61 protein-coding genes (2 of these 61 cut by a window edge) are annotated in these 55,512 nt (G+C 69.2%); 7 read left to right on the plus strand and 54 right to left on the minus strand.

All coding sequences use genetic code 11. The features are described 5' to 3' along the window. From ABEA46_RS09360 to rplM, 14 genes are all read right to left on the minus strand, one after another. Positions 1 to 23, minus strand: the beginning of a protein-coding gene (locus ABEA46_RS09360) for a family 43 glycosylhydrolase (RefSeq protein WP_345544168.1). It extends 895 nt beyond the left edge of the window; the window shows 23 of its 918 coding nt (coding positions 1–23); it begins with the start codon at positions 21 to 23; its stop codon lies beyond the left edge, outside the window. Then, entirely contained in the window at positions 16 to 2,130 is a 2,115-nt protein-coding gene (locus ABEA46_RS09365) for a glycoside hydrolase family 36 protein (protein WP_345544169.1), read from the minus strand. Before ABEA46_RS09365 ends, ABEA46_RS09360 begins: the two co-directional genes overlap by 8 nt. After that, positions 2,127 to 2,855, minus strand: a complete 729-nt coding sequence (locus ABEA46_RS09370; protein WP_345544170.1) for a hypothetical protein — start codon at positions 2,853 to 2,855, stop codon at positions 2,127 to 2,129. Before ABEA46_RS09370 ends, ABEA46_RS09365 begins: the two co-directional genes overlap by 4 nt. Continuing rightward, positions 2,852 to 3,742: a carbohydrate ABC transporter permease gene (locus tag ABEA46_RS09375; protein ID WP_345544171.1), complete on the minus strand. Its 891-nt coding sequence runs from the start codon at positions 3,740 to 3,742 to the stop codon at positions 2,852 to 2,854. The genes ABEA46_RS09370 and ABEA46_RS09375 overlap by 4 nt, the downstream gene beginning before the upstream one ends. After that, on the minus strand, positions 3,739 to 4,773 hold the full coding sequence (locus tag ABEA46_RS09380) for a carbohydrate ABC transporter permease (protein ID WP_345544172.1): 1,035 nt from the start codon (positions 4,771 to 4,773) through the stop codon (positions 3,739 to 3,741). Before ABEA46_RS09380 ends, ABEA46_RS09375 begins: the two co-directional genes overlap by 4 nt. A 64-nt stretch (positions 4,774 to 4,837) precedes the next feature. After that, a complete protein-coding gene (locus tag ABEA46_RS09385; protein ID WP_345544173.1) occupies positions 4,838 to 6,211 on the minus strand; it encodes an ABC transporter substrate-binding protein in 1,374 nt (457 codons plus the stop codon). A 133-nt stretch (positions 6,212 to 6,344) separates the two neighbouring features. Continuing rightward, positions 6,345 to 7,385 carry a LacI family DNA-binding transcriptional regulator gene (locus ABEA46_RS09390; RefSeq protein WP_345544174.1) on the minus strand — a complete coding sequence of 347 codons (1,041 nt, stop codon included), beginning with the start codon at positions 7,383 to 7,385 and terminating at the stop codon, positions 6,345 to 6,347. 73 nt (positions 7,386 to 7,458) lie between these two features. After that, positions 7,459 to 8,109, minus strand: a complete 651-nt coding sequence (locus tag ABEA46_RS09395; RefSeq protein ID WP_345544175.1) for a hypothetical protein — start codon at positions 8,107 to 8,109, stop codon at positions 7,459 to 7,461. A gap of 61 nt (positions 8,110 to 8,170) precedes the next feature. Further along, complete coding sequence (locus tag ABEA46_RS09400; protein WP_345544177.1) at positions 8,171 to 9,856, minus strand: alpha/beta hydrolase; 1,686 nt, start codon at positions 9,854 to 9,856, stop codon at positions 8,171 to 8,173. Then, positions 9,853 to 10,131, minus strand: coding sequence for a hypothetical protein (locus tag ABEA46_RS09405; protein ID WP_345544179.1), 279 nt, complete (start codon positions 10,129 to 10,131; stop codon positions 9,853 to 9,855). Before ABEA46_RS09405 ends, ABEA46_RS09400 begins: the two co-directional genes overlap by 4 nt. Before the next feature lie 127 nt (positions 10,132 to 10,258). Next, the gene (locus ABEA46_RS09410) at positions 10,259 to 11,098 is read right to left on the minus strand and encodes a universal stress protein (RefSeq protein ID WP_345544180.1); all 840 of its coding nucleotides are present in this window, start codon (positions 11,096 to 11,098) and stop codon (positions 10,259 to 10,261) included. A 91-nt stretch (positions 11,099 to 11,189) separates the two neighbouring features. Next, complete coding sequence (gene glmM / locus ABEA46_RS09415) at positions 11,190 to 12,548, minus strand: phosphoglucosamine mutase (RefSeq protein ID WP_345544181.1); 1,359 nt, start codon at positions 12,546 to 12,548, stop codon at positions 11,190 to 11,192. Positions 12,549 to 12,564: 16 nt separating this feature from the next. Then, a complete protein-coding gene (rpsI, locus tag ABEA46_RS09420; RefSeq protein WP_345544182.1) occupies positions 12,565 to 13,041 on the minus strand; it encodes a 30S ribosomal protein S9 in 477 nt (158 codons plus the stop codon). Positions 13,042 to 13,066: 25 nt separating this feature from the next. Beyond that, a complete protein-coding gene (gene rplM / locus ABEA46_RS09425) occupies positions 13,067 to 13,513 on the minus strand; it encodes a 50S ribosomal protein L13 (protein WP_345544183.1) in 447 nt (148 codons plus the stop codon). Positions 13,514 to 13,778: 265 nt separating this feature from the next. Between rplM and ABEA46_RS09430 the strand changes: the two genes are divergently transcribed. Both ABEA46_RS09430 and ABEA46_RS09435 read left to right on the plus strand, forming a co-directional pair. Then, complete coding sequence (locus tag ABEA46_RS09430; protein WP_345544184.1) at positions 13,779 to 14,141, plus strand: hypothetical protein; 363 nt, start codon at positions 13,779 to 13,781, stop codon at positions 14,139 to 14,141. Positions 14,142 to 14,190: 49 nt separating this feature from the next. Further along, a complete protein-coding gene (locus ABEA46_RS09435; RefSeq protein WP_345544185.1) occupies positions 14,191 to 15,045 on the plus strand; it encodes a hypothetical protein in 855 nt (284 codons plus the stop codon). 34 nt (positions 15,046 to 15,079) lie between these two features. Here ABEA46_RS09435 and ABEA46_RS09440 read toward each other — a convergent pair whose 3' ends face one another. Beyond that, a complete protein-coding gene (locus ABEA46_RS09440) occupies positions 15,080 to 15,799 on the minus strand; it encodes an endonuclease/exonuclease/phosphatase family protein (protein WP_345544186.1) in 720 nt (239 codons plus the stop codon). Positions 15,800 to 15,902: 103 nt separating this feature from the next. On the opposite strand from ABEA46_RS09440, the gene ABEA46_RS09445 reads away from it, so the two are divergent. The 3 genes from ABEA46_RS09445 to ABEA46_RS09455 all read left to right on the plus strand — a co-directional run bounded on the left by ABEA46_RS09445 (position 15,903) and on the right by ABEA46_RS09455 (position 18,464). Continuing rightward, on the plus strand, positions 15,903 to 16,406 hold the full coding sequence (locus tag ABEA46_RS09445) for a hypothetical protein (protein ID WP_345544187.1): 504 nt from the start codon (positions 15,903 to 15,905) through the stop codon (positions 16,404 to 16,406). Positions 16,407 to 16,453: 47 nt separating this feature from the next. Then, on the plus strand, positions 16,454 to 17,455 hold the full coding sequence (locus ABEA46_RS09450; protein ID WP_345544188.1) for a glycoside hydrolase family 6 protein: 1,002 nt from the start codon (positions 16,454 to 16,456) through the stop codon (positions 17,453 to 17,455). Between the two features lie 121 nt (positions 17,456 to 17,576). Beyond that, on the plus strand, positions 17,577 to 18,464 hold the full coding sequence (locus tag ABEA46_RS09455; RefSeq protein WP_345544189.1) for a response regulator transcription factor: 888 nt from the start codon (positions 17,577 to 17,579) through the stop codon (positions 18,462 to 18,464). A 157-nt stretch (positions 18,465 to 18,621) separates the two neighbouring features. Here the strand turns inward: ABEA46_RS09455 and ABEA46_RS09460 are convergent, their stop codons facing one another. Next, positions 18,622 to 20,043: a glycosyltransferase family 2 protein gene (locus ABEA46_RS09460; RefSeq protein ID WP_345544190.1), complete on the minus strand. Its 1,422-nt coding sequence runs from the start codon at positions 20,041 to 20,043 to the stop codon at positions 18,622 to 18,624. 244 nt (positions 20,044 to 20,287) lie between these two features. On the opposite strand from ABEA46_RS09460, the gene ABEA46_RS09465 reads away from it, so the two are divergent. Then, positions 20,288 to 21,952: a sensor histidine kinase gene (locus ABEA46_RS09465; RefSeq protein ID WP_345544191.1), complete on the plus strand. Its 1,665-nt coding sequence runs from the start codon at positions 20,288 to 20,290 to the stop codon at positions 21,950 to 21,952. Further along, complete coding sequence (locus ABEA46_RS09470; RefSeq protein WP_345544192.1) at positions 21,949 to 23,127, plus strand: hypothetical protein; 1,179 nt, start codon at positions 21,949 to 21,951, stop codon at positions 23,125 to 23,127. Before ABEA46_RS09465 ends, ABEA46_RS09470 begins: the two co-directional genes overlap by 4 nt. Here ABEA46_RS09470 and ABEA46_RS09475 read toward each other — a convergent pair. The 38 genes from ABEA46_RS09475 to ABEA46_RS09660 form a co-directional block, all read right to left on the minus strand. Continuing rightward, a complete protein-coding gene (locus tag ABEA46_RS09475; protein WP_345544193.1) occupies positions 23,105 to 23,698 on the minus strand; it encodes a hypothetical protein in 594 nt (197 codons plus the stop codon). The two genes, ABEA46_RS09470 and ABEA46_RS09475, sit on opposite strands and share 23 nt — an antisense overlap. A gap of 37 nt (positions 23,699 to 23,735) precedes the next feature. Next, positions 23,736 to 24,629 carry a tRNA pseudouridine(38-40) synthase TruA gene (gene truA / locus ABEA46_RS09480; RefSeq protein ID WP_345544194.1) on the minus strand — a complete coding sequence of 298 codons (894 nt, stop codon included), beginning with the start codon at positions 24,627 to 24,629 and terminating at the stop codon, positions 23,736 to 23,738. A 27-nt stretch (positions 24,630 to 24,656) separates the two neighbouring features. Beyond that, positions 24,657 to 26,090, minus strand: coding sequence for a mechanosensitive ion channel domain-containing protein (locus ABEA46_RS09485; protein ID WP_345544195.1), 1,434 nt, complete (start codon positions 26,088 to 26,090; stop codon positions 24,657 to 24,659). A 7-nt stretch (positions 26,091 to 26,097) separates the two neighbouring features. Next, entirely contained in the window at positions 26,098 to 28,317 is a 2,220-nt protein-coding gene (locus ABEA46_RS09490; RefSeq protein WP_345544197.1) for an adenylate/guanylate cyclase domain-containing protein, read from the minus strand. A 248-nt stretch (positions 28,318 to 28,565) separates the two neighbouring features. After that, the gene (gene rplQ, locus ABEA46_RS09495) at positions 28,566 to 29,129 is read right to left on the minus strand and encodes a 50S ribosomal protein L17 (protein ID WP_345544198.1); all 564 of its coding nucleotides are present in this window, start codon (positions 29,127 to 29,129) and stop codon (positions 28,566 to 28,568) included. Between the two features lie 37 nt (positions 29,130 to 29,166). Then, positions 29,167 to 30,156, minus strand: coding sequence for a DNA-directed RNA polymerase subunit alpha (locus ABEA46_RS09500; RefSeq protein ID WP_345544199.1), 990 nt, complete (start codon positions 30,154 to 30,156; stop codon positions 29,167 to 29,169). A 143-nt stretch (positions 30,157 to 30,299) separates the two neighbouring features. Further along, a complete protein-coding gene (gene rpsK / locus ABEA46_RS09505) occupies positions 30,300 to 30,698 on the minus strand; it encodes a 30S ribosomal protein S11 (RefSeq protein ID WP_018171470.1) in 399 nt (132 codons plus the stop codon). Positions 30,699 to 30,731: 33 nt separating this feature from the next. Continuing rightward, positions 30,732 to 31,106, minus strand: a complete 375-nt coding sequence (gene rpsM, locus ABEA46_RS09510) for a 30S ribosomal protein S13 (protein ID WP_345544200.1) — start codon at positions 31,104 to 31,106, stop codon at positions 30,732 to 30,734. Positions 31,107 to 31,258: 152 nt separating this feature from the next. Further along, positions 31,259 to 31,375, minus strand: a complete 117-nt coding sequence (gene rpmJ, locus ABEA46_RS09515) for a 50S ribosomal protein L36 (RefSeq protein ID WP_005050492.1) — start codon at positions 31,373 to 31,375, stop codon at positions 31,259 to 31,261. A 77-nt stretch (positions 31,376 to 31,452) separates the two neighbouring features. Beyond that, positions 31,453 to 31,674, minus strand: coding sequence for a translation initiation factor IF-1 (gene infA / locus ABEA46_RS09520; RefSeq protein WP_018171468.1), 222 nt, complete (start codon positions 31,672 to 31,674; stop codon positions 31,453 to 31,455). A 187-nt stretch (positions 31,675 to 31,861) separates the two neighbouring features. Next, positions 31,862 to 34,504: a DUF5979 domain-containing protein gene (locus ABEA46_RS09525; RefSeq protein ID WP_345544202.1), complete on the minus strand. Its 2,643-nt coding sequence runs from the start codon at positions 34,502 to 34,504 to the stop codon at positions 31,862 to 31,864. 375 nt (positions 34,505 to 34,879) lie between these two features. Further along, positions 34,880 to 35,881, minus strand: coding sequence for a hypothetical protein (locus ABEA46_RS09530; protein WP_345544203.1), 1,002 nt, complete (start codon positions 35,879 to 35,881; stop codon positions 34,880 to 34,882). A 458-nt stretch (positions 35,882 to 36,339) separates the two neighbouring features. Then, complete coding sequence (locus ABEA46_RS09535) at positions 36,340 to 37,038, minus strand: DsbA family protein (protein WP_345544204.1); 699 nt, start codon at positions 37,036 to 37,038, stop codon at positions 36,340 to 36,342. Between the two features lie 14 nt (positions 37,039 to 37,052). Beyond that, the gene (map, locus tag ABEA46_RS09540; protein WP_345544206.1) at positions 37,053 to 37,895 is read right to left on the minus strand and encodes a type I methionyl aminopeptidase; all 843 of its coding nucleotides are present in this window, start codon (positions 37,893 to 37,895) and stop codon (positions 37,053 to 37,055) included. A gap of 3 nt (positions 37,896 to 37,898) precedes the next feature. Then, complete coding sequence (locus ABEA46_RS09545) at positions 37,899 to 38,492, minus strand: adenylate kinase (protein WP_345544207.1); 594 nt, start codon at positions 38,490 to 38,492, stop codon at positions 37,899 to 37,901. Beyond that, positions 38,489 to 39,811 (minus strand): preprotein translocase subunit SecY, encoded by a 1,323-nt coding sequence (gene secY / locus ABEA46_RS09550; protein ID WP_345544208.1) that lies wholly within the window; start codon positions 39,809 to 39,811, stop codon positions 38,489 to 38,491. The genes ABEA46_RS09545 and secY overlap by 4 nt, the downstream gene beginning before the upstream one ends. Positions 39,812 to 39,910: 99 nt before the next feature. Continuing rightward, positions 39,911 to 40,489: a 50S ribosomal protein L15 gene (gene rplO, locus ABEA46_RS09555; RefSeq protein WP_345544210.1), complete on the minus strand. Its 579-nt coding sequence runs from the start codon at positions 40,487 to 40,489 to the stop codon at positions 39,911 to 39,913. Continuing rightward, positions 40,489 to 40,674, minus strand: coding sequence for a 50S ribosomal protein L30 (rpmD, locus tag ABEA46_RS09560; RefSeq protein WP_018171461.1), 186 nt, complete (start codon positions 40,672 to 40,674; stop codon positions 40,489 to 40,491). The genes rplO and rpmD overlap by 1 nt, the downstream gene beginning before the upstream one ends. After that, on the minus strand, positions 40,674 to 41,363 hold the full coding sequence (gene rpsE, locus ABEA46_RS09565; protein ID WP_345544211.1) for a 30S ribosomal protein S5: 690 nt from the start codon (positions 41,361 to 41,363) through the stop codon (positions 40,674 to 40,676). The genes rpmD and rpsE overlap by 1 nt, the downstream gene beginning before the upstream one ends. Beyond that, positions 41,360 to 41,719 (minus strand): 50S ribosomal protein L18, encoded by a 360-nt coding sequence (gene rplR, locus ABEA46_RS09570; RefSeq protein WP_345544212.1) that lies wholly within the window; start codon positions 41,717 to 41,719, stop codon positions 41,360 to 41,362. The genes rpsE and rplR overlap by 4 nt, the downstream gene beginning before the upstream one ends. 2 nt (positions 41,720 to 41,721) lie before the next feature. Next, positions 41,722 to 42,258 (minus strand): 50S ribosomal protein L6, encoded by a 537-nt coding sequence (gene rplF, locus ABEA46_RS09575; protein WP_345544214.1) that lies wholly within the window; start codon positions 42,256 to 42,258, stop codon positions 41,722 to 41,724. A 6-nt stretch (positions 42,259 to 42,264) separates the two neighbouring features. Continuing rightward, entirely contained in the window at positions 42,265 to 42,663 is a 399-nt protein-coding gene (gene rpsH / locus ABEA46_RS09580) for a 30S ribosomal protein S8 (protein ID WP_345544215.1), read from the minus strand. 129 nt (positions 42,664 to 42,792) lie between these two features. After that, entirely contained in the window at positions 42,793 to 43,383 is a 591-nt protein-coding gene (gene rplE / locus ABEA46_RS09585) for a 50S ribosomal protein L5 (RefSeq protein ID WP_345544217.1), read from the minus strand. A gap of 2 nt (positions 43,384 to 43,385) precedes the next feature. Further along, entirely contained in the window at positions 43,386 to 43,745 is a 360-nt protein-coding gene (gene rplX, locus ABEA46_RS09590; protein ID WP_141892564.1) for a 50S ribosomal protein L24, read from the minus strand. Between the two features lie 4 nt (positions 43,746 to 43,749). Continuing rightward, positions 43,750 to 44,118, minus strand: coding sequence for a 50S ribosomal protein L14 (rplN, locus tag ABEA46_RS09595; protein WP_191172194.1), 369 nt, complete (start codon positions 44,116 to 44,118; stop codon positions 43,750 to 43,752). Beyond that, on the minus strand, positions 44,115 to 44,429 hold the full coding sequence (rpsQ, locus tag ABEA46_RS09600; protein WP_345544219.1) for a 30S ribosomal protein S17: 315 nt from the start codon (positions 44,427 to 44,429) through the stop codon (positions 44,115 to 44,117). The genes rplN and rpsQ overlap by 4 nt, the downstream gene beginning before the upstream one ends. After that, positions 44,429 to 44,743, minus strand: coding sequence for a 50S ribosomal protein L29 (gene rpmC / locus ABEA46_RS09605; RefSeq protein ID WP_045301493.1), 315 nt, complete (start codon positions 44,741 to 44,743; stop codon positions 44,429 to 44,431). The genes rpsQ and rpmC overlap by 1 nt, the downstream gene beginning before the upstream one ends. Continuing rightward, the gene (gene rplP, locus ABEA46_RS09610; RefSeq protein WP_018171451.1) at positions 44,743 to 45,162 is read right to left on the minus strand and encodes a 50S ribosomal protein L16; all 420 of its coding nucleotides are present in this window, start codon (positions 45,160 to 45,162) and stop codon (positions 44,743 to 44,745) included. Before rplP ends, rpmC begins: the two co-directional genes overlap by 1 nt. Next, a complete protein-coding gene (gene rpsC / locus ABEA46_RS09615) occupies positions 45,162 to 45,944 on the minus strand; it encodes a 30S ribosomal protein S3 (RefSeq protein ID WP_141892562.1) in 783 nt (260 codons plus the stop codon). The genes rplP and rpsC overlap by 1 nt, the downstream gene beginning before the upstream one ends. Further along, a complete protein-coding gene (gene rplV, locus ABEA46_RS09620) occupies positions 45,944 to 46,342 on the minus strand; it encodes a 50S ribosomal protein L22 (RefSeq protein WP_018171449.1) in 399 nt (132 codons plus the stop codon). Before rplV ends, rpsC begins: the two co-directional genes overlap by 1 nt. Before the next feature lie 22 nt (positions 46,343 to 46,364). Beyond that, positions 46,365 to 46,646 carry a 30S ribosomal protein S19 gene (rpsS, locus tag ABEA46_RS09625; protein WP_018171448.1) on the minus strand — a complete coding sequence of 94 codons (282 nt, stop codon included), beginning with the start codon at positions 46,644 to 46,646 and terminating at the stop codon, positions 46,365 to 46,367. Between the two features lie 12 nt (positions 46,647 to 46,658). Continuing rightward, on the minus strand, positions 46,659 to 47,498 hold the full coding sequence (rplB, locus tag ABEA46_RS09630; RefSeq protein ID WP_026305525.1) for a 50S ribosomal protein L2: 840 nt from the start codon (positions 47,496 to 47,498) through the stop codon (positions 46,659 to 46,661). A 26-nt stretch (positions 47,499 to 47,524) separates the two neighbouring features. Next, positions 47,525 to 47,824 (minus strand): 50S ribosomal protein L23, encoded by a 300-nt coding sequence (gene rplW, locus ABEA46_RS09635; protein ID WP_191172191.1) that lies wholly within the window; start codon positions 47,822 to 47,824, stop codon positions 47,525 to 47,527. Next, positions 47,821 to 48,483, minus strand: coding sequence for a 50S ribosomal protein L4 (gene rplD / locus ABEA46_RS09640; protein WP_345544221.1), 663 nt, complete (start codon positions 48,481 to 48,483; stop codon positions 47,821 to 47,823). Before rplD ends, rplW begins: the two co-directional genes overlap by 4 nt. 4 nt (positions 48,484 to 48,487) lie before the next feature. Continuing rightward, a complete protein-coding gene (rplC, locus tag ABEA46_RS09645) occupies positions 48,488 to 49,147 on the minus strand; it encodes a 50S ribosomal protein L3 (RefSeq protein WP_141892559.1) in 660 nt (219 codons plus the stop codon). Between the two features lie 8 nt (positions 49,148 to 49,155). After that, positions 49,156 to 49,464 (minus strand): 30S ribosomal protein S10, encoded by a 309-nt coding sequence (rpsJ, locus tag ABEA46_RS09650; RefSeq protein ID WP_106816553.1) that lies wholly within the window; start codon positions 49,462 to 49,464, stop codon positions 49,156 to 49,158. Positions 49,465 to 49,963: 499 nt separating this feature from the next. Then, complete coding sequence (locus ABEA46_RS09655; RefSeq protein WP_345544222.1) at positions 49,964 to 52,027, minus strand: hypothetical protein; 2,064 nt, start codon at positions 52,025 to 52,027, stop codon at positions 49,964 to 49,966. A 431-nt stretch (positions 52,028 to 52,458) separates the two neighbouring features. Next, a protein-coding gene (locus ABEA46_RS09660) for an LPXTG cell wall anchor domain-containing protein (protein ID WP_345544223.1) crosses the window boundary here: on the minus strand, positions 52,459 to 55,512 show its 3' portion. It continues 3,678 nt past the right edge of the window; the window shows 3,054 of its 6,732 coding nt (coding positions 3,679–6,732); its start codon lies beyond the right edge, outside the window; its stop codon occupies positions 52,459 to 52,461.

Here is a 55,512-nt window from a genome sequence, read left to right on the forward strand (position 1 = left end):
GCGATCGTGCCGCGCTCAGCCACGGGTCACCCGCAGCACGCGCGCCCCGATGCCCGCCGGCGTCGAGACCTCGAGCCCGTCCGACCCGGGTTCGAGACCCCACGGTGCCGCGCCCGCCGGGAACAGCACCTCGGCTTCCGCCACCCCAGGGACGGTGAAGCGGGCGGGTGCGGCATCCCGATCCCACACGAACAGCAGATCGCCGTCGGCGGTGTGCAGGCCGAGGCAGACTGTCGCGGCGTCCCAGTCGGGCAGACCCCGCGGCCAGAACGGGACGGCGGTGCGCAGGCCGTCGCGCAGCTGCTTGTGCAGCGCCACGGCCTCCGCAACGCGCGCCCGCTGGTCGGGCCGCACGTCGTCGAGGAACCCCGACAGGTACAGTCGCCCGCTCAGCCCCGTGACGAGGGTGAACGCCGTCTCTTCGTCGCTCATCCCCCGTTCGGGGTACGCCCAGTTGCCGCACTGCTCGGGAAGGATGGATGCCGGCGCCGAGGCCGCGATGGGCGGATACCGGCGGAAGTCCTGCTGGTCGCTCGTGGACTGCAGGTGCGTCACCGCGAGCAGCGCGTAGTCGGCCCGCATCGCGCCCGAGCTGCAGTTCTCGATCCGCAGCGACGGGTGGCGCTGCTGCACCCGCACGAGCCAGTCGCGGAAGGCCCGCGTGTGGGCCAGCAGGCCGTCCCCTGCCGTCGTCGCGAGGTGGTCCGTGCCGGCACCCGGGTTGATGTTGTAGTCGAGCTTCAGGTAGCGGATGCCGTACTCCTCGACCAGGTGGTCGACCGTCGCGTCGAGGTGCGCACGGGCGGCAGCATGCCGGAAGTCGAGGTGGTAGCGGCGGTCCTCCTGCACTCGGCGCCCGAACCGCTGGAAGAACGCCTCGTCGGGCAGCGCGGCCGCCGCGGGGCTGTCGATGCCGACGACCTCCGGCTCCAGCCACAGCCCCGGCGCCATGCCCGCGTCGAGGATCGCATCGGTCACGCGGCGCAGTCCGCCGTCCGGGAACCGTGTGGGCGCCTCGCGCCACTCCCCGACCGTCGACCACCAGTCGCCGATCGCGGGGTCGGCGAACCAGCCGGCGTCGATGCAGAACACCTCGACGCCCGCTTCGGCGGCACGGCGCACCAGCGGGAGCAGCTTCTCGGTCGTCGGCTGCCCCATGAGGGTGTTCATGAAGTCGTTGTACACCACCGGCAGGTCCTGCTCGCCGGCTGGGCCGCGCAGCAGGCGCCGGTACCGCGTGAGCTGACCGATCGCGTCGTCTCGCGAGCGAGCGGATGCCGCCACCGCGACAGGAACGGCGACGAAGGTCTCGCCGGGCAGCAGCTCATGCGCGAACTGATGCTCGAGGTCGGTCGGGCCGAGCAGCGACAGCACACCGCCGCCCTGCGCCTGGCACAGGTCGGCGTGCCAGCCCGCGCTCGTCTCGATCTGCCACGCGAGCGCTGCGCCGTCCGCGCGGACGAGATAGCCGCACGGCACGTGCTCGCCGCTGGACCACGCGCCGTGGCTCGTCAGGCTGACGTGCCCGCGGGCGTCCTGCCCGTGCAACGGCAGCGCGATGTCGGGCAGCAGGCTGCGCAGCGGCCTCTCGCTCCAGCGGTCCTCGGCGAGCCACTCGCTGGCCGCCGTGCCCCAGGCCGTGCGGTCGAGGTCTTCGGCGGCGTGCCCGACGCCGATCGTGGCGGACGACACCGCGGTCACCACGAACGGCTCGCGCCCCGCGTTGCGCACCTCGTTCTCGATGCGCAGGGCGACGGTCCCCCGCGGGGCGGTGAGCGTCGTGCGCACCTCGATCCCGCTCATGGCATCGGTCTGCACCACGACGGCACGCGTCGCGTCGTCGTCGGTCGTCACCGTCGAGCCCTGCACGCGCAGCCGCTCGCCGACGGCCGACCGCCAGTACGCCTGGCTGGTGCGGGCACGCTGCTCGCCGGCGGTGAACACCTCGACGAGTCCGACACCGGGGCGGCCCGTGAACGTGGAGCCGGGGACGACCAGGGCGGCCGGGGCGCCGGCATGCCAGCGCAGCTCGAACGCGCCCACGCGGGCGCGCACGGTCGCCGGCGCCTGCTCGCGCGGTTCAGCCGGCCCGACGATGACGGCGGAAGGATGGGGGGCGGCTTCGGTCACGGAGTGTGTCTCGTCTCGTCGGTCAGCGCAAGACGCAGGGCGTCGTTGCAGATGTGGATGCCGGCGCCGATGAGCGCTGGAAGGAACAGGGCGAGCGTCGGCCCGAGGAGCGGGATCGCGGTCGCCGCCAGACCGGCCGCGATCAGCAGCAGCCAGCTCAATGCGATGTGCGGTCGGCGCACGACCGCCTTCACCGCGGCGGTCACCGTCTCGATCGCGCCGTGGGGGCCGTCCGCGGCCGCGACGACGCACACGCCGACGAGCAGCGCCACGGCGAGTGCGGCACCGGCCGCCACCAGCAGGACGACGGCGTCCGAGCCGCCGAACAGCGCCAGGTCGTACGCGAGCACCAGGGCCACCGCGCTCGTCGTGACGGCCGCCCACCAGAGGTGGCGGCATCCGTACGCGAAAGCGGACCAGAACGCGCGTCCCGCCGCCGCGTCGCCGCGCTCGACGAGCAGCAGGCGGGAGCTGCGCAGCAGCGCGAAGGTCGCGGGCGCGACCGGCAGCAGCGAGGCAGCCCCCAGCCACACGGCCACGTGCGTCGCCTGCCACCCGACGAGGGCGGTGAACGCGAGCAGCGGGACGAGGCAGGCCAGGAACGACACCGACACCGTGAAGTACCGGAACACCGCGAGCACCGTGCCTGCGAGGGGCCCGTCGAGGGCGAGCAGCGCGCGGGCTCGGGCGAGCACGCCGGCGGGACGGGCGGACGTGGTGCTCATCCCTTCACCGCCCCGACCGACATGCCCTTGATGAAGTAGCGCTGGAACGCGGCGAAGATCGCCACCGACGGGATGATCGCGAGGATCGCACCGGTGTAGATGAGCTGCCACTGCGATGTCAGCAGTCCCACCATCCGGTTGATCGCGACGTTGATCGTGCCGGCCGACGACGAGTCGAGGAACACGAGCGGGATGAAGAAGTCGTTCCACAGTCCGAGCGCCTGGATGATCACGAACGCCGACGTGACCGGCAGCAGCATCGGGAACACGATCGACCAGAACGTGCGCAGGCGGCCTGCCCCGTCGATGGATGCCGCCTCCTCGACGTCGATCGGCACGCTCTTGAGGAAGCTGCAGTACAGCAGGATGCCGAAGCTCGCCGCCCCGCCCAGGTGCACGAGGATCACGCTCGTGAGCGTGCTGTACAGCCCGACCTCGTTGAAGCCCTTCACGAGCGGGATCATGCGCACCTGGAACGGGATCATGAGCCCCGCGATGAACAGGATGTACATGAACCGCGAGGTGCGACCGCCGACGCGCTCGATGCCGTATGCGGCCATCGGCACGATCGCCACGAGCAGCACGACTGTCGCGACGGTGATGATGAGCGTGTTGACGAGCGCCTCGCCGTAGTCGGTCTGCTGGAACAGCTGCACGTAGTTGTCGAGGGTGAACTGCGTGGGCAGCCCCATCGGGTCCTTCGTGATCTCGGCGTACGAGCGGAACGAGTTCAGCAGCGCGTAGATCACCGGGCTCGCGACGATCAGCACCAGCACCGCCAGCACGACCATCACCACGACCTGGCCGATCGTCAGCTTCTTGCGGGGGCGTGCCGACCGGCGGGGCGCGCGCTGCGGCGCGACGAGCAGTTGCGTCTCGGTGCTCATGCCTGGATCTCCCTCTTGCGCATGTAGGCGTTCGCCGCGACGGTGCTGACGATCACCACGACGAACAGCACGATCGCCGCCGCGCTGCCGAAACCGGCCCGGTACTCGCCGAAGCCGACCTTGTAGATGAAGAAGGCCATGGTCTCGCTGACGAACCCGGGCCCGCCCGACGTCAGCACCATGACCTGGTCGAAGATGGTCCAGCCGGCGATCATGGCGAGCGTCATGTTGACGGTGACGGCGCCGGCGAGCATCGGCCACGTGACGTGCCCGAAGACCTGGCGACTGCTGGCGCCGTCGATGCGGGCGGCCTCGACCAGCTCCTGCGGCACCGACTGCAGATTCGCGAGGTAGATCAGCGTCGTGTTGCCCCCGAGCGTGAAGCACGTGATGAACAGGATCACGCCGACGACGATCGAGCTGTCGCCCAGCCAGTCACGCGCCCAGTCCGGGAACCCGGCGTCGCGCAGGAAGGTGTTCACCGCGCCGAAGTTGTAGTTGAGGAGGTACTTCCACACCGTGGCGAGGATGAAGGCGCTCACCAGCGACGGGAGGTAGACGGCGGTGCGGAACAGCCCCTGCCAGCGTCCGACCTTGTCGAGCATCAGCGCGACCCCGAGCGAGATCGCGTTGACGATGACCGCGGACCCGAGCCCCAGGATGAGGGTGTTCTTGACCGCGTTCCAGAACCGGCCGCTGGTGAGGATCTCTTCGTAGTTGCGCACGCCGACGTAGTCGTAGTCGGGGCTGATGCCGTCCCAGTTCGTGAAGCTCAGCTGGAGCGACTGGAGCGACGGCACGATCACCATGAGCAGGTAGATCACCAGCGCCGGCGCGATGAAGCCGAGCATCACCCAGCGGGCGGAGCGGAACCGTCCGGTGCGGCGCTTGTCGGTCGCGGGTCCTCTGGGGACGAATGTCACGTCGTCGGCAACGCCCTCGGGCGCACCGTCGAGCGGTCCCCCGCCCGTCAGGCGGACGGCGGCGCCGACCACCTGGGTCTGACCCTGCAGGGCACTCTGATCTGTCATGGAGACCTCCTCGCCTCCGTTCCGCGGTGCCCGGGACAGCGCCCGGGCACCGCGTCACGCGTGTTCAGCCCGCGGCGACCGTCTTGTCGAACTCGGCCTGCACCTTGGCGATGGTGTCGTCGATCGAGGACTGGCCGTCCTGCATCTCGATGCGCGCCTGGCGGAAGAACGTGTTGAACGCGCTGAAGGTCGTCAGGTCCGACACGTTCTCGTACCACTCGAGGTTCGGGTTCTCGAGCAGCGCGAAGTAGTCCTTCGAGCCCGGGATCGACGTGTTGCGCTCGATCTCGTCCGACGCCACGATGTTGGGCGCGAGCCAGCCCTGCGACTCCATCAGGTTCGCGGTGTCGACCTTGTAGAAGTACTCCAGGAACTCGGTGGCCGATGCGTACTCCGCCTTGTCGTCCGCGGCCTGCGAAGAGATCGCGAGGCCGCCGGCGGTGTCGCCGTTGACCGCGTTCTTCAGCACGTTGATGGTGCCGTCCTCGGCGGGGATGATGAACAGCCCCGCGTCGAAGTCGGGGTCGACCTTGTTGATGTCGTTCAGGCGGCCGATGCCGGCCGACGAGGTCGCCATGACCGCCATGTCGTTCACGAGCAGTGTCGTGGTCTGCGCGTCCGCGGTGGACTGCCAGCCCTCGAGCACATAGTCGTTCGTGATGTCGAGCAGCTCCTGCAGCGGCTCGCGCAGGTCCTCGATGCTCGCCGTGCCGTTCTGGGCCGCGGTCCAGAAGCCGCCCTCGTCGCCGTACTTCGCGAAGTAGGGTGCGGCCAGCGGCTTCCACAGCTGGTCGCTCGGCCACACCTCGGCTGCCGCGGTGGCCAGCGGCGCATCGCCGTTCGCCTTGATGTCGGCGAGCAGGTCGAGGAAGTCGTCGTACGTCTCGGGCACCTCGAGGTCGTTGTCGGTGAAGTAGTCCTTGTTGTAGACGATGTTCAGGCCGATCTCGCCGTTGAGCGCGCTGTACGGCACCGTGTAGACGTTGCCGTCCTCGGCGGTGCCGAACGCCTCGGGCTGGATGAGCTCGGTGACCGACTCGGGGATCGGTGCGAGCTTGCCGGCGTTCACGTAGGTGAGGGTGTCGCGCATGTCGACGACGGCGGGCCAGTTGCCGGTGGCATCCATCGTCTTCAGTGCCGTGGCGTAGTCGCTGCCGGCCGGAAGCGGGTCGAGCTGCACGGTCGTCGTGTCGCTCTGCTCGTTGAAGGCCGTCACCACGGCGTCGACCACCGAGTTCCAGGTCTCGTCGCCGGTGGCGTAGAGGAAGCGGATCGTGGTCTTCTCTTTCGCGGTCGAGTCGCCGTCGGAGCCCGAGGAGCTGCCGCTGCAGCCCGTGAGCGCCAGCGCCGCGACAGCGATTCCCGCTGCCCCGACGACCCAGGGCGAGCGGCGGCCCAGATGGGCGCGCACCCCTGCCCGCGTCGTTGCGTCGTGCATGTGATCTCCCTTGATTCGTGCCGGAACGTTTCCGTCTCGGAGAGAGTACCCCAAAGTGGACAACGTTTGCCACTCATTTCCGTAAAGCGCTTTCCACCTGCGCGGACAAGGGCGAAGGGCGAGTGGATGCCGCCTACACGCGTGCGAGCGGAGCGCCGTGCACGATCGGGGTCGCGGTGAGCGCGATGGTCGCCTCGAGGTCGTCGCCGTCGTCCAAGGCGAGCTCCAGCGCCGCACCGCCGAACCGCTCCAGCGGGACCTCGACGGTGCTGAAGCCGGGCAGCACATCGCCGAGCATCGGCACGTGGTCGAACCCGGTCACCTCGATGTCGGCGGGCGTCGACACCCCGAGCTCCCGCAGGCGGGCGATCACGCCGACGGCCATCGCGTCGCTCATCGCGGCGATCACGTCGACGTCCGCCAGCCGGCCCCGCAGGTGCTCGACGGCACGGTATCCGCCGTCGCGCGAGAACTCGGTGTGCACCACGTCCTGCTCGTCGACCGCGATCCCACGCTCCGCGAGCCCCTCGACGAACCCGCCCACGCGCTCCAGCGCGGTCACCTCGCCCGACGGGCCCGAGACGATCGCGAAGCGCCGCTTGCCGGCATCCGCGAGCCCTTCCGCCAGCAGGCTCGCGGCGTGGCGGTTGTCGACGGTCACGGTCGGGAACCCGAGGTCGTTGTCGCCGATCACCACGATCCGCGCGCCGTGGTCGCGCAGCACCACGAGCTGCTCCTTGACGGCGGCCTCGCGCGCCGCGTCCGTGGTGCGGCTCGTGGCCATCACGACGGCGAGGTGGCGCTCGCCCCGCAGCTGGGTGAGCAGCTCGAGCTCGCGCAGCGAGTCGTCCCGCGTCGTGCGCACCGCGACCGAGACCCCCCGTTCCTCCGCCGCGTGCATGACGCCCGAGATCATGGTCGCCGACCCGAAGTCGTCGATGTCGCCCACGATGAAGGCGACGGTGTTGGCACGCCCGCCCTTGATCGTCTGCGCGGCCGGGCTCACCGAGTACCCCAGCGTGCGCGCGGCCTCTTCGACCCGGCTGCGCAGCTCGGGCGAGCCGCTCTGCTTGCCGCGCACGCCGCCGTTGAGCGCTCGGGATGCCGCCGGCACCGACACTCCGGCCAGGCGGGCGACGTCCGCAAGGGTGGCAGGCTTTGCACTCTTGGACATTCGTCTCCCCCGGGCGTGCGCGTTCAGATAACGCTATCCAGTATCCCGGATGCGGCGGCCGCGGCGTGCGCGCTCAGCCACCGGAGGGTCGTGCCGGCGGGTCGCTGACCACCGGCTGCGGCTCGACGGGCGTGCCGTCCTCGTTCCAGAAGACGGGGCCATCGGCCGGGAAGAAGAACATCGGCACCGCGTCCGGCCCCTCCGTCGCCGGGGTCCGGCGCCAGAGATCCTCCGCCGTGCCGTCGGGGTCGTCGAAGACCATCGCGTCCAGGGCGGTCCAGTCCCCCGGCGTGCAGGCCGCGTCAGCAGAGACGAGGATCTTCTGCTGATCGACCTCGACCGACACCACGGCGCGACCGACCGGGTCACCCTCCACGATCACGTTCCACTGCGCGCGGTCGTCCGAGCCGAAGACCGTCGTCTCGGGTTCGAGACCGAGCGCCGTGAAGGCCGCCGCCGCGTCGTCGCTCACCTGCTTCGGGTCACGTCCGTCCAGCGACAGGGTTCGTCGGTAGTCCGACAGGATGTAGCCGTCGCGCGAACCGTTCTTGCCCGGGCACGGCCCGGCGCCGGCGCCGTAGCCGCCGAGGGTGACATCCCACTGGCCGTCCTGGACCGCCATCAGCACGGAGTGCATCGCGTCGAACCTCGCGGTGAACCGCTGCTCGCCATCCTGATACAGCGCGTCGCCCTCCGGAGCGGCGGCCGCAGCACAACCCGTCATCGTCAACACCATTCCGACGGCCATCGCCGCCAAAGCCCGCCGTGCGGCCGGGGGCCGCCGTTCAGTAGTAGTAGCCATAGCTGCCTGTCTGCGCCTGGATCTCGAGCACCTTCGTCCAGAACGGGATGTCCGTCCCCTCGCCGCCAGGCTCCGTGCCGGGCTCACCGGTCTGGATGATGCTCGACACGTTGTAGAACGACTCACTGCCCTTCTGGAGATAGCCGCCCGGTGAACTCTCCCACGGGAAATTCGCCCCGCCGTGGGCGCTGTGCCCTGGCGTGGGCAGCAGGCTGTTGCCGTCGGCGTCGACGCCTCCGTTGCTGTCGAACTCCGTGACGCGGTCGAGCACCGTCGGCGACGTGCCGTGCCCGAACCCGGTGCCCTGGCCGACCGGCGCCCAGAAGTCGCGCTCCGACATCGTGGCGTAGATGCGCGGCGCATCGGGCGACTGCAGGTTCGTCCGCACATCCTCATCATCGGGCAGGCCTGCCGAGCCGACGGTGACGAACTTGTCGACACCCAGCCCGTCGGGCGCCGAGCCGATCGCGAGAGCTGCCGTCGTGCTCCCGTACGAGTGGGCGACGACATCGATCTCGCTATCGGGGAGGATCGCATCCAGCCCCTGCAGCAGCGATCGCAGGGCCGGTGCGCCGTTCTGCGCGCGCCCCATCGCCGGCTCTTCGGCGAAGTTCGGCGAGTCGTAGCCGAACCACGCGATGGTCGCCGAACCTGAGCCGACGAAGTCATTCAGGTCGCGGGCCGAGACACCCCAGTCCGCCATCTCCGACACCTGCGACATCATGCCGGGCACCAGCGTCGAAACGGTGGTGGCATCCAACGGCCCGTACCAGAGCGCCGCGGTGGTCTGCTCGGCGCCATCGGGGTCGAACGAGATCAGCCTGCCGCCATGTTTCTGCATCTCGTTCCACAGTACGTCGAGCTCGGTCGTGAGCGTGGCGTCGAGATCCTTCCGCGAGCGCAGGTCGCGCACCCGCGCTTCGTTCACGTCCGCGCGCACGTCGTACGGGATCCCGTCGAGATTCCCGATGATCTCGGGATGCTTCGCGATCAGCTCGTCGCGCAGCTCGGGGTGCTCGTTCCACACGGCGAGCACCGCGGCGGGGCCGTTCGCCGCGAGCAGTCGGTCCAGCAGCGAGCTCGCATCACGGCTCAGCGTGACGCCGCTGCCGCCGGCCAGCGCGGCGAGCGCGGCATCGTAGGCGGCGTCCCAGTTCGTGTAGAAGCTCTCCCAGCTCGCCCAGAGGTCGGCGAGATCGCGATCGGCGGTATCCCGTACCACCATGGCATCGCGTGCGTCCTGGTCGGCCGTCTCGATCTCGGCCGTCGTGCCCGAGTACGACGTCCACAGCGCCCGCTGCCCGGCATGCTCGAAGGCCCCCTGCGCACGCTGTGCGGCCGCATGGGCGTCTTCGATCTCGTCGACCAGGCGGTTGGCGGGCACGGCGTACGCGGAATGCGCGTCGGCGTAGCGGCTGAGCACCCGCGACAGCAGTTCGGCCTCGACGATGTCGGCCGTGAGGGCGGTCGAGGTCTGCACGGCGTCCGCACGGGCGGCGACGACGGCGTCGCCCTTTCCGGGCAGGTCCCGAACCGTCTGCAGGCTGGTGCGCAGCTCGGCGAGCCGCTGGCCCGCGCGGTCGAAGGAACCCACCCACCACGACATCGATCCGGCATTGCCGTCGATCCGCTCCAGCGGGTATCCGCGATTCGGTGACGTCAGGCTCACTTCGCGTCCGTCCCGCTCAGCTCGGCGTCCAGCTCCGTGTACCGATCGGCGATGTGCTGCACGTCCGCACCGATGCCGGACGCTTCCGTGGAATGGTCGCGGATGGCCTCGCGCAACGCGGTGAAGCGTCGGTGCATCTCCAGCCGGAGCCCGGGGCGATGCGCCGGGTTCTCGACCCCCACGTCGTCGCCGTTGAGCTCGGCCGCCGCCATCACGACATCCTGCGCTGCACTCTGCGTCCCCGACGCCGCCGACGTCAGCTCGGCGTAGAACAACTCGACATCCGACAAGCGCGTCCCCTCCCCATCGGTACGATCCTAGGGAATTCCCCAGATCACGCGATGGGTACCATGACCCATGCCCCGCCGCCGTGTCCTCGGCGACTGCGGCGTGCGGTCGGGATCAGCGCACGACGGCGGTGACCGTCGCGAGGCGGGCGAGCACCTCCTGGCTGATCGAGCCGAGGAGGAACCGCGCCAGCGCGCCGCGGCCGTGCGAGCCGACGACGGCGAGTCGCGCGTCGGCCGCCAGTTCGTTGATGATCTGCGACGGGTACCCGCGCTCGACGCGCGGATCGATCTCGAGGTCCGGATACTGCGAGCGCAGGCCGGCCAGCGAGATGCCCAGAGACTCCTCGGTCAGCCGCGCCAGGTTCTCGAGGTACTCGACGGGGTAGACGCCCATGTTGCGGGGCACCTCCAGCGGCGTCCACACCGACACCGCGATCAGCGGCTCGCGCAGCCGGTCGGCCTCGGCGGCGGCGAAGGCCACCGCCTTCTCGCCTGCGGGCGATCCGTCCACGCCCACCACGACGCCCGAGCGCCCGGCGGTGTCGATGTCGGGCACGACCACGACAGGGCAATGGGCACCGGCCGCGATGCGCAGGCCATGGGCGCCGCGCGCCGTCTTCGAACCCGGCCCGCGGTAGTCGCTGCCGATGACGAGCAGCGCGGCATCCGCCGAGGCGTCGAGCAGCTTCGAGACGGGGTTGCCGCGGTCGACGCGCGTGCGGATCTCGAATCCGTGCCCCGCGACCCTTGCCGCTTCTCCCTCGGCGCTCTCGCGCGCCTGCGCAAGAGCGGCCTCGACGATCGAGTCCTCCCCGACGGTCCCGACCGCTCCGCCGACGACAGCCAGCAGCTCGAGCGGACGCCGCGTCTCCGCGGCCCGCTGCGCGGCCCAGTCGACCGCACGGCGCGTGACCGCGGCATCCGTGATTCCGACGACGATCGCTTCACCCACGATGGCTCCTCTCGGATGCCCTCAGGCTAGCCCGATCACGCCTGGGCGCGCAGGAGCGCGAGCCGTGACAAATCGCCGGCCCGCGCCCCTTTCACAGTGCCAGGCGGTCGCGCACCACGTCGGCGAGCTCGTCGGCGTGACGCCGCGCCTCGTCCTCGGAGGCCGCTTCGACCATCACCCGGACGAGCTGCTCGGTGCCCGACGGACGCAGCAGCACGCGGCCCGAGACGCCGAGCGCCGCGGTGGCCCGGGCGACGGCATCCTGCACCACCTCGTCGGTGGCGGCGAGCGTGCGGTCCACGCCCTTCACGTTGATGAGCACCTGCGGGTACACCGTCATGACCGACGCCAGGTCCGCCAGAGAGCGCCCGGTGCGGGCCATCTCTGCCACCAGGTGCAGGCCGGTCAGCAGGCCGTCGCCCGTCGTCGCGAAGTCGCTCATGATGACGTGGCCGGACTGCTCGCCGCCGAGCGAGAAGCCGCCCTCGTTCATGCGCTCGAGCACGTAGCGGTCGCCGACCGCGGTCGTCTCGACGTGGATGCCGTGCTCGGCCATCGCCCGGTGCAGACCGAGGTTGCTCATGACGGTGGCGACGAGCGTGTCGTCCTTCAGGCGGCCGCGGGACTTCATCGACACGGCCAGGATCGCCATGATCTGGTCGCCGTCGACGACGTTGCCGTCGGCGTCGATCGCGAGGCACCGGTCGGCGTCGCCGTCGTGCGCGATGCCCACGTCGGCGCCGTGCCTGACGACGGCCTCGGCGAGCACGTCGAGGTGCGTCGAGCCCACGCCGTCGTTGATGTTGAGCCCGTCGGGATCGGCGCCGATGACGGTGACCCGCGCGCCGGCGTCGCGGAACGTCTCGGGAGAGACGCCGGATGCCGCACCGTGCGCGCAGTCGATGACCACGTGCAGCCCGTCCAGCCGGTAGGGCAGCGAGCCGAGCAGGTGCACGACGTAGCGGTCCTCGGCGTCGGCGAAGCGACGGATGCGTCCGACAGCGGCACCCGTCGGCATCAGCTTCTCGCCCGACATGGCGGACTCGATGCGCTCCTCGACGACATCGGGCAGCTTCACGCCGCCTCGCGCGAAGATCTTGATGCCGTTGTCGGGAGCGGGATTGTGGGATGCCGACACCATGACGCCGAAGTCGGCATCCATGTCGGCGATCAGGAACGCCGCGGCGGGAGTGGGCAGCACGCCGGCGTCGAACACGTCGACGCCCGATGACGCGAGACCCGCCTCGACCGCGGCGGAGAGGAACTCGCCCGACACGCGCGGATCGCGCGCGACGACGGCGGTGAGCCGCTTGCCGGCAGCGCGGCGCGCCTCGGCAGAACGGCCCTGGCCCAGGACGACGGCGGTCGCCTGGGCCAGGGACAGTGCGAGATCGGCGGTGAGGGGGCCGTTGGCCAGCCCCCTCACGCCATCCGTGCCAAAGATCGGCATGCGGAGGTGAAGCCGATCAGCGCTTCGAGTACTGCGGAGCCTTGCGGGCCTTCTTGAGACCGGCCTTCTTGCGCTCGATGACGCGGGCGTCGCGCGAGAGGAAGCCGGCCTTCTTGAGGGTCGGCCGGTTGTTCTCGACGTCGATCTCGTTGAGCGCACGGGCGATGCCGAGGCGCAGCGCGCCGGCCTGGCCCGAGGGGCCGCCACCCGAGATGCGGACGACGACGTCGTACGCACCGTTGAGGTTCAGCACCGTGAAGGGGTCGGTGATCAGCTGCTGGTGGAGCTTGTTCGGGAAGTAGTCCTCGAACGCGCGGCCGTTGACCGTGATCGTGCCCGAGCCGGGGATGACGCGCACGCGGGCGATGGCCTGCTTGCGGCGGCCGACGGCCGAGCCCGAGACCGAGAGCACGGGGCGCTCGGCGGCGACGGCGGTCTCGTCGACCGCGGTCTCGGTGGAGTAGCTGCTGGGGGTTTCTTCGATGTTCGCCATCAGTGTGTCCTGTTCTGTGCGGCGCTTACTGGGCGACCTGGTCGAAAACGTACGCGGTGGGCTTCTGAGCCGCGTGCGGGTGCTCGGCGCCCGCGTAGACCTTCAGCTTCGACAGCTGGTCACGGCCGAGGGTGTTCTTCGGGAGCATGCCGCGGACAGCCTTCTCGACAGCGCGCACGGGGTTCTTCTCGAGGAGCTCCGAGTAGGTGACAGCCTTGAGTCCGCCCGGGTAGCCCGAGTGACGGTAGGCCTTCTTCTGCTGGAGCTTCTGGCCCGTCAGCGCGACCTTTTCGGCGTTGATGATGATGACGAAGTCGCCCTGGTCGACGTGGGGGGCGAAGGTGGGCTTGTGCTTGCCGCGGAGGAGGGCGGCAGCGTGCGAGGCGAGGCGACCGAGGACGACGTCGGTTGCGTCGATGACCAGCCACTCGCGCTGGTTCTCGCCAGCCTTGGGGGTGTAAGTGCGCGTCACAGTAGTGCTGCTTTCTTGATTCGAACGGAGAGGTTCGTGAATCCCACTCCGGGGTGGTTCCTTGCCCGCTCGTCGAGCGAGCGAAGCGAGTCGAAACGCAGGAACACGCCAGTGGAGGGCTCACGTTCGCGGTGCCGGGTCAGCCGAGCCGGACACCAAACATCAATAGTACGTCAGAGGGCACCCTCCGTCCAAATGCGCCGGTTCATCGCTACGGTGTACGCGAGACCGTCGACACGGCGACGGCCGAGCGAAGGAGTAGCGCATGCCCAACCGCCCCCTCGGCGTCACCCTGGTCGCGATCATCGCGTGGCTGTCGGGCTTCTTCCAGATCGTCGGCGCCATCTTCGCCATCGTGTTCGGCCTGTTCATCACGTGGCCGGCGATCCTCGGCTGGCTGAGCCTCATCGTCGGGATCATCACGCTCGCCGTGGGCGTGGGGCTGTGGCGCGGCCGTCCGACAGCCCGCACGATCGCGGCGATCGTGTTCACCGTCACGATCATCCTCGAAGCCGTCGGCCTGTTCTCGGGCGAGAGCTTCTGGACCGTGCTCGGCGGCGCGATCCTTCCGATCATCGGGCTGATCCTGCTCTACACGCGCGACGCGCGCGCATACTTCGGCTCCTGACAGCGGCGTCCGGCGCGTTTCGTCGGCGCCCGGCGCTATCGTGACCGCCATGTCGCACATCGCCGTCTCGACGTCGCCGGAACGCACCTACCGGTACCTGCGCATCGGCGTCGCAGGAACTGTCGTGGCGATCTTCATCGCCGTCGTCCAGGCCGCCTCGACGTACGGCTGGCTCACCTCGATCAGCGACTACTTCTACACGCCGGCACGCGATGTGTTCGTGGGTGCGCTGGTGGCGGCATCCGTCGCTCTGTTCGCCCTCTCTGGCCGCGGTCTCGAACGCGCCCTGCTGGACGCCGCCGCGCTGTTCGCCCCGCTCATCGCGCTCGTGCCGACGACACTCGCGCCGGACTCGGTGCCGGGTGTCGTCGTGGCGTGCCCCGACTCGCCGAGGTGCTTCCCCGCCGCGTTCGAGCCGGATGCCGCGAACGGCGTCACCGTGTACCTCGTGCTCGGCGGGCTCGCGGTGCTGGTGGCGCTGCTGCTCGCGCTGCTCCGGCAGGTCTCGCTGGCGGCGGTGTGGCCCTCGCTGCTCATCGCGGTCGTCGTGCTGGCGGCGGTCGCGCTGACGTGGAGCCTGGCGCACGACCTGTTCCTGCAGCACGCGCATTTCGTCGCGACCACGGCGTTCTTCGCACTGTTCGCTGCCGCCGCGGTGCGCAGCGCCTTCCCACGGCGGGGTCCGCAGCCGTCACCGGTGTTCCGCGCGCTCTACATCGCGATCGCGGCCGGTCTCATCGTGCTGCTGGTGGCCTATGCGATCCTGCTGCCGCAGACGGGCACGACCGGTGTCCCGATCGTCCTCATCGTCGAGATCGCGGCGCTCGTGCTGTTCTTCGCGTTCTGGGTGGTGCAGGGCATCGAGAAGTGGCCGGACCCGGATCCGTCCATCATCGCCGGGTGAGGGATGCCGGCGGCCCGGCATCCGCCGGGCGGAGTCACGCCGCGCCGGACTCCGCGTCGGCGACCTCGACGATGCGGCGTACGCCGGTGGCGGGGCGCGCGGTCACGAGGATCGGCAGGTGGTCGCTGAGCCCCTGCGGCAGCGTGCGCACGCGGTCGATCTCGAAGCCCACCGAGGTCGCGAAGTCGTAGTGCCCGCGGAAGAAGCGGTAGCGCGTGTACGTGCGCGAGTCGCTGAGGTTCAGCTCGTAGCCCTGGTCGCGCACATGCTGCCCCAGGCGCTCCTTGAAGACCGGGTAGTTGTAGTCGCCGACCATGATCGCCGGCACGCCCTCGCCGAGCTGCTGCAGCTCGGCGAGCGCGGTGCGGATCTGGTGGCGGCGAAGCGAGTTGAGCGCCGTGAGCGGGGCGGCGTGGAACGACGCCACGATCACGTCGTGGTTCTCGTCGATGTCGTGCAGGCGCACCCCGAGCAGGCGCTCCTCGGCCGGCTTCAGCACACGGTCGTGCAGGGACTTCTTGAGGGCGAGCGCACGCACGTCCACGGCGCGGTACGTGTTCTCGCGGTAGTAGACCGCGAGCCCCAGACGGTTGCGCTGCGTGGAGTCGGCCAGGCGCAGCCCGGCGATCTCGTCGGGGATGTCGGTGGTGTCGGCCTCCTGCAGGCAGAGAGCGTCGGCCCCGTAACGTTCGACGAGGTGGCTGAGCTCCCCCGCCGCGCGGTGCTTGCGCAGGTTGTACGAAATGACCTTCATGGCGTGGCCAGCCTATGCCGAAGGGCTTGCCGGTTGGTGTCCTCCCGGCATCCGCATCCTGACCTCACAGCGGAATGTCCGGAACGCGATGTACGAAACCGGGATGCCGCGCCTCTTGGTATTCGTCACACCGAACCTGGAGGACCCCATGTCGGCAGCATCCACTTCCTCGCCCGTAGGCGATGTCCGCACCGACCTCGCCGCGGCGGTCGGCGCGAGCCGCACATCGCGCGAGGCCGCCGAGCGCGCCCTGCGCATGGCCGTCGCCGTCCGTTCGCGCGCGGCCGAGGCGCTCGAGCGCACCGCGCGGCAGCACGGCATCGACGAGAGCGAGCGAGCACGTCTGCGTGCCGAGTACGCCGCCGCCGACCAGGTCGTCGCCGACCGGCGGGCCGCCGTCGACACGGCGCGCGAGTTCGAGCGCGCCGCTGCCGTGGTCGCCGAGGCCTTCGACGCCGAGGCCTCCACCGCGAGCCCGCTCGCCGCGGCGCTGCGGGAGCTGATCGGCTCGCAGAGCGGCCGCACCGCATCGCGGAGCCGCAGCGGACGGACGGCCCGGCGCGCCGCGCCGGGCCGCGTGAACGCCGCTCGTCCGCGCACCGCCTGAGCCCTGGCCTGTCGCCCCCGGCGGGCCCGCTCTCGTAGAGTCGGGGCGTGGCCCTCTCGCGACGAACCGCAGCGTTCCTCGCAGCAGCGGGCCTGCTCGTCATCGCGGCGATCATCATCACGGTCGTCCTCGTGCGCGGCGCACAGGCCCCGCACCAGCCGGCGCAGGGCACCGTGGTGGTGGCCTCCGCGCAGTCGAAGGCGAGCGAGGCCGCCGCCGAGGCCCCCGACGGCAGTCCGGAGCAGGCCGCGGCGCAATACCTGAGCGAGCAGCCCACGGCCGTGTGGCTGACCCCCGAAGGCGATCCTGCCGACCAGGTCGGCGAGCGCATCGCACAGCTGGCCGTCGAGGCGCGCGAGCAGTCGGCGCGCATCGCCGTCGTCGTCTACGGCCTCCCCGGCCGGGACTGCGGCGGGCACTCCGCCGGCGGCCTCGAGGCGGACGCGTACGCGGAGTGGACCGACGCGATCGGCGAGGCGCTGCGGGTTGCCGCCGACACGTCGCCGATCGTGCTGCTCGAACCCGACAGCCTGGCGCTCGCTCCGGAATGCGGCGACATCGCCGAGCGCGTCGAGCAGCTGTCCACGGCGATCCAGGCGCTGTCAGCGGACAGCACGTGGATCTACGTCGACGGCGGCCATTCCGACTGGCTCCCGGCCGATCGGATGGCAGAGCTCATCGGACAGGTCGACCAGGCATCGCGGGCACACGGCGGGAGACGCATCCGCGGCTTCGTCACCAATGTCTCCAACTTCATGGTGACCGACGACGAGGTCGCGTACGCGCACGACGTCGCAGCGCACCTGGACGACCTGCACGCGATCATCGACACGTCGCGCAACGGCGCCGGGTCGAACGGCGAGTGGTGCAACCCACGGGGTCGCCTCGTCGGCGACCCTGGCGGCACCATCGGCGACGACGTCGTCGACACCAATCTCTGGGTGAAGCCGCCCGGCGAGAGCGACGGCGAGTGCAACGGCGGTCCGCCGGCCGGTCGCTGGTGGCCTGCGGGCGCCGTGGAGCTCACGCGGGACGCCGTGCCGGAATGACTCCGGACCTGGCCTTCGCCGCCTGTGTAGCATCGGGGATACTTGCGCATGCGTCGGGGGCCGCGGCTGGGGTCGGTCATCGTCGCTGCCGCATCCGTCCGTCCGGGAAAGAGAAGCACGCATGAGCACCCCTGCTGACGAGCTGAAGACAGCGGTCATCATCGAGGACGACGCCGAGATCCGCCACATCCTGGCGGAGGTGCTCGAGTCGTCGGGATTCTCGACGGTGTCGGTCGGCAACGGGATCGACGGCGTGCGCGCCGTGCTGACGTACAAGCCGCTGCTGACCACGATCGACGTGAACATGCCCGGCATCGACGGCATCGAGGCCGCCAAGCGCATCCGGGCCCAGTCCGACACGTTCATCATCATGCTGACGGGGCTCAGTGAGGAGGCGGACGTGATCGCGGGCCTCGGCGCCGGCGCCGACGACTATCTGCTGAAGCCGTTCCGTCCGCGGGAACTGCGCGCGCGGGTCGAGGCGCTGCTGCGCCGCTCGCGCGGCGTTCCGGCCTCCGCCTCCCCCGCCCCGGCCTCGCGGGGCAGCGTGGGACCGTCGTTCCCCGCCGCGCGCGTCGCGACGTCGGCGACCCCGGTCGTGCCCGTCGCCGCGGAGGTCGTCGTCCCGCCCGCGCCCGGCGACGCAGCGACGGCGGCCCCGGCGACCCTCAACAGCGACGAATGGCTCGTCCACCGCGATCTGCGGCTGCACCCCGAGAACCGCGTCGTGCTCGTCGGCGGCGACGAGCTGGAGCTGACGCGCACCGAGTTCGACCTGCTGGCGACGCTGCTCGAGTCCAAGCGCCGCGTGCGCAGCAAGGCCGACCTGACCCTGGTGCTGCGCGGCGAGTCGTACGTCACGAGCTACTTCGTGGGGGATGCCGACAAGCGCGCCGTCGAGGCGCACATGACGAATCTGCGGCGCAAGCTGGGCGACAGCCCGGCCAGCCCGCGCTACATCGAGACTGTGCGCGGCGTCGGCTACCGTCTCACCGCGGATTCCGTCTGACGATCGACGAGGCGCCCGCTCGCCCCAGACGAGCAGGCGCCTCATCGCCGGCCCCCGGGGGTGGCCGCCTCCCCAGGCGGTCACCCCCGCTTTCCTCCCTGGCGCCGAACTCCCCAGACCGGCGCCTCTCCCCAGTTCCGACTCGTTCGGGTACGAGTCAGACCTTGTATCCGTGCTGCCGACGGATGAGCTTGAAGAACATGGACAGTGTCTGCAGCACCGTCACCACGCCCACGATCGGCCAGCCGACCCACAGGATGGTGGACTGCACCATCGGGCCGAGCATCGACCAGATCACGGACGTGGCGATGATCACCGCGATCACCACGATGAGCGGCGTCCAGTGGCCGAGCCCCGCACCGCGCTCCGCCTTGGCCTGCATGGCCCAGTTGTCGACCTTCTTGCGTGACAGGAACCGGGTCCACGACCGCGCGAAGTAGCTGAGGCGAAGCCACATGTAGATCTCGGCGGGCACGAGCGTCATCGCGAAGAGGATGTCGCGCGCGTTGCGGTTGCCCATCGTGAGCGCCATTCGCGTGTTGAGCGCGATCGCGACGGCCGGAGCCAGCAGCCACCAGGGCGAGAACACGAACGCGCCGATCGACAGCGACCCGGCCAGGAGCAGGACGAAGGCCACGCGCACGAACAGGTTCGTGAGCATGCCGAAGTTCTCCAGCCAGCGCACCCGCAGGTTCGGGTGGAACGGCTGTCCCTTGGTGTCACCGCGCTGACCGGGCCACATGAGCTCGATCGCCCCGTACGTCCATTTCACCTGCTGGGCGTCCAGCGCGCGCAGCGTCGTCATGCCGCCGACGTCGGCGCGAGCGAACGGGCTGATCTTTGTCAGGTATCCGGCGCTCTTGATCTGCAGCGACAGCAGCGAGTCCTCGACCTCGGAGTCCTTCACCCACGGCGTCGACTGGCGGTTGGCCGCCATCACGTCACGCAGGGCCTGCGTCGAGAAGATGGAGAACTGCCCGCCCAGGACGGCCATGTTGCGGCCCCGCAGCAGGTTGTGCAGGTTGAACGCGGCGAACTGCGAGCGCTGCCCCGTGATGAGGAACTTCGCGACGGTGCCCTTGATCGGGCGGTCGTCGATCGAGTAGATCGCCGAGATGCCGCCGATGCGGGTGTCCGAGCCGGCCTCTGACTCGAGGTACTCGACAGCCCGCGCGTCGGCGACGGTGTCGCCGTCGACGCCGAGCAGGTAGTCGTAGCCCTCGACGAGCGTGTAGCCGTAGTTGAGGGCGCCGACCTTCTTGTCGGGGTTCTTGCCGATGTCGTGGACGAACACCTCGGTGAACTGCTCGCCGAGCTCGGTCACCAGCTCGTGCGGCCCCGCGAACTCGGACGCGATCCGCACTGTCGCGTCGAACGTGTTGTTGACGACGACGTGAATGACGTCGGGGACGCGGGTCTGAGCGAGCAGCCCCTCGATGACCTGCGCGATCGACGCCTCCTCGTTGTATGCGGGGATGACGCAGCCGATCGTCGAACGGTGCACCGGGCCGTCGTCGAGCACGGCCTCGAAATCGTCCGCGAAACCGTGCGTCGGGTCGATGACCTCGAGCGCGGTCACGCCCGGAAGGGATCGCGTGGCCCGCGCGCTGCGGGTCAGGGGCACCAGGTCTGTCACGTTCGTCGCTCTCGTCTTCGGTCCCGGGTTCTCGGGAGTGGCTCCAGCCTCGCCCGCCGACCGCAATGCCTGCCCGAGGGACGCCGAGTGCTCCCGCAAGGTTTGCGCAAGCCATCCACAAGACGGGTTCGCCGACACCCAGCCCACCACCCGAAATCCCGGATGAACGGCCAAATAGAATCGATTCATGCGGATCGGGGCTGCGCGGACCACGTTCGTGGTGGGCACTCCGGATGCCCGCACACGTTCGATCTGGCTGACGCAGCTCGTCCTCACAGCCAGTGTGCTCATCACCGCGATCCTCGTGATGATGCTGCAGCCGGCCGTCTTCGGCCAGTGGAACTTCCTCTTCGGCACGCTCGCGGTGGTCGTGCTGACGATGGCGACTCTCGCCGTGCCGTGGTCGCACCTGCCCGCGCCCGTCGTGCTGGCTGTCCCCTTCGCCGACGCGCTGGCGATCGGTCTGGTCTCCAGCGGCACCGACCTGCGCCTGGGCTATCTGTGGGTGTTCCCGGTGATGTGGGTCGCGATGCACTTCCGCGCCTCGGCACTGGCGGCGATGCTGTCGCTGATCGCCTTGATCCTGCTGGTCGACACGGCCATCACGTCGGGCAGCATCGCAGCGCTGCGGGTTTTCGTCGTGCTGATCTCGCTCACCTTCATCGGCATGACCGCACATCTGGCGCTGCGCAGAACCCGCTCGCTGCGCCGTCTGCTGAGCCGGCAGGCCGGGCGCCTCACGGCGACCCTCGGCCGGCGCTCCGACCAGGAGCGGCGCACGATGGAGATCCTCAACGGAATCGACACCGGCATCGCCCGCATCTCCGAGGCCGGCGCGATCCTCGCAGTGAACGACGCGTACTCACGCCTCTACGGGCTGGACCCGCTCGATCCGATGCTGCCCGCCCGCTCGGTCGAGTACACGGGCCTGCGCGGTATGCCGATCCCCTACTCGGAGCGCCCGTTCTCGCGCGCGACCCGGGGTGAGACCTTCACCGATGCCTCAGTGTGGCTGTTCACCGCCGAGGGCGAGTGGCGCGCCCTGTCGGTGACGGCGAAGCGACTGGCCGCCCGCGGCGACGAAGACGCGGGCATCCTGCTTCTCGTGCATGACGTGACGGCCCTCACCTACGCCCAGCGCGAGCGCGAACGCTTCACCGCGATGGCCTCGCACGAGCTCAAGCACCCGCTCACGGTCATGATCGGCAACGCCGAACTCGCACTCGAGCTCGACGACCTGCCGCCGCGCACGCGCGAGCGGTTCGAATCGATCATCGCCGCGAGCGACCGCATGCTCACCATGACCGAGAGTCTCGCGGCCACCTCGCGTCGCGGTTTCGGCGGGCGGGACGAGGTGGAGGACATCGACCTGCGCCGGATCGTGCTGGAGTCCGTCGCCTCGTTCCGTGCGACGGCCGCCGCGGCGGACATCGCGATCGACGTGCGCGTCGACGAGGCCCTTCCGATCGCGGCCGACGGGTTCCGGCTGCGACAGGTGGTCGACAACATCGTGAGCAACGCCATCAAGTACACGCGGCGCGACGGCGACGTGCGCGTTCGCGCCGCCGTCGAACGCGATTTCGTCGTCCTGACGATCGCCGACACCGGCATCGGCATCGGACCCGAAGACCTCCCTCGCGTCCTGACGCCGTACTTCCGCGCCGCCGACGCGAAGGACAAGGCCGGCGGCACGGGCCTCGGGCTCGGCATCAGCAACGACATCGTGCACGCCCACGGTGGCAGGCTCACCGTCGACAGCGAGGCCGGGGTGGGCACGACCGTGACCGTGGCCCTGCCTCTGGCGGATGCGCCGGTTCGCCCCGCACAGCGCCCCGAGGAGGGATCGGCATGACCGAGCTGCTCGCCCAGACCGGCATCGACCTCGGTATCGCGCAGGCCGTGATCACCACTCTCGCAACGATGCTGACCGTCGGCATCGCGTTCCTCGTCAAGCCCGGACCGCCGACGCTGTACTGGAGTCTCGCCTTCGCGCTGGCGATGCTTGCGACGTACGGTGTGGTGGCCGGCGACGTCACCGGCATGGAGACGTTGCGCCGTGCATCGCTGGGCGCCCTCATGGGCTCGCCGGCGCTGCTGTGGTCGGGATTCCGTGCCGAGTGGGGGCTGCGCCCGCATGTCTGGTCGGGTGGGCTGCTGGCGCTGGTGTCGGCGCTCGCCCTGGCCCTGGCGGGCGACATCGTGCGTTTCACGATCGCCTACCGCACGGTCTTCTTCGCGGCATCGGTGTTCGCCGCGCTGTTCGTCTTCGACTGGGCCCGCCGCGGACCCGGAGTGCGCGGCGATCGCCTCCTGCTGCCGATGGCGATCGTGTCGATCGCGTTCTTCGTCACCGGCGCCGCGACGTTCGTGTCGGGGTTCGTGTTCCCGCCCTCTGGCGGGGACGACTTCACGCTGGTGCGGCTGATCTCCTCGGTCGGGATGCTGGTGTACGTCGCCTGCGCGTTGATCGCCGTCGTCGGCACCGCCGCCCGCGAGGGCGGGCTCGGGCGCTCGGCGACGGTCTCCACGGCGTGGCAGCAGTTCGAGCGGACGTCAGGGGAACGGCTGCTGCGGGCGCAGCGGACCTCGGAACCGTGGTCGGTCGTCTTCCTAGCGCTCGACGATGCGGCGGACATCCGCCAGATCGCAGGGGCGCCGGCGTTCTCGGCCCTGTCGGACCGGCTCGAGCTGACCGCACGCGAGGTGTTCCCCGCCGAGTCCGATGTCGGCTCGCCGACGGCGGGAGCGGTGGTGGCGCTGGTGCCGCGCCCGGAGGCGACGGTGCGTGATCAGCTGCGCACGGTCCTGGAGCGGATCACCGAGCTCGACGTGGACGGCGCGCTGCCCATCCGCCCTACGGCGAGCGCCGGCTGGGCGCCCGCGTCGGTGCTCGGTTATGACTTGGACACACTGGTGTACACGAGCCGTGAGGCCGCGCGCCTGGCCAGCGGCAAGGGCGGCGACCGGTGGGAGCGGGTCGGCGCGACGATCGTGGAACGACTGATCAGCCGGACAGAGCAACCGTGATGGTGTCGGTCGCGGTCTGCTTGGCGTACTCGCTCGAGGTCGGCGTGGTCTGCACGAGGAAGTCGTAGCTGAACTGCAGCGTCACCGAGGTCGCCTCGGCCGGCACGGGTCCGACGTTGAACGTCTGCGAGTAGCTGTAGGGGTCGAGCACCAGGTACCCCGGGCTCACCGTCGACGCGTCCACCTGGGGATCGAGGGGTTCGAGCGAACCCGTCGGCGACGAGGGCACCGCGATCATCGCGGCACGCTGCAGGTACACCTTCTGGCCGTCCGCGGGCTGAACTGTCGTCTTGAGGGCGATGCTGACCGGCTTGACAGCCTCCGCCGTCCAGTGGTCCATCGACAGTGTCGACCAGTAGTCGACGGTTGCCGTGACCGGTCCCGCGGTCAGCTCCCGCTGCGTCGAACCGCCCGACAGATCGTTGGGCACCGGCGTCGGCACTGCCGTGGAGGTGGCGGCGGGAGTGCTCGCTCCGCCCGCGTCCCACGGCGCGGGCCCGCATCCTGCGAGCGCGACGACGCTCACCGCGCCGATCGTCGCGACCGCGACGTAGCGACTGAACCTGCGCATGCGACCCCCGTATCGGCCCCCGGCGGGAAACGTCCGGTCAGTCTAGCGGCGGCTCCCCGCCGGTCGACGGCTCATCGAGCGCGCGCCGCGCGCGCGTCTGCTCGGCGCGCTGAGCCAGCAGCTCGTCTGCGGGGTACCCGACCTCGGACAGCGTGAGACCGCGCGCCGCGAGCACCTTCACCTCGGGCACGCGCTCCTGCGCGTCGCGGATGTCGACCACGTCGTCCACATCGAGGCGGCCCTCGCCCACCGCGACGCACGCGCCGACCAGCGCGCGCACCATGCTGTGGCAGAAGGCGTCGGCCTTGACGTTGGCGACCAGGACGCCCGCCGCGTCCCGATGCCAGTCGAATTCGAGCAGCGTGCGGATCGTCGTCGCCTCGTCGCGCGGCTTGCAGTAGGCCGCGAAGTCGTGAAGGCCGATGAGGGCTCGGGCGGCGGCATCCATCGCGGTCTCGTCCAGCGCGGCGCGCACTGTGGTCGTGCGGTTGCGTTCAAGCGGGTCGTAGCCGGTGACCGTGTCGGCGATGCGGTACTCGTACCGGCGCCACACGGCCGAGAAGCGCGCGTCGAAGCCCTCGGGCGCGAGGCGCGACCCGGTGACCGCGACGTCGGAGTAGGCCCCCAGCACCCCCGTCATTCGTGCGGCGAGCGCGACGGTGCGCTGTTCGGGCGTCTGCTCGCCGGCGGTCGGCCGGGCGTGACGGGACAGCATGCGTTCGCGCTGGTCGTCATCGAGGTCGACATGGGCGACCTGGTCACTGGCGTGCACCCCGGCGTCGGTGCGACCGGCGACGACCAGACGCGGCGAGCCGCCGACGACGCGGGCGAGCGCGGTCTCGAGGGTCTCCTGCACCGTGCGCAGCCCCGGCTGCCGGGCCCACCCGCGGAACTGCGTGCCGTCATAGGCGATGTCGAGCCGGATGCGCACGTCCCCACCCTATGCCGCCGGGGCGCCTCACCCGACGACCGCGCGCCCCCGTGGCAGCTGGCGCCCGATGGCGCGCAGCGCAGCGGTGGCCTGACGCACGCGGTTGTCGGTCTCGCGCACCATCTCCCGTGCCACCACCGGGTGCGAGCGCACGATGTCATCGAGCACCGCGACCGGCACCACCAGCACGTCGACCTCGGTGGTCGCGACCGCCCGCGAGATGGTGTGCGTGCGCGACAGCGCGGTGAGCCCGATCGGGTCGTCCACGCCCAGCACCGCGACCTGCACGAACCCGTCGTCGTCGGTCGGGATGCCGAGCACGACCGTGCCGCTGAGGATGAAGCGGGTCTCGACGGGGACGACGCCGGGACGCAGCAGCGACTCGCCGGCGCTGTAGCGCTCCAGCCGGGTGTGGGCGGCCAGCGCGTCGGTGTCGCCCGGGGCGAGGCTCAGTGCCGGCGCGATCTGCCGCAGCGCGTCCTGCAGGCGGGCGGGCGTGCGCCATTCGTCGGTCAGGTCGCCGTCGAGGTGCAGGTCGGCGCGACGCGCGGCGTACCAGACGCGGGTGGCGAACGCGTCGCACACGGCATCCCGGTCACCGGGCGTGCGCAGCGGGATCGCGACCGAGTAGCGCGAACCGCCGAGGGTCTTCGCGGTGGGCTCGGGACCGGCGGCGATCAGCGGGATGTCGCGTGCCACCGTCACCAGCAGCTCGCGCACGCGGCCCGGAGGGTCGTCGGTGCCGAACTCGAACTCCATGGTCGCCGCGTACGGCTCGGGATTGCGCGACAGGTTGGTGAACGTGCCGCCGGCCAGCTCCGCGGTCGGGACCACGATCGTGCCGTTGCCGGTCTCCAGGTGCACGGCGCGCCAGTTGACCTCGACGATCTGCCCGCGGGTGCTCCCCATCTCGATCCAGTCGCCCAGCTCGAACGGCGCCTCGAAGATGAGGAACAGACCCGACACGATCGAGCCGACGGCGTTCTGCAGCGCGAGGCCCACGACGATCGAGGTGACGCCGAGCGCGGCGAAGACGCCGGCGACGTCCGCGCCCCACACCCACCAGAACAGCAGCGCGATGCCCACGACGATGAAGACGAACCGGATCAGGTCGCTGAAGATCGTCGGGAACCGATCGCGCCACGACCCCTTCTCGGCCCGGTGGAACACGAGGTGGTTCACCGCGTTGATGGTCACCACGATCACCAGCAGCCCGAAGATCGTCCACATGACCTTCGGCCACGTGCCCGACCCCTCCCAGGCGCCCGGCTGGCTCAGCAGCACCAGCACGCCCGCCACCGGCACGACGTAGTTGCGCACCATGGCGACGATGGGCGCCGCACGGCTGCCGCGGCGCACCAGGGCGTTGTAGAGCTCGGTCAGTCCGATGAGTGCGAGCGGCAGCCCCACCGACACGATGACCGCGGGCCAGAACCACGGCTGCTGCGCGATGTCGGACATGGATGCCTCACGCCTCGGCCGCGGGAGCCGTCGGCACCGGCACGACGGACGGCGTCTCGACCTTCCAGACCCGCTGTCCGCCGCTCTGCGTCTCGATCTGGCCCGCCGGGCGCACCGGGATCGAGTCCGGCAGCCGGTCCGCGACCCGCTGGGTGATGTAGATTCCGGGCTCGTCGGAGTCGCCCTGCACGCGGAACGCCAGGTTGACGGCATCCCCCCACATGTCGTAGACGACCCGCGCGCGGCCGATGAGGCCGCTCGTCACCTTGCCCGAGTCGAGCCCGGCGCGAAGCGTGAGCAACACGCCCTGCTGCGCCGAGTAGCGTTCGAGGATGGTGTCGAGCTCGCGGGCGAACTCGACCGCGCGCCGCGCGTTGTCGACGCGCGGGGTCGCGAGGCCGCAGCTGGCGAGGTAGCTCTGCCGCGTCGTGCGCACGCGCTCCACACCGTGCCGTTCGGCAGCCTCGTCGAAGGACCGCACGAGGTCGTTCAGCCGTGCGATCGCTTCATCCGACGACAGCGACAGGGCGAGCGCCTCGAACCCGACGATGTCGGCGAACACGACGGTCACATCGTCGCTGTCCTGGGTGATGGATGCCTCCTCCCCCGGCTTGTACCGGCTCGCCATGCCCTCGGGCATGAACGACAGGATCAGCTCCTCGTTCTCGCGCTCCTGCTCGGCGATGAGCTGCGACTTGACCTGCAGGCTGCGGCTCATGTCGTTGAAGGCGTTGGCGACGTCGGCGAGCTCGTCGCTGGCCCCGGCGTCGACCTGAACCCCCTCCTCGCCCGCCGCGATCCGCTGGGCGGCGGTCTTCAGGCGCCGCAGCGGCCGCACGAAGACCTGCGCGAGTACGAGCGAGAGCAGGCAGACGAAGATGATCATCCCGGCCGTCGACAGGATGAGGTTGCGCGTGAAGTCCTCGACCGGCACCATCGCCTCGGTCTCGGTCTGCTGCGCGACGATCACCCAGTCCAGGCCGTCGATGTCGAGCGGCGCGTAGGCGGTGAGACTGTCGCGGCCCAGGTAGTCCGTCTGCAGCAGCGTGCCGCTGTCGCCCGCGAACGCGCGCGTGACGGCATCCCCTCCGATCGACTGATGCAGAAGGGTGTTGCCGTTCTGCACGCTCAGCTGCGCCGCGGCCGGCGCGAGGCCGGCGGCGACCGCCGCCTTCTCGTAGGCGTCGGGGTCGTCCTGCAGCGCGCGCGAGACCGAGCGCATGTACCCGTCGTCGCCGACGAGGTAGGTCTCGCCGGTCGCCCCCAGTCCGTTGAGCGCGAACTCGCCCTGCGCCGTCATCACGTCGTTGATGCGGTCGATGGGCAGCTCGACGGCGAGCGCGCCGATCACCTCGCCGTCGTCGGCGATGGGCGTCACCGCCCACCCCGCAGGGTTGCCCAGGCTCGGGTTGTACGCGGCGAAGTCGGCGATCACGACATTGCCCACGATGTTGCGCGCCATCGCCTCGCGGTAGGCGTCGGCGAGGTTCGACAGGCGGTACGGCCCGTCGAAGAGGTTCGTGCCGAGGTCGACGCCCTTGTACGCGGTATAGACGACGTCGCCTCGGGTGTCGATGAGCAGCACGTCCTCGAAGTCCTGCAGCTGTGTCATCGCGCGGAAGTAGGGGTGGTACTCGCGGTGCGCCTGCGTCCACGCGCTGGCGTCATCGGCGCCGTCGTTGCGGATCGCCTGCTCCCAGTCGGCGTACGGCGTCACGTAGTGGTACTGCAGGTAGCGCTGGGCATTGGTGTGCGGCGCGAAGCTGGCGCCGTCGACGCTCTCGCCCGTCGCGTCGGCCAGCTGCGCCGCGAACACCTCGCGGTAGTACTGGTCCACCGCTGTGGATGCCGCGCCGTCGAGCTGCACGCCCTGCAGCTGCGCGTAGCCGTCGGTGAACGCGCGCACGGCCTGCTTGCTGGTGTCGCCCAGAGCTGCCAGCCGCACCGCACTCTCGATGCCGTCGAACAGCTGGGTGACCTCACGGCTGCGGTTCTCGCGGATCTCGACGAGCCTCTCGTACGCGATGCCCTTGAGCGCCTGGGTGCCGTTGACGTACCCGATGATGCCCACCACGATGCTCGACAGCACGCTGACCGACAGCAGCATGATGAGCAGGATCGAATAGATCGAGAGCCCGCTCCGCGAGCGCGGCCGCGGCTGACCGACCCACGGCGTCACCGGATCGGCGCGCACGGCGGAGTCACCCGTCGCCCCCGTTGCGGACACGCTCTCTCCCTTCGCGCGCCCTGTGTGCCGCGCGCAGCCTCACGCGCGTCCCCAGCAGCCTCCGGCGTCCCCATAACGCCGGATGTGGCCCCACCTTAGCGCTCGGCCCCTTTCGGGCATAGAGGCAGGCATCGCGGGCCTGATACAGCAGCGAGACCCGTCACCCTGACGGGTGACGGGTCTCGCGGTGCAAGGGTGGCCGGGCATCGCTGCCGCGACCGTGCCGGGGGTGAGCCCCGGCGATCCGATTACTCGGACTTCTCCTCGGCGGGGGCCTCGACGGCCTCCTCGGCGGCGGCCTCGGCGGCAGCGCCCTCGTCCTGCGACTCGGCGCCGGCCTCGGCGGCGTCCTCGACGGGAGCCTCCTCGGCGGCGGCCTCCTCGACCGGGGCCTCCTCGGCGACCGGCGCAGCCTTGGCGGCAGCGGCCTTCTTCGCCGACGGCTTCTTGGTCACGGGCTCGAGGACGAGCTCGATGACAGCCATGGGCGCGTTGTCGCCCTTGCGGTTGCCGACCTTGGTGATGCGGGTGTAGCCGCCCTCACGGTCCGCGACCAGCGGCGCGATCTCGGTGAACAGGACGTGCACGACTTCCTTGTCACCGATGACCGACAGCACGCGACGTCGCGCGTGCAGGTCGCCGCGCTTCGCGAACGTGATCAGTCGCTCGGCGAGCGGACGCAGGCGCTTGGCCTTGGTCTCGGTCGTCTTGATCGACTTGTGGGTGAACAGCGCAGCGGCCAGGTTGGCAAGCAGCAGACGCTCGTGGGCGGGGCCGCCTCCGAGGCGGGGACCCTTCGTGGGCTTGGGCATTCTCAGTTACTCCAGTGTGAAAAGTCGATCAGGGGGATCAGACGGTCTCGTCGTCGTATCCGCCGTAGAAGTGCGCGCCGTCGAACCCGGGAACCGAGTCCTTCAGCGACAGACCGAGCGAGATGAGCTTGTCGCGCACCTCGTCGACCGACTTCTGACCGAAGTTGCGGATGTTCATGAGCTGCGTCTCCGAGAGGGCGACGAGCTCCGACACGGTGTTGATGCCCTCGCGCTTGAGGCAGTTGTACGAGCGGACCGACAGGTCGAGGTCCTCGATCGGCATCGACAGCTCGTTCGACAGGACGGTCTCGACCGGCGCCGGGCCGATCTCGATGCCCTCGGCCTCGACGTTGAGCTCACGGGCCAGGCCGAACAGCTCGGTCAGCGTGCGACCGGCCGACGCCACGGCGTCGCGCGGGGTGATCGACGGCTTGGTCTCGACGTCCAGCACGAGCTTGTCGAAGTCGGTGCGCTCGCCCGCGCGCGTCGCGTCGACGCGGTACGAGACCTTCAGGACCGGCGAGTAGATCGAGTCGATCGGGATCTGACCGGCCTCGGCGTACTCGTTGCGGTTCTGCGTCGCCGAGACGTAGCCGCGGCCGCGCTCGATGGTGAGCTCGAGCTCGAACTTGGCGGTGTCGTTCAGCGTCGCGATGACGAGCTCGGGGTTGTGCACCTCGACACCGGCCGGAGCCGAGATGTCGGCGGCGGTGACCTCACCGGCGCCGGTCTTGCGCAGGTACGCGGTGATGGGCTCGTCGCGCTCGCTGGAGACGACCAGCTGCTTGATGTTGAGGATGATCTCGGTGACATCCTCCTTGACACCGGGGATGGTGCTGAACTCGTGGAGGACGCCGTCGATGCGGATCGACGTCACGGCCGCGCCGGGGATCGACGAGAGGAGGCTGCGACGCAGCGCGTTGCCGATCGTGTAGCCGAAGCCGGGCTCGAGCGGCTCGACGACGAAACGGCTGCGGAACTCCCCGATCTTCTCCTCGGTCAGAGTGGGACGCTGTGCGATGAGCACTATGTGTTCCTTTCGATCACGTGCCCGCTATATGACACGTGCGGTGAGTGAGGTGTTGAGTTTTGATCGGGATGCCTGAGGCACAGGCATCCGTAAAGCGTGCCGTAGCCGGGACACCATGACGGTGTCCCGGCTGCGGGATGTCAGACGCGGCGGCGCTTGGGCGGACGGCAGCCGTTGTGGGCCTGCGGCGTCACGTCCTGGATGGAGCCGACCTCGAGGCCGGCGGCCGTCAGCGAGCGGATCGCGGTCTCGCGGCCCGAGCCCGGGCCCTTGACGAAGACGTCGACCTTCTTGACGCCGTGCTCCTGCGCCTGGCGGGCAGCGGACTCCGCAGCCATGCCTGCGGCGTACGGCGTCGACTTACGCGAGCCCTTGAAGCCCACGCCACCCGACGACGCCCAGCTGATGACGGCGCCCGACGGGTCGGTGATCGAGACGATCGTGTTGTTGAACGTCGACTTGATGTGGGCCTGGCCCAGCGCGATGTTCTTCTTCTCCTTGCGGCGCGGCTTGCGCGCGGCGGACTTGGCCTGTGCCATTGCTTTGCTCTCCTAAACCCTGGGGGCCGCGCCTTAGCGCGCCTTCTTCTTGCCGGCGACGGTGCGCTTCGGGCCCTTGCGGGTGCGCGCGTTCGTCTTCGTGCGCTGACCGCGCACCGGGAGGCCGCGGCGGTGGCGCAGGCCCTCGTAGGAACCGATCTCGACCTTGCGGCGGATGTCGGCGGCGACCTCGCGACGGAGGTCACCCTCCACCTTGTAGTTGCCTTCGATGTAGTCGCGGAGCGCGACGAGCTGGTCGTCGGTGAGGTCCTTGACGCGGATGTTCTCGTCGATCTCCGTCGCCGTGAGGATCTCGTTCGAGCGGGTACGGCCAACGCCGTAGATGTACGTGAGTGCGATCACCACGCGCTTGTCGCGCGGGATGTCGACGCCGGCAAGACGTGCCATGCGGGTTCTCCTGGGAGTGAGTGGAGGTGTGGAGCAGGATCGGTGCCCGGGCCTCCGCCCGAGGTGTCCCCCACGAAGGGTTCTGATCCTGCCTGTGTCGTATTCAGTTGTGGAGGTGGATGCCGCGGCTCGCGGCATCCACCAAGCCGATCTCAGCCCTGGCGCTGCTTGTGGCGCGGGTTGCTCTTGCAGATCACCATGACGCGGCCGTGGCGGCGGATGACCTTGCAGTGGTCGCAGATGGGCTTGACGGAGGGGTTGACCTTCATGATTTCTTCTCTTCGCTGTCTTCGCCGGGCAGGCTCGACCCTTCCGGGCGCGCCTGGGGCGTTACTTCTCGACCGGTCTAGCGGTAGCGGTAGACGATGCGCCCGCGGGTGAGGTCGTAGGGCGACAGCTCCACGACGACACGGTCCTCGGGGATGATGCGGATGTAGTTCTGCCGCATCTTGCCGGAGATCGTGGCGAGCACCTTGTGACCGTTGCTCAGCTCAACACGGAACATCGCGTTGGGCAGGGCCTCGGACACGACGCCCTCGATCTCGATGACACCGTCTTTCTTCGCCATACGCTCGCTAACACTTGTGCAGACCGGTCGATCTGCGGTGGATGGGATCGGTGCGACGACACGCCAATACAGGCGCAACGCACCAAAGATCAAGCATACGTGATAGTAGAGACCTCGGCAAGCCGGGCCACGGCTGCGGACCGAGTGGATGCCGCGACCCGCCGGGTCGCGGCATCCACATGTCTCATCAGCCGCGCCGGCGACGCACCAGTGCCACCACGACGACCGCGGCACCCACGACGAGGAGCCCGCCGCCGATGGCGATCACCGCCCACGGCACGGTCCCACCCGTCGCCGGCAGCGGCGTGGGCGAGGTCGGCGTCGGAGTCGGGGCGACAGTGGGCGTCGGATCCGGTGCGGGCGTGAACGTCGGGGTGGGAGTCGGGGTGGGGGTCGGGGTGGGGGTCGGCGTGGGCGTCCACGTGTTCGTCACCGAAACGGTGAGCGGGTCCTGGTCGGCGACTGCGGTGATCGTCGCCGGCGAGCCCTCGATCTCCGGCGTCTCCCACGAGCCGGCGTCGGTCGGAGCTGGCGTGCGCTCGGTCACCGTGCACACCGCACCGACCGGCGCCTCGAACGGTCCCGCGGTACCGCCGTGAGCGACCACCCAGAAGCCGGAGGCGACCTCGTCACCGTCGGCCGTGCACGTCCAGCGTCCGACGAAGTTGTGCTCCGGCGCACCGTCGCCCACGACCGTCTTGGTGACCTCGAACGCGCCGGCCTGCTCAGGCACCCAGGTGTTGGTCACGGTGACGAGGGTCGGGTCCTGAACGGTGCCCGCCTCGATCGTGAAGGTCGACGGGGCGATCACCGGGTCGGCCCACGCGCCGTCCGGGTACGACGACGCGTCGTCCTCGCTGATCGTGCAGGCGGCGCCGGCCGGGGCCAGGAACGGTCCGTCGGTGTCGCCGGCGGCCGCAGACCACGTGCCGTCGAGCACGGCATCGCCGCCCAGGGTGCACGACCACTCCCCCGTGAAGGTGAGCGCCGGCGCACCGGTGCCGGTGACCGCCTTCGTGATCTCGAAGGCGCCGATCTGGCGCGGGGTCCAGGTGTTGGTGACGGTGACGACCGAAGGCTCCTCGAGGGTGCCGGACTCGATCGTGACGGGTGAGCCCTCGATGACCGGCGCGGCCCACGTGCCGGCGGCGGCACGCGGAAGGGGGCTCTCGCCGACGGTGCACTCCGAGCCGACGGGGGCCTCGAACGGCCCGGCCGTCTCGCCCGCTCCGGCCTGCCATGTGCCCTCGGCCACGACGTCGCCGTCGAGCGTGCACGACCAGGCGCCGGCGAAGGTCAGGTCGGGCGCGCCTGCGCCCTCGACGACCTTCTCCACCTGGAACGCGCCCGGCTCGTACGCCGGGGCGGGCGTCCACGTGTTCGTGACGGTGACGATCACCGGGTCGATGATGCTCGCGGCGTCGACGTCGAACGTCGCCGGATCGACGACGGGGTCCTCCCACGACCCGTCCAGCGGATCGGAATCGGGGACCAGCTCGGTCACGGTGCAGGTCGACGGGGTGGGCACGACGATGCGGCCCGACGAGCCTCCGGCGGGCGCCGACCACAGGCCCTCGGCCACGACGGCGCCGTCGGCCGTGCACGACCAGGTGCCCCCGAACAGGACGCCTGTGGGCGCACCGTCGCCCTCGACGACCTTCTGGATCTCGAACGCGCTCGGCACCGTGATGCACGAGAACGGCCCGTAGTTCCACGGGTAGTTGTGCATCTCGTTGCCGCGGCCGTTCATGAGGATCGAGCCGTTGGTCATGACCCGGCCGTTCGTGCTCGCCGTCAGCGACAGCGTCGGTGCGGCGTCGTCGGCGTTCACGCCGGGCACGATGATCGAGCCGAGCACCTGGCTCGCGCCGGCGATCGTCAGCGAGGTGGTGTCGGCGAAGTTCCACATGGTGCGCTGCGCGACCATGCCGAACAGCGGGCTGGCGAAGTCGCTCGCCATCTGCCCGTCCTCCCAGAACAGGTTCGGCGCCCAGGTGAGAGGCGCTGCGCCGGCGACGTTGATGATGACGGCGGTGCTGTCGTCGCCGATGTTGTGGAAGTTGACATCGCTGGATGCCGCCAGCATCGCACCGTCGACGGTGAAGACCTGCGGCGAGGCATCCGGCTCGTCCGCGGTGAGCACCAGGGCGCCGCTCTCGAGGGCGACGGTGCCCGTCGTCGGCAGCGCCGAGAAGCCCTGCGACTGCTGCGTCAGCGTGTCGCCCCAGCCTGCCCAGTCCGAGGTGGCCGCGGCCCCCATGTTCTGGGTGAGCGTGCCGTTGTTCATCGTGTACGGCGGCTGGTCGTGGTTGGGGCCGGCCGGGTTCGGGTCGACGTACAGCGGGTCGGTCGTCCCGCCGACCTGCACGTCGCCGCCGAGCAGCGTCGTGTTCGTCTCGTCGTACGCGCCGAAGCCCACGTCGATGCGCGTCCCCGTCAGGATCGACAGGTCATTGCCGACCGCGAACATCACGTCGCCGCCCGAGGGTGCGACGCCCGAGCCGACGCCCACGGTGCCGATGTTGAAGACGCCGCCGTCCTTATTGATGTTCGCGTCGCGCTCGACCACGAACAGCCCCTCGACCTCGCCGCCGGTGTTGGCGACCTCGAAGTCCTTGCCGGCATAGACCGCGATGTTGTTGTCGGTCCACACGTCGGGGTCGTTGTTGTTCGGCCCTGGCAGCGTGCCGGGCGGGCACTCGCGCAACTGCGCGGCGGCAGGTTCGGCCGTGAGAGCTCCCCCGACGACGGTTCCGAGAGCCACGGCGAGCCCGGCCGCAGCGCACGCGGCCACGGTGCGGGTGAAACGTCGTGGACTGATGTGCCTCATGGCATCCCTTCGTGCGACCGACGCATGCCTGTCGGTCACCACTGCCGAATGTGTGCACGCCGGACGCGACACCCCTCCCATTCGGGCGGCTCACAGCCTATCCGAGGCCGTTTGCCGGCTGCACTCGACCGGCCGCCTCGGTTCGTGCACCTCGACCGCCGCAGCAGCCGGGGTGGCAGCATCCACCCGATCCCCGAGACGCCGCAGACGTGCGCGACGCGCCTCACCTCGACGCAAGGCTTGCGGCGTCTCGCGCACGACTGCGGCGCTTCGCCGCGCTCCCGCGCAGCGAAGGGGCGAGACAGCGGCGGGGCGCGGTGTGGCGCGACGGGCGGCCTCGGTCCGCGCCGGGCGTGACCGCTCAGCAGAGCCGCGTCAGAGCTTGGGACCGCGGAACGTGGGCGTCGCCACGCCCGGCCCGCCAGGCGGGCAGATCCCGAACGACGCCAGCTTCTTGCGGAAGGTCTCGAGGCTCGCGATGTCCTCGGACTCCCACCGGATCACGCGACGCCCGGTCCGCCCGCGGATGTCATCCTCGCGACGCTTCTCGGCGAGCAGCGCATCAGCTGTCGACATGCCGTCGAGCATGTCGCCGTCGAGGTACTTGCGGTGTCCATCGAACTCGCCCCAGATGCCGAGGTCCTCGAAGCCGAAGTCGATCTCGTAGTATCCCGCGTCATGATCGACGCGGGCTTGCAGCTCCGGCGCGGCGAATCCGAGCTGATGGAAGTAGAGCCGGCTGACGCTCTCACCAGGTGACGCGGCACGGCCGTCGGCGAACTGCGCGACCCACCGCGCCTGCACACTCCCCCGCGCGCCCGGGCGCAGCGCCGCGCACTCGAGGATTCGCTGCCGAAGGCGTTCGGCGGCTTCGGCAGCGTAATCGCGCGAACCTTCAGGCAGCGCCACCTGTCGCAGCGCAGCATCCGCAATCGCCACCGCTGTGGCCAGCGGCAGTCGGCCGATCACGTCCGCGACCGTCCGTGCGAGGTCCGTCACGGCGAGGCCTGCGATGACGTGCCGGTGCTCCTTGATCTCGCTCGCGTGCCGGACGGGCGGCCCCTTCACCGCGCGTATGCCGTCGCCGGACGTCGACGGGTGCGACCGCGCCCTCGTCGCTCCGGCGGAACCCGGCCCGGTCACGTGCGCTCGTGCCGGCGTGTACCGGTACAGGGGCAGACCGTGGAGCACGACAGCACAGGTGTGCGACAGCAGCACGTCGCCCGAGCGCTGGGCCCGCGCCACCGCGATCGCCACTGCGGCGTGCCGTTGCTCGGGATACCAGGCGCGCCAGGTGGCGGCATCCACATACCAACCGTGGTGGACCCGCACCAATCGCTTGGTCGACACCGCGACGCGTACGCTCGCGCGTGACATGCCGCGCATCTGCAGTGCATCGCGTGACAACACGTGATGGCGGATCGCGAAGAGGTCCATGCGCCGAGCTTCGCCCGCAGCGCGCACCCGCGACCCGACGATCCAGCGATCTGTGGATGACTTGCGCACACACGCTGCCCCTGTGGAGAGGCCACGATCGCGAGGGCGGATGCCGCGACAGCCCGCTTCGCCCGCCTCAGCCGCCGCATTCCGACACGACACGCCGCCGTCCGACGCCCACGTTGCGGCGGCTCGCGCAGGAGTGCGACTCCTCAGGGAAGAGTGCCGCGGCGAATGCGTACGAGCCGCCGCACCACCACATGAGACGCCGCACTTCGGCGCGTCGCGCGGCGCGCGCACGAATGCGGCGGCTCTACGGGACGAGCCTCGCACCCGAACCCGCAGAAACGAGGAAAAGGGGGATGCCGCGGTTCGCGGCATCCCCTTCCGGAAGAGGCTTACTGGAACCAGGTCATCACATCGGTCGTGCCGAACACGGCCTGGTTCGGGACGAGCTCGCCGTTCGCCACGACGGTCGGCGTGCCGATGCCACTCGCGCCCTCCTGGATCGGCGTCTTCTGCGTGATCTCCGTTATATATCCCGCGTACGTCCCGTCGTTCACGCACGAATCGATGCCGCTGACGCCCACATCCGACGCGATGGCGAGCATCTCTTTGTTCGTGAGGCCCTTCGAACCCTCGGTGGGCTGCTGCGCGAACATCTGCTGCAGGAACGGCAACGACTTGTCGGCATCCGCCACCGCCACGCAGTACATCGCGTTCGCAGCGCGCGTCGAATACTGGGTGCCCTGCGACTGACTGTCGAGGATCGAGATGGGGTGGATGTCGAGCGTGATTGACCCGTCGCTCACCAGGCCATCGATCTGCTCACCGAATGTGGATTCGAACTGGCCGCAGATGGGGCACATGAAGTCGACGTACGTCGCGAGGTTGTCCGCCCCGTCGCCCACGTGGATCGCGCCCGTCTCGGCGTCGATGTTCGACGCCGACGGCGTGTTCACCTCGGTCGGCAGCGGCTTGGGCGCCGCCGCGTTGTTGAGGACGACGACCAGGACCGTGACCAGGACGAGGGCGATCACGACGCCCGCCGTCACCCAGATCGCGAACCAGTTCGTCTTCTTTGCAGCCTGTGCCATGTGTGTCGAGCCTCCTAGGCGATCGCGCGCGGGGTCACGCCGAAGGGTGCAAGTCCCGCGGCTCCCCCGTCGGGTGCGGTGAGCACCCAGATACCGTCATCGTGCACGGCGACGCTATGTTCCCAATGTGAACCGGCTGTGCCGTCGATCGTGGACACCGTCCAGCCGTCGTCCTCGACGAACGTCGCCTGATCGCCGATGACGACCATGGGTTCGATCGCGAGCACCAGCCCGGGACGAACCTCGGGACCGGGATCCGGCACCCGGTAGTTGAAGACCGAGGGCGACTCGTGCATCTTGCGCCCGATGCCGTGGCCGACGTATTCACGCAGGATCCCATAGCTGCCGGACGCCGGCGAGTTCGCCTCGATGTACGCCTGGATCGCCGTGCCGATCTCGCCGATGTGCTTCGCGGTCGCGAGCGCCGCGATCCCCGCCCACATCGAGCCCTCGGTCACGTCCGACAGGCGCTGACGCCCCGAGACGACCTCGGGGCGCGTGTCGTCGGGCAGCACGATCGTGAACGCCGAGTCGCCGTTCCAGCCCTTGAACTCGGCGCCTGCGTCGATCGACAGGATGTCGCCCGGCGCCAGCACGCGGTCACCGGGGATCCCGTGCACGACCTCCTCGTTCACCGAGGAGCAGATCGTGTGGCGGTACCCGCGCACCATCTGGAAGTTCGACTTCGCCCCCCGTGCGGTGATGAGAGCGGATGCCGCGGCATCCAGCTCCAGGGTCGTCACCCCGGGTGCCACCAGCGCGCGGGCGGCGTCCAGGGCCGCCGCGGTGATCAGCCCGGGCTCGACCATCGCCCGCAACTGAGCGGGCGTCTTGTAGATCGAGCGGCGCAGCGCCACGGCTCAGGCGACGGCGACGCGGACGAGCCCGCGTGCCTCGAGGGCGGCGATGATGCGGTCGGTGATCTCGTCGAGGGTGCCGACGCCGTCGATGCGGTCGACGATGTCGCGAGCCTCGTACACGCCGAGGATCGGCGCCGTCTCGCGCTCGTAGATCGCCAGGCGGTTCGCGATGACCTCTTCGGTGTCGTCGCTGCGGCCCTGCTCGGCGGCACGGCGGGCGATGCGCGCGATGCTCTCGTCGCGGGGCACGTCGAGCAGGATGACGGCGTCGAGCTCTTCGTCACGACCCTCGAGGAACTCGTCGAGGTGCATCACCTGGGCGACGTTGCGGGGGTACCCGTCCAGCAGGAACCCGCCCTCGGCGTCGGCGTCCGATAGGCGCTCGCGCACGACCGCGCTCGTCAGCTCGTCGGGCACCAGGTCACCGGCCTCGATGATGGCCTTCACCTGCTGGCCGAGCTCGGTGCCCGCCGCGACGGCGCCGCGGAAGACGTCGCCCGTCGAGATGGCGGGGACCCCGAACGCCTCGGCGATGCGGATGCCCTGCGTGCCCTTGCCCGAGCCCTGCGGGCCGACGATCAGGAGTCGCGTCATCGGAGAAGCCCTTCGTAGTGGCGCTGCTGCAGCTGTGCGTCGATCTGCTTCACGGTCTCAAGACCGACACCGACGATGATGAGGATCGAGGCGCCGCCGAACGGGAAGTTCTGGTTGGCGCCGACGGTCGCCAGGGCGATGAGCGGCAGGAGCGCGATCAGACCGAGGTAGATGGAGCCGGGGAGCGTGATGCGCGTCAGAACGTAGTCGAGGTACTCGGCCGTCGGACGACCGGCACGGATGCCGGGGATGAAGCCGCCGTACTTCTTCATGTTGTCGGCGACCTCGACAGGGTTGAACGTGATCGCGACGTAGAAGTACGTGAACCCGACGATGAGCAGGAAGTACAGCAGCATGTAGAGCGGGTGGTCGCCCTTGGTGAGGTAGGTCGTGATCCAGATGACCCACCCGGGGGTGTCCTGCCCGGCCTGCGGCTGGTTGAACTGCGCGATGAGCGCCGGGATGTACAGCAGCGACGAGGCGAAGATGACGGGCACGACGCCGGCCATGTTGACCTTGATCGGGATGTACGTGTTGGTGCCGCCGTATGTGCGACGGCCGACCATGCGCTTGGCGTACTGCACCGGGATGCGCCGCTGCGACTGTTCGACGAAGACGACCAGCGCGACGACCACGATGCCGACGGCCAGCACGAGGAGGAAGACCTCGAAGCCCTTGGACTGCCAGATGGCCCACATCGAGACCGGGAACTGCGCCGCGATCGACGTGAAGATGAGCAGCGACATGCCGTTGCCGATGCCGCGCTCGGTGACGAGCTCGGCGAACCACATGATGAGGCCGGTGCCGGCGGTCATCGTGATGATCATCAGCAGCTGCGCCCACCACACGTCGTTGGTGAGGAGCTGGTCGCACTCGGGGATGCCGGTCGTGCCGAACAGCTGACCGCTGCGGGCGACCGTGACGAGCGTCGTGGACTGGAGGAGCGCCAGCGCGATCGTGAGGTAGCGCGTGTACTGCGTCAGCTTGGCCTGGCCCGCCTGGCCCTCCTTGTAGAGGGTTTCGAAGTGCGGGATGACCACGCGCAGCAGCTGCACGATGATCGTCGCGGTGATGTACGGCATGACGCCGAGCGCGAAGATCGACAACTGCAGCAGTGCGCCGCCCGAGAACAGGTTGACCAGCGACAGCAGTCCCTCGGTCCCCGACGACTGGCGCAGACACTCCTGCACGTTCGGGAAGTCGACGAACGGCGCCGGCACATGCGCGCCGAAGCGGTACAGGGCGATGATCGCCAGAGTGAATGCGATCTTCCGCCGAAGGTCGGGAGTGCGGAAGACCCGCGCGATGGCGCTGAACAAGAGGATTCCTCCAGAGGGGGTGCCGGCACAGTCGATGTGCCGACGTCCAGGGTAACCCAGTGGGGGCCGGAGCAAGCTCCGACCCCCACTGTGCCTGTATTACTTGACGGTGCCGCCCGCGGCGACGATCTTCTGCTCGGCGGAACCCGAGACCTTGTCGACCGACACGTTGAGCTTCACCGAGATGTCGCCGGTGCCGAGCACCTTGACCTTCTCGTTCTTGCGCACTGCACCCTTGGCGACCAGGTCGCCGATGGTGACGTCGCCACCGGTCGGGTACAGCTCCGCGAGCTTGTCCAGGTTCACGACCTGGTACTCGACGCGGAACGGGTTCTTGAAGCCGCGGAGCTTCGGGGTGCGCATGTGCAGCGGCATCTGCCCACCCTCGAAGCCGACCTTGACCTGGTAGCGGGCCTTCGTGCCCTTGGTGCCACGGCCCGCGGTCTTGCCCTTCGAGCCCTCACCACGACCCACACGGGTCTTGGCCTGGTTCGCACCCGGGACCGGACGCAGGTGGTGCACCTTCAGCACGCCCGGGCGCGCGGCCGGGGCGTCCTTCTTGGGGGCAGCCGCCTTCGCGGGGGCCTTCTTCGCAGCAGCCGGCTTCTTGGCGGCGGCCTTCTTGGGAGCCTCGACGGTCTCGACCGTCTCAGCCTTCTTCTCAGCCTTCTCGGCCATCAGTCGATCTCCTCAACCTTCACGAGGTGCGCGACGGTCCGGACGTAACCGCGCGTCTGCGCGTCGTCGGGACGGACGACCGAGTCGCCGATCCGCTTCAGACCCAGCGAACGCAGCGTGTCACGCTGGTTCTGCTTCTCGCTCACCTTGGACTTGACCTGGGTAACCTTCAGGCGCGCAGCCATCAGACACCTGCCTTCGCAGCGGCCGCGGCCTCAGCCTCGGCACGGACGAGACGGGCGGGGGCGACCTGGTCGAAGTCGAGACCGCGACGCGCGGCGACCGCACGGGGCTCCTCGAGCTGCTTCAGGGCCTCCACCGTCGCGTGGACGATGTTGATCGTGTTCGACGAGCCGAGCGACTTCGACAGCACGTCGTGGATGCCGGCGCACTCGAGGACGGCACGCACCGGGCCACCGGCGATGACACCGGTACCGGCGGCGGCGGGGCGCAGCAGCACCACACCGGCAGCGGCCTCACCCTGCACCGGGTGCGGGATGGTCGAGCCGACGCGCGGCACGCGGAAGAAGTTGCGCTTGGCCTCTTCGACACCCTTCGAGATCGCCAGCGGCACCTCACGGGCCTTGCCGTAGCCGACGCCGACCACACCGTTCCCGTCGCCGACGACGACGAGCGCGGTGAAGCTGAAGCGACGACCACCCTTGACGACCTTCGACACGCGGTTGATGGTCACGACACGCTCGAGGAACTGGCTCTCGTTGCGGTCGCGGCCACCGCGGTCACCGCGGGTCTGGTTGCGCTCGCGACCACCGCGGCGCGGCTCGCGCTCGCGCTCGGCGGGCGCCGTGGTGCCCTCGGCCGGAGCCTCGGCAGCAGCCTGCTCGGTCACGTTGCTCTCCTTGTTCTCGCTCACAGGTTCAGACCTCCCTCGCGGGCGCCGTCGGCGATCGCCGCGACACGGCCTGCGTAGCGGTTGCCGCCACGGTCGAACACGACGTCCGAGACGCCGGCAGCCTTCGCGCGCTCGGCGAGCAGCTCGCCGACCTTGCGGGCCTTGGCGGTCTTGTCACCGTCGAACACGCGCAGGTCGGTCTCGAGCGTCGAGGCCGAGGCCAGCGTGTGGCCCTTGCTGTCGTCGACGACCTGCACGAAGACGTGGCGGGCCGAACGGGTGACGACGAGGCGCGGACGCAGCTCGGTGCCGACGACCTTCTTGCGAAGGCGGGCGTGACGACGCGAACGCGCCTGAGTCTTTGTCTTGACAGCCATGGTTACTTACCACTCTTTCCGGCCTTGCGACGAACGACCTCGCCGGCGTACCGCACACCCTTGCCCTTGTACGGCTCGGGCTTGCGGATCTTGCGGATGTTGGCCGCTGCCTCGCCGACAGCCTGCTTGTCGATGCCCGACACCGTGAGCTTGTTGTTGCCCTCGACGGTCAGCGTGATGCCGGCGGGCGCCTCGACGAGCACCGGGTGCGAGAAGCCGAGCGCGAACTCGACGGCCGTGCCCTTCTGCGCCACGCGGTAACCCGTGCCGACGACCTCAAGGCCCTTGGAGTAGCCCTGGGTGACACCGATGATGTTGTTGTTGATGAGCGTGCGGGTCAGGCCGTGCAGCGAGCGCGACTCGCGCTCGTCGTCGGGACGGGTCACGAGGACCTGCGCCTCCTCGACCTTGACCTCGATGGGACGGGCCACGGAGAGCACGAGCTCACCCTTGGGGCCCTTGACGGCGACATCCTGGCCCTCGACCGAAACGGTCACGCCGGCGGGGATGTCGATCGGAAGACGACCGATACGCGACATGTCAGATCACCACACGTAGGCGAGGACTTCCCCACCCACGCCCTTCGACTCGGCCTGGCGGTCCGTGAGGAGACCAGAGGAGGTGGACAGGATGGCGACGCCGAGCCCGCCGAGGACACGGGGGATCTCGGTCGACTTCGCGTACACGCGGAGGCCGGGCTTCGAGACGCGCTTGATGCCGGCGATCGACCGCTCGCGGTTCGGGCCGTACTTCAGCGTCAGGGTGAGGGTCTGGCCGACGCGCGCGTCGCTGACCTCCCACGACGAGATGTAGCCCTCCTGCTTGAGGATGTCGGCGATGTGGGTCTTGAGCTTGGAGCTCGGCAGCGACACGGTGTCGTGGTGCGCCGAGTTCGCGTTGCGCAGACGGGTCAGCATGTCTGCGACCGGGTCTGTCATTGTCATTTCTAGGTTCCTTCGTTCACGAGGTATCGGCTGGCGTTACACGCCAGACGACCTTCCATGATGGCCGTATTCAGTTGTGTGAGCGGATGCCTCGGCCGGAGCTCGCGCGCCGGCCGAGGCATCCACGGATCACGCCTGGGCGTCCTCGGACTTGAACGGGAAGCCGAGGAGGCGCAGCAGCGCACGGCCTTCGGCGTCCGTCGAAGCCGACGTCACCACAGTGATGTCGAAGCCGCGCACGCGGTCGATCTTGTCCTGGTTGATCTCGTGGAACACGGACTGCTCCTGGAGACCGAAGGTGTAGTTGCCGTGACCGTCGAACTGCTGGCCCGACAGACCGCGGAAGTCGCGGATGCGGGGCAGGGCGAGGTTCACCAGGCGGTCCAGGAACTCCCACGCGCGGTCACCGCGGAGGGTGACGTGCGCGCCGATGGGCTGGCCCTCGCGCAGCTTGAACTGCGCGATCGACTTGCGAGCCTTCGTGACGACCGGCTTCTGGCCGGTGATCTTGGTGAGGTCGTCGACCGCACCGTCGATCACCTTGCTGTCGCGAGCTGCCTCGCCGACACCGGTGTTCACGACGACCTTGACCAGGCCAGGGATCTGCATGACGTTCTCGTAGCCGAACTCGTCCTGCAGCGCCTTCTTGATCTCGGCGTTGTACTTCTGCTTCAGGCGGGGCTGGATCTTGCCAGCCTCCACGGCAGCGGTGGTGCTCATGTTCAGAGGTCCTTGCCTGACTTCTTCGCGTAGCGCACGCGGACGGTGCGCTTGACGCCGTCCTTCGTCTGCTCCTCGACACGGTGACCGACGCGGGTCGGCTTCTTGGTCGAGGGGTCGACGAGCGCGACGTTGGAGATGTGGATCGGGGCTTCCATCGTCTCGATGCCGCCCGTCTTGGTGCCGCGCTGCGACTGGCCGACGCGGTTGTGCTTGGTGACGTAGTTCACGCCCTCGACGATCACGCGGTTCTGCTCGGAAAGGACCTCGAGGACCTTGCCCTGCTTGCCGCGGTCGCCGCCGCGCTCGGGCTTGGCGCCCGAGATGACCTGAACCAGGTCGCCCTTCTTGATCTTGGCCATGGGGTCAGATCACCTCCGGTGCGAGCGAGACGATCTTCATGAACTTCTTGTCGCGAAGCTCACGACCGACCGGTCCGAAGATGCGGGTGCCGCGGGGCTCCCCGTCGTTCTTCAGGATGACGGCGGCGTTCTCGTCGAACTTGATGTACGAGCCGTCGGGACGACGGGTCTGCTTGACGGTGCGGACGACGACGGCCTTGACCACGTCGCCCTTCTTGACGTTTCCGCCCGGGATCGCGTCCTTGACCGTGGCGACGATGATGTCGCCCAGGCCGGCGTAGCGACGGTTGGAGCCGCCGAGCACACGGATCGTGAGCAGCTCCTTGGCGCCGGTGTTGTCGGCGACCTTGAGGCGGGACTCAGTCTGAATCACTTGGCCTTCTCCAGAATCTCCACCAGACGCCAGCGCTTGGTGGCGCTCAGCGGGCGGGTCTCGTTGATGAGGACGAGGTCGCCGATGCCGGCGGTGTTGCCCTCGTCGTGCGCCTTGACCTTGGAGGTGCGGCGGATGACCTTGCCGTACAGCGGGTGCTTCACGCGGTCCTCGACCTCGACGACGATGGTCTTGTCCATCTTGTCGCTGACGACGTAACCGCGGCGCGCCTTGCGGTAGCCACGGGCGTCGGCGTCGCGGACGTCGTGTGCGCCGTGCTCGACCTCAGTGGCCTGCTTCTTCTCAGCCATCACTCGGCCTCTTCCTTCGCAGCCTCGTCGGCGGCGTCCGCCTTCTTGGCCTTGGTCTTCTTCGCCTTCGTCGCGGTCTCCAGCGGCGCGGGCGTGGCACGGATGCCGAGCTCGCGCTCACGGATCACGGTGTAGAGCCGCGCGATGTCGCGCTTGACCGCACGGATGCGGCCGTGGCTCTCGAGCTGGCCGGTCGCCGACTGGAAGCGCAGGTTGAACAGCTCTTCCTTGGCCTTGCGCAGCTCCTCGACGAGGCGCTGGTCTTCGAACGTGTCGAGCTCGCTCGGGGCGAGCGTCTTGGTGCCGATCGCCATTACGCGTCGCCCTCCTCGCGCTTGATGATGCGTGCCTTGAGAGGCAGCTTGTGGATGGCACGGGTCAGGGCCTCACGAGCGAGTTCCTCGTTGACGCCGGCGACCTCGAAGAGGACGCGACCCGGCTTGACGTTTGCGACCCACCACTCGGGCGAACCCTTACCGGAACCCATGCGGGTCTCGGCAGGCTTCTTCGTGAGCGGACGGTCGGGGTAGATGTTGATCCACACCTTGCCGCCACGCTTGATGTGACGGGTCATCGCGATACGAGCGGACTCGATCTGACGGTTCGTCACGTAAGCGGGCGTCAGGGCCTGGATGCCGAACTCGCCGAAGGAGACCTTCGTGCCGCCGGTGGCCTGGCCGCTACGGCCGGGGTGGTGCTGCTTGCGGTACTTGACCTTGCGGGGGATGAGCATTACGCCGACGCTCCTTCTGCCACGGGGGCCTCGTTGCGGCGGTCTCCGCCACGCTCGCCGCGGTCGCCACGCGGGCCGCCACGACGGTCGTCACGACGACGGTCGGACTTGGGCGCGTTGGCCTGCTCGCGAGCGAGTTCCTTGTTGGTCAGGTCGCCCTTGTAGATCCAGACCTTCACGCCGATGCGGCCGAAGGTGGTCTTCGCCTCGTAGAAGCCGTAGTCGATGTTCGCGCGCAGCGTGTGCAGCGGCACACGACCCTCGCGGTAGAACTCCGAGCGGCTCATCTCGGCGCCGCCGAGGCGGCCGGAGACCTGGATGCGGACGCCCTTGGCGCCGGCGCGCTGAGCGCCCTGCAGGCCCTTGCGCATCGCGCGACGGAACGCCACGCGAGCGGTGAGCTGCTCGGCGATGCCCTGCGCGACGAGCTGAGCGTCGGCCTCGGGGTTCTTGACCTCGAGGATGTTCAGCTGGATCTGCTTGCCGGTGAGCTTCTCGAGGTCGGCACGGATGCGCTCGGCCTCGGCGCCGCGACGACCGATCACGATGCCCGGGCGGGCGGTGTGGATGTCGACGCGGACGCGGTCACGCGTGCGCTCGATCTCGATGTTGCTGACACCGGCGCGGTCGAGCTGCGTCTGCAGCAGCTTGCGGATCCGGATGTCCTCGGCGACGTAGTCGGCGTAGCGCTGTCCGGGCTTCGTCGAGTCCGAGAACCAACGCGACACGTGGTCGGTGGTGACGCCGAGACGGAAGCCGTACGGGTGAACCTTCTGTCCCATTACTTGCTCGCCTTCTTGCTCTTGCCGGCCTCCGCCGTCTCAGCGACCTCGGGGGTCGAGAGCACGACGGTGATGTGGCTGGTGCGCTTCTTGATCTGGAAAGCACGACCCTGCGCGCGGGGCTGGAAACGCTTGAGCGTCGTGCCCTCGTCGACGTACGCGTTCTTCACGTACAGGTCCTGCTCGTCCAGGTACTCGCCGTCCTTGTCGGCCTTCACGCGAGCGTTCGCGATCGCCGAGGCGACGAGCTTGTAGATCGGCTCGCTCGCACCCTGCGGTGCGAACTTGAGGATGGCCAGGGCCTCCTCAGCCTGCTTGCCCTTGATGAGCGCGACGACACGACGAGCCTTCTGAGGGGTCACGCGGATGTGTCGCACGCGTGCGATGGACTCCACCATTTCTCTCTCCTCTGCCCCCGCGTCAGCGGCGGCGGCCCTTCTTGTCGTCCTTCACGTGGCCGCGGAAGGTGCGGGTGGGCGCGAATTCGCCCAGCTTGTGGCCGACCATGGTCTCGGTCACGAACACGGGGATGTGCTTGCGACCGTCGTGCACGGCGATGGTGTGACCCAGCATGGCCGGGATGATCATCGAACGGCGCGACCAGGTCTTGATGACGTTCTTGGTGCCGGCTTCGTTCTGGACGACGACCTTGCGAAGCAGGTGCTCGTCGACGAAGGGGCCCTTCTTAAGGCTGCGAGGCATCTTCCTCTACTCCTACTTGCGCTTCTTGCCGGCGTTGCGACGACGGACGATGTACTTGTCGCTTTCCTTGTTCGCGTGGCGGGTGCGGCCTTCGGCCTGGCCCCACGGCGAAACGGGGTGACGACCACCGGACGTCTTGCCCTCACCACCACCGTGCGGGTGGTCGACCGGGTTCATCGCGACACCGCGGACGGTCGGGCGGATGCCCTTCCAGCGGTTGCGGCCGGCCTTGCCCCAGTTGATGTTCGACTGCTCGGCGTTGCCGACCTCGCCGACGGTCGCGCGGCAGCGCGCGTCGACGTTGCGGATCTCGCCCGAGGGGAGACGCAGCTGGGCGTAGGGGCCGTCCTTGGCGACGAGACGCACCGACGCACCGGCCGAACGCGCCAGCTTCGCGCCGCCGCCGGGGCGGAGCTCGATGGCGTGGATCACGGTACCGGTCGGGATGTTCTTCAGCGGCAGGTTGTTGCCCGGCTTGATGTCGGCCGAGGGACCCGACTCGACGATGTCGCCCTGCTGGAGCTTGTTCGGGGCGATGATGTAGCGCTTCTCGCCGTCGAAGTAGTGCAGCAGCGCGATGCGCGCGGTGCGGTTGGGGTCGTACTCGATGTGCGCGACCTTGGCGTTGACGCCGTCCTTGTCGTTGCGACGGAAGTCGATGACACGGTACTGGCGCTTGTGGCCACCGCCGATGTGGCGGGTGGTGATGCGACCCTGGTTGTTACGACCGCCGGTCTTGCTGAGCGGGCGGAGGAGCGACTTCTCGGGCGTCGATCGGGTGATCTCGGCGAAGTCGGCCACCGACGAGCCGCGGCGACCCGGGGTCGTGGGCTTGTACTTGCGAATAGCCATAGTTCTCTAGTCCTCTGTCCCGACCGTCAGCCGACTGCCGTGAAGATGTCGATGGTGCCCGACTTCAGGGTCACGATGGCGCGCTTGGTGTCCTTGCGCTTGCCGGTGCCGAAGCGGGTGCGACGAGCCTTGCCCGTGCGGTTGAGCGTGTTGACCGCTGCGACCTTGACGCCGAAGATCTTCTCGATGGCGAGCTTGATCTCGGTCTTCGTGGCGCGGGGGTCGACGAGGAAGGTGTACTTGCCCTCGTCGATGAGCCCGTAGCTCTTCTCCGAAACGACCGGCTTCAGGATGATGTCGCGCGGGTCCTTGTTGACGGCGGTCATGCCGAGGCCTCCTCGGTGGCGGCGGTCTTCGACGAGACGAACGCGTCGTAGGCGGCCTTGGTGAAGACGATGTCGTCCGAGACGAGCACGTCGTAGGCGTTGAGCTGGTCAGCCGGCAGCACGTGCGCGAACGGGACGTTGCGGATGCTCAGGACGCTGATGTCGTCCGAGCGGTCCACGACCACGAGCACGTTCTTGACGGCGCCGAGACCGGTCAGGACCGCGACGGCGGCCTTGGTCGACGGAGCGCCCTCGATGCCGAAGGACTCGACGACGTGCAGACGCGAACCCCGAGCACGGTCGCTGAGCGCGCCCAGGAGGGCGGCCGCGATCATCTTCTTGGGGGTGCGCTGCGAGTAGTCGCGCGGCTTCGGACCGTGGACGATGCCACCGCCGGTCATGTGCGGCGCGCGGATCGAGCCCTGGCGGGCGTTACCCGTGCCCTTCTGCTTGAAGGGCTTGCGGCCGGCGCCCGAGACCTCACCGCGACGCTTGGTCGAGTGGGTGCCCTGGCGAGCCGCCGCGAGCTGCGCGACGACGACCTGGTGGATGAGCGGGATGTTCGTCTTGACGTCGAACAGAGCGGCGGGCAGCTCAACCGAGCCGGCCTTCTTGCCGTCTGCCTTCACGACGTCGAGCGCGAGAGTCGAGTCAGCCATGTGATCAGGCACCCTTCACTGCGTTGCGGACGTAGACGATGCGGCCACGAGCACCGGGGACAGCGCCCTTGACGAGCAGCAGACCCTTCTCGGCGTCGATGCCGTGCACCTTGAGGTTGAGGACGGTCACGCGCTCGCCACCCATACGGCCGGCCATGCGCATGCCCTTGAAGACGCGGCTCGGGGTCGACGACGCGCCGATCGAACCGGGCTTGCGGTGGTTGCGGTGCGCACCGTGCGAAGCGGAGACGCCCTTGAAGTTGTGACGCTTCATGACACCCGCGGTGCCCTTGCCCTTGCTGGTGCCGACGACGTCGACCAGCTGGCCGGCCTCGAACGTGCCGTCCACCGTGAGCTCCTGACCGAGTGAGTAGTCAGCGGCGTCCGCGGTGCGGATCTCGGTGAGGTGACGGCGCGGGGTGACACCCGCGGCCTCGAAGTGGGCCGTCTGGGGCTTGTTCACCTTGCGGGGGTCGATCTGGCCGTACGCGATCTGGACGGCCTTGTAGCCGTCCTTCTCCGGCGTGCGGACCTGGGTCACGACGTTCGGAGCGATCTCGATGACGGTGACGGGAACGAGCTTGCCGTTCTCGTCCCAGACCTGGGTCATGCCGAGCTTGGTGCCCAGCAGGCCCTTGGAAACCTTGTTGTTGATGTCAGCCATGTCGAACCTCAGAGCTTGATCTCGATGTTGACATCGGCCGGAAGGTCGAGGCGCATGAGCGAGTCGACCGCCTTGGGCGTCGGGTCGACGATGTCGATCAGGCGCTTGTGGGTGCGCATCTCGAAGTGCTCGCGGCTGTCCTTGTACTTGTGAGGCGAACGGATCACAGCGATCACGTTCTTCTCGGTCGGAAGGGGCACCGGGCCCACAACCGTCGCGCCCGCACGGGTCACGGTATCGACGATCTTGCGCGCCGACGAGTCGATGACCTCGTGGTCGTACGACTTCAGGCGAATGCGGATCTTCTGTCCCGCCATTGTCTGCTCACTCTCTTTCTCGCGTCATACCCCAGTGGCATTGGACGCACGTGGGCTTCACGCCCTGGCACTTACTCCTCGCGGCCGCTCGTTCCCGAGCTCGTCGAGGGATGCTGCACCGCTGTTCTGCTGTCAATCCGGATGCCGCGCCGAAACGCCGCTCCCGGCATCCGTTCTCCGCCCGCGCGGAGCATGGCTCCGCTGAGGTGGATTCTGGATGTGGTGGTTCTGCTGCCCGCGGCCTAGGACCCTGCGCGTTGCGCCGCCTATGCACTGCCCTGGCAGTGATCCAGCGCACGCCAACAGGGGCGCCGGAATGTGGAACCTCACTAGTCTACGTGCGGCCCGGGCGTGTCGCAAACTCGGGCGTGTCGCGTCGCGGGTATGCTCGGCCGTTTCTCAGGCGGCATCCACTCCCCCGACGAATGGATGCCGCACGCACGGCAGAAGGGGCGATCGCGCTGCGCGCGACCGCCCCTTCTCACTGACTGCTAGCGGATCACTCCGTGCCGGCGCGACGGCGACGGTAGGCCGCGATCGCGACGACCGCGACACCGACTGCAAGAGCGGCGCCGCCGGCGGCGACCACGATCGGGCTCACGCCGCCACCGGTCACTGCCAGGTCGCCGTCCGAGCCCTCCGCAGCGGGCACGGGCGTGGCGGACGGGGTGGCCGACGGGGTGTCGGTCGAGTCGTCCGTCGTGGTCTCGGTCGGCGTGCCCGGCTCGACCGGAGCCGTGGGCTCCTCGGGCTCACCCGGGACCGTCGGCTCCTCGGGCTCCTCGCCGGAACCGACCGGCGGGTTGGCGCACTCGGCGCTCGCCTGCGGGTAGACGACCACCGTCGAGTAAGTCGGGTTCACGTCGAAGCGCACCGTGGTCTCGTCGCGAGTCCACGCGAAGTTGCCGTCGGTCTGCACGTACTGGCCGTCGACGAGGTCCCAGCCGGGCCACATCTTCGGTTCGCCGTCGGAGGCGCCGGGCCACAGGATCTTGCCGCTCAGCGGCTTGCCGGTGACGACGTAGTCCGCACCGTCCGGGTTCACGAAGGTGATCGTGACGGGGTTCTTGCCGTCGGCGACAAAGCCCTCAGGCAGCATGACCTCATAAGAGAGGTACGGCACGTCGCCCACGCAGACCGAATCGATGTCGCCGGGCACGAGCGGGCAGGTGCCGATCTCAGCCTGCGCCAGGTCGCGGGTGCGCGTCTCGGTCGTGCTGTCGGTGGCGACGCCGTCGACGAGGGTGGTGACGACACGCGTCTGCGCGACGGTGGTGTCGCCGCACGCCCAGGTGCCGTCCTCCCATGCGCCGTACGTCACTTCGGTGTCGGGCGGGCAGGTGGCCTGCTCGGCGTCGGTGAGCGGACGCGTGGAGGTCGTGTCGACCGACGTCGGTGTGCCGTAGACCCAGGCGTGGGCGTCGAAGTCCCACTCGGGCAGCGACGTCGTGGTCGTGGTGACGACGGTGGCCGTCGGGCTCTCGCAGACGAACGTCGTCTTGACGGTCACGGTCTGCTTCGGCTCGGGCTTGGCCGGGCGGCAGTCCTCGTCATCTGCCGAGCGCTGCGCGAGCGACGGGATCGGCCAGTCGACCTCGGCGTCTTCGGCGAAGACACTGCCGTCCTTCGGCGTGGCGTGCCAGATCGTGCTGCCGTCCTCGCCGTCGATCGGCGTCCAGTCAGCGTTCTGGCTCAGTGTGTAGGAGCCTTCGGCCAGGCACGTGCCGGGCGCGTACGTCACGGAGGGCGTGACGACAACAGGCTGTTCGTCCTCACCACACGTCAGGTTCGGGTACGTGTCGGTCTGGTTCGTCTGCACGAACGAGATCGTGTACTTGCCTGCGGGGATCAGTTCGGAGTACGCCCACGCGATCTTGCCGGACTTCACATCGGATTCCGTAAGCGGCTTCGTGGTGCCGTCCGAGAAGCGGATCCCGAGGGTCTTCCACCCGCCCGCGACATTGAGGTCGACGTAGGCGTTGACCTGCTTCTTGGCGGCCTCGTCATACGTGATGTTGATGTGGTCGCCGTTGGTCAGCGCACGGCCGTAGTCCGCGGTGATCGCGACGCAGTCGAGATCCTGCGCGGGCGTCGGGTTCTGCGGCTGCTCAGGTGTGGTGCCCTTGCAGACGATCCAGTGGGACACGTTCGCCTGGTTGCCGCCGTTGTTGACGGGGGACGCGTAAGCGACGCCGGCCTTCGGGTTCTCGATCACGTTGTTGCTGGTGCCGGCGTTGATGACGAGCACCACCCAACCGTTTCCCCACCAGTTCTGATCGAACTGCTTGAGAGTCACCGTCTTGCGGTCGGCCGACACCGAGCCGTGCTCGTTCGAGCCGGTGCCGTCGTGCTTGAAGCACTGCACGTCGAACTCGGCGTAGCGGTCCTCCCAGTACGGGGTGTTGTTCCCCTTCGGCGTCTGCGCTTCGATCGTGCCGACCTCGCCCTTGAGCGTCGTCGCGGATGCGCCGGCGGTCACCATCGGTGCGACGACGAGAGCCGCCGCGATCAGGGCGCCCGCGAGCGCAGTGAATGTGAACTTCTTCTTGCGTGCTTCAGGCACGACAATCCTCCCCATAGCGACGCTGCAGCGCCGTTCCCAGCGGCGTGCGGGGGCACGCCGTACTCGCGGCGCGCCGGAGCGCGCCGTACATCCCAGCGACGTGCGGGGGCACGTCGTTCGGTCCGCCCCGTCCCACAGAGCGAGCCTGTTCCGTCAGCCTGTTTCGGGTAGGCCGACGGGGACGATCAAACCGTCCTCCGAGCAGGCTATCGTGCCGGGCCTGCCCGCGCGAATCGTTGTGGACGACCGGATGCCGGGCGCCCGGCATCCGCTTCGTTCCCGTGTTCGACCGCGCGGGATCTCGGCCACGGCCGGCATGACCGAGCCCCTCGCCGTCGGGGTGGCAGAGGGGCTCGGGCCTCCGTCGGTGCACCGATGACGGAGGTGGGTGGGAGGGGGCGGGCCTTGGGGCAGCCCGCCCTCTCTCACGCTCACAGAGTGGGCTTGGACTCTCCGCGGCGGCGGCGGGCCACGACGAACAGCGTCGTTCCGGCGAGCAGAGCCAGCAGGCCCAGCAGCGCCAGCAGCGGCGACGGTTCGCCACCCGTGGCCGGCAGCGCCGACAGCAGGACGATCGCGTCGTCCGCGTCGCGCCCGGCGTCACTCGGGTTGCCGAAGGTGTAGTAGTCCACGACACCGATGTTGGTGATCGAGCTGCTCGTCGACTTCGGGTTCACCGTCGCCGACAGCGTGATCGTCGGTGCCACCGACACGCCTTCCGAGCCCTGCGGCTGCAGCGGCCCGTTCAGCATGCAGGTGAGCGTCCCGCCGTAGCCCGAGCCGTCCTGGCCGGCCACCGCGCAGGACGACCAGCTCGGGAACGCGTCGGCGTCGCCCTTGCCCGGCCAGCTCACGTCGGTGATCTTCAGGTCGGCCGGGATCGCGTCGGTGACGACCACCCCGTCGGCCGCCGAGTCGTCGCTCACGTTCGCGACATCCAGCGTGTAGGTGAACGAGGCGCCCGGGTCGGTCTTCTCGACGCTCGCCGTCTTCTCGATCTGCACGTCGGAGTGACGCGCCACCGCGCAGTCCGGCGTGGCCGCCGGGTACTCGGTCGAGAACACCAGCTCCGGGTTGACCGAGAACGTCACGGTGGAGCCGAGGCGCCACGCGTAGTCCAGCTCGCTGTCATCGAGGATCAGGCCGTTGAAGATGAAGTTCGCCTGGTCCGCCGCCGGGATGATGTCGGTCGTGCCCGGGTAGTAGTACTGCGTCGGGCTCGAACCGGGCACGATGTCGCCCAGCTCGATCGGACGCCAGCCCGGGTAGTCGATGCTCACGCCCGAGGGGGTGAACGCCGCCCCCGGCCACGCGATCTCGTCGCTCCACGTCGCCGTTCCGCCCGCGTGGGTGATCGCCACGTTCGCCGGGTCGGTGGTCGCCGTGCCGGTGTCGGGCGTCCACAGGAAGTGGATGTCCTCACCGACCAGCGACTGCGACTTGCTGATCGTCCAGCCCAGGAACGGGGCATCCGCCACGCACTTGGTCCATACGATCGCGGTGATCTCGCGCACCGGGATCTCGACGGTCGAGCAGTTGTTCTCCTCGACCTGGTCGCGCTCGGCTGCCACACACGCGGTGTTGCTCAGCTCCTCCAGCGGCGTCGCCGGCTGATCCGTCTCGCTGCCCGGCTGGACCGGAGGAACCGGCGTCGCCGTGAACGTCACGTGCACGACGATCTCTGCCGACTCCCCCACACCCAGGGCGGGCACGCCCACGCTGAGCTGGTTGTCGCCGTCGACGTACGCCGGGTCGTTGTCGTTCGTCCAGCCCGCGGGCAGCGTCAGTCCGGTGACCTCCAGCCGCTCGGGGATCAGGTCGGTGACGACCACGTTCTCGGCGTCACGCGTCCCGTTGTTGGTGACGGTCAGCGTGTAGTCGAACGAGTCGCCCGGCTCGACCGACCCCTGCTCCGGGAGCCCCGAAGCGGTCTTGACGATCGAGACGTCGTCGTAGTCGACCTCGTCGCACGCGCTCGCATCCTGCGACTGCTCGCCGAAGACGAGCGACACGGTGTTCCAGATCGGAACGCCCTGATCGTCACCTTCGGTGCAGGGGTCGAGCTCCGCGGTCGGAACGCCGGTGACCTTGAGGTCCGCCCAGATCCGGTACGTGTGGGTGAGGATGCCGTCGATCCGATCCTGCGCGGTGAACGCGCCGATCCCCTTCAGCAGCCACGTGCCCGTGCCGTCCCAGGTCTCCTCGGTCGGCGCCGGGGTGTCGGCCCCGACCGACTCGGCGTGCCAGTCGCCGTCCAGCTCGACATGGTCGGGCAGGGCGTCAGGCTTCTCGACGAGCGTGTAGAGCACGTTCGTCACGGGGCCTTCGGCCGGCGCCGCCGGAGCGGTCACCGTCACCAGGTACGACACCCGCTGCAGGCCGGTCTCGGGGTCCTCGGTGGTCCCCTCAGCGATCTTCGTCACCGTCGGGTACACCGGCGGCGTGCAGGCCTCGACCGTCACGGGAGCCAGGTCCTCGGTGAACGACAGCGTCGCGTCGTTGAGGAACCCGAGCCCGCGCTGCTGTCCCACCTGCGTGCAGCCGACCACGTGCTGCTGGAGGTCCGTCGGATCCAGCGTCGCGTGCACGGTCACCGTGTAGGTGTGGGTGGCCCCGGCGAGGATCGTCTTGCCCGTCGCGATCTGCGAGGACCAGACATCGCCGACGTGGTCGAACGCCTTGTCGGTGACTCCCTGCCCTGTCCACGAGGCGTCCTCGACGTCGATGACACCGTAGTCGAGCGTGTCGGACAGGTTGTACTTCGACGCCAGGTGCTGCGGGTTCACGGCCTCATCGTCGGTCAGCGAGACCTTGAGCTGGTACGTGATCTCCCACTGCTTGGTGTCGGGGTCGCGCGAGATGTCACTGACCGTCTTGGTGACGGTCGGGTACACCTTCTCGGCGACCGGGCCACACGCGTCGTCGTCCTGCACGACGTCGTCGACCGTCAGGATGCCGGTGTTGTAGAACCCGGTTCCGGGGCCTTCGCACACGCGGTCGCCGGCCGGGATCTGCGCCGGGATGCGGACGTGCCACGTGACGCGGTAGACGTGCGTGGTGTCGCTCTCGCCGCCGATCGCGACTCCGGTGACGAACGGCGTGCCGTCCGACGCGATGTCCTCGATCATCGGACCGGCAGGTGCCGGCTGGATGCGCTGCGCATCGCCCGACAGCACCTGCACGCCCGGAGCGAAGTCCGGCTCGTCGCCCAGATCGTAGGTGCGCTCGCCGTTCGCGAGCGTGACCGTGATCAGGTACGAGACGTCCCACAGGTCGGGGTCGGTCTGGCTCTGCACCGAGGACTCGATCTCCTTGGCGATGGTCGGGGCGCACACCTCGACGTCCTCGCTGTCGGACTTCGACGCCTCGTCGGACGGGTCCACCGTCGCGGTGTTCGGGTACGTCGTGCAGACGCCGGCCGGAGTGGTCAGCGTGCGCGTGTACTCGAACTTCTGCTCGCCGTCCACCGCGTTCAGCGACTTGTC

The organism is Microbacterium jejuense, from assembly GCF_039544225.1.
GTDB classification, from domain to species: Bacteria; Actinomycetota; Actinomycetes; order Actinomycetales; family Microbacteriaceae; genus Microbacterium; species Microbacterium jejuense.

Excerpts from the sequence above, each read along its gene's own strand:
- ABEA46_RS09370 (WP_345544170.1), bottom strand. The coding sequence starts at position 2,855 with ATGAGCACCACGTCCGCCCGTCCCGCCGGCGTGCTCGCCCGAGCCCGC.
- ABEA46_RS09375 (WP_345544171.1), bottom strand. The coding sequence starts at position 3,742 with ATGAGCACCGAGACGCAACTGCTCGTCGCGCCGCAGCGCGCGCCCCGC.
- ABEA46_RS09380 (WP_345544172.1), bottom strand. The coding sequence starts at position 4,773 with ATGACAGATCAGAGTGCCCTGCAGGGTCAGACCCAGGTGGTCGGCGCC.
- ABEA46_RS09385 (WP_345544173.1), bottom strand. The coding sequence starts at position 6,211 with ATGCACGACGCAACGACGCGGGCAGGGGTGCGCGCCCATCTGGGCCGC.
- ABEA46_RS09390 (WP_345544174.1), bottom strand. The coding sequence starts at position 7,385 with ATGTCCAAGAGTGCAAAGCCTGCCACCCTTGCGGACGTCGCCCGCCTG.
- ABEA46_RS09395 (WP_345544175.1), bottom strand. The coding sequence starts at position 8,109 with ATGACGGGTTGTGCTGCGGCCGCCGCTCCGGAGGGCGACGCGCTGTAT.
- glmM (WP_345544181.1), bottom strand. The coding sequence starts at position 12,548 with ATGCCGATCTTTGGCACGGATGGCGTGAGGGGGCTGGCCAACGGCCCC.
- rpsI (WP_345544182.1), bottom strand. The coding sequence starts at position 13,041 with ATGGCGAACATCGAAGAAACCCCCAGCAGCTACTCCACCGAGACCGCG.
- ABEA46_RS09430 (WP_345544184.1), top strand. The coding sequence starts at position 13,779 with ATGCCCAACCGCCCCCTCGGCGTCACCCTGGTCGCGATCATCGCGTGG.
- ABEA46_RS09435 (WP_345544185.1), top strand. The coding sequence starts at position 14,191 with ATGTCGCACATCGCCGTCTCGACGTCGCCGGAACGCACCTACCGGTAC.
- ABEA46_RS09440 (WP_345544186.1), bottom strand. The coding sequence starts at position 15,799 with ATGAAGGTCATTTCGTACAACCTGCGCAAGCACCGCGCGGCGGGGGAG.
- ABEA46_RS09445 (WP_345544187.1), top strand. The coding sequence starts at position 15,903 with ATGCCGCGCCTCTTGGTATTCGTCACACCGAACCTGGAGGACCCCATG.
- ABEA46_RS09455 (WP_345544189.1), top strand. The coding sequence starts at position 17,577 with ATGAGCACCCCTGCTGACGAGCTGAAGACAGCGGTCATCATCGAGGAC.
- ABEA46_RS09465 (WP_345544191.1), top strand. The coding sequence starts at position 20,288 with ATGCGGATCGGGGCTGCGCGGACCACGTTCGTGGTGGGCACTCCGGAT.
- ABEA46_RS09470 (WP_345544192.1), top strand. The coding sequence starts at position 21,949 with ATGACCGAGCTGCTCGCCCAGACCGGCATCGACCTCGGTATCGCGCAG.
- ABEA46_RS09475 (WP_345544193.1), bottom strand. The coding sequence starts at position 23,698 with ATGCGCAGGTTCAGTCGCTACGTCGCGGTCGCGACGATCGGCGCGGTG.
- ABEA46_RS09485 (WP_345544195.1), bottom strand. The coding sequence starts at position 26,090 with ATGTCCGACATCGCGCAGCAGCCGTGGTTCTGGCCCGCGGTCATCGTG.
- rplQ (WP_345544198.1), bottom strand. The coding sequence starts at position 29,129 with ATGCCCAAGCCCACGAAGGGTCCCCGCCTCGGAGGCGGCCCCGCCCAC.
- rpsK (WP_018171470.1), bottom strand. The coding sequence starts at position 30,698 with ATGGCACAGGCCAAGTCCGCCGCGCGCAAGCCGCGCCGCAAGGAGAAG.
- rpsM (WP_345544200.1), bottom strand. The coding sequence starts at position 31,106 with ATGGCACGTCTTGCCGGCGTCGACATCCCGCGCGACAAGCGCGTGGTG.
- rpmJ (WP_005050492.1), bottom strand. The coding sequence starts at position 31,375 with ATGAAGGTCAACCCCTCCGTCAAGCCCATCTGCGACCACTGCAAGGTC.
- infA (WP_018171468.1), bottom strand. The coding sequence starts at position 31,674 with ATGGCGAAGAAAGACGGTGTCATCGAGATCGAGGGCGTCGTGTCCGAG.
- ABEA46_RS09525 (WP_345544202.1), bottom strand. The coding sequence starts at position 34,504 with ATGAGGCACATCAGTCCACGACGTTTCACCCGCACCGTGGCCGCGTGC.
- ABEA46_RS09530 (WP_345544203.1), bottom strand. The coding sequence starts at position 35,881 with ATGTCACGCGCGAGCGTACGCGTCGCGGTGTCGACCAAGCGATTGGTG.
- ABEA46_RS09535 (WP_345544204.1), bottom strand. The coding sequence starts at position 37,038 with ATGGCACAGGCTGCAAAGAAGACGAACTGGTTCGCGATCTGGGTGACG.
- ABEA46_RS09545 (WP_345544207.1), bottom strand. The coding sequence starts at position 38,492 with ATGACGCGACTCCTGATCGTCGGCCCGCAGGGCTCGGGCAAGGGCACG.
- rplO (WP_345544210.1), bottom strand. The coding sequence starts at position 40,489 with ATGGCCGAGAAGGCTGAGAAGAAGGCTGAGACGGTCGAGACCGTCGAG.
- rpmD (WP_018171461.1), bottom strand. The coding sequence starts at position 40,674 with ATGGCTGCGCGCCTGAAGGTTACCCAGGTCAAGTCCAAGGTGAGCGAG.
- rplR (WP_345544212.1), bottom strand. The coding sequence starts at position 41,719 with ATGGCTGTCAAGACAAAGACTCAGGCGCGTTCGCGTCGTCACGCCCGC.
- rplF (WP_345544214.1), bottom strand. The coding sequence starts at position 42,258 with ATGTCGCGTATCGGTCGTCTTCCGATCGACATCCCCGCCGGCGTGACC.
- rpsH (WP_345544215.1), bottom strand. The coding sequence starts at position 42,663 with ATGACAATGACAGACCCGGTCGCAGACATGCTGACCCGTCTGCGCAAC.
- rplE (WP_345544217.1), bottom strand. The coding sequence starts at position 43,383 with ATGAGCACCACCGCTGCCGTGGAGGCTGGCAAGATCCAGCCCCGCCTG.
- rplX (WP_141892564.1), bottom strand. The coding sequence starts at position 43,745 with ATGGCCAAGATCAAGAAGGGCGACCTGGTTCAGGTCATCTCGGGCGCC.
- rpsQ (WP_345544219.1), bottom strand. The coding sequence starts at position 44,429 with ATGGCTGAGAAGAAGCAGGCCACTGAGGTCGAGCACGGCGCACACGAC.
- rpmC (WP_045301493.1), bottom strand. The coding sequence starts at position 44,743 with ATGGCGATCGGCACCAAGACGCTCGCCCCGAGCGAGCTCGACACGTTC.
- rplP (WP_018171451.1), bottom strand. The coding sequence starts at position 45,162 with ATGCTCATCCCCCGCAAGGTCAAGTACCGCAAGCAGCACCACCCCGGC.
- rpsC (WP_141892562.1), bottom strand. The coding sequence starts at position 45,944 with ATGGGACAGAAGGTTCACCCGTACGGCTTCCGTCTCGGCGTCACCACC.
- rplV (WP_018171449.1), bottom strand. The coding sequence starts at position 46,342 with ATGGTGGAGTCCATCGCACGCGTGCGACACATCCGCGTGACCCCTCAG.
- rpsS (WP_018171448.1), bottom strand. The coding sequence starts at position 46,646 with ATGCCTCGCAGCCTTAAGAAGGGCCCCTTCGTCGACGAGCACCTGCTT.
- rplB (WP_026305525.1), bottom strand. The coding sequence starts at position 47,498 with ATGGCTATTCGCAAGTACAAGCCCACGACCCCGGGTCGCCGCGGCTCG.
- rplW (WP_191172191.1), bottom strand. The coding sequence starts at position 47,824 with ATGACCGCCGTCAACAAGGACCCGCGCGACATCATCCTGAAGCCGGTC.
- rplD (WP_345544221.1), bottom strand. The coding sequence starts at position 48,483 with ATGGCTGACTCGACTCTCGCGCTCGACGTCGTGAAGGCAGACGGCAAG.
- rplC (WP_141892559.1), bottom strand. The coding sequence starts at position 49,147 with ATGGCTGACATCAACAACAAGGTTTCCAAGGGCCTGCTGGGCACCAAG.
- rpsJ (WP_106816553.1), bottom strand. The coding sequence starts at position 49,464 with ATGGCGGGACAGAAGATCCGCATTCGCCTGAAGTCGTACGACCACGAG.